Here is a 54,704-nt window from a genome sequence, read left to right as displayed (position 1 = left end):
AAGATTAAGTTGACTAGGATTTCCCCTGAATCGAGTTTAATCATCACGTACCCTTAGAATGATCGCCCTCTCTATTTTGGGTGGGTGTTGAGTTTGAGAATGGAGTTTTATGGTTTTCTGGTTAAAACAATCTCCCCTCAGAGGGTTTTGGGCGATCGCCACCCTTACCTATCTGATCTCTGGATCGCCGGTATCTGCGTTTCCCGATACCCAAAATTACTGGGCTTCTGACTGCATTGAACGACTGTCCTCTGGACGGGGATGGGTGGGTTATCCCGATGGCACATTTCGCCCGAATGCTTCGATCACTAGGGCAGAGTTCGCCACGATGATGATCAATGCTTTTCGCACCCATTCCTTTTCTGAGCGGGAGGCCATTACCTTTAAGGATGTTCCCTCATCCCATTGGGCGTATCAGACGATTAAACGCTCCTATGAGCTGCAATTTTTTAGCGGATACCCCGATCGCACCTTTCGCCCCAACCAACCCATTACCCGCACCGAAGCCTTTGTGGTTCTCCAAAGTGCCAGCGACTTTACCGCACCAGAAGAGATTGAAGCCTTTCTCAATCAAGTCTTTGATGATGTTGAAGCGATTCCCAACTATGCAAAAGAGGCGATCGCCAACGCCGCGATCGGTCGATTGATCCTCAACTATCCCCAAGTGCGGCAACTGCGCCCCACCGAACCCGCAACTAGAGGGGAAATGGCAGCCACCTTTTGCCAAGTCCTGACGATTTCTCGCACCCTACCCCAAGCCTACATCGCCGTTGGTGAAGACCCCTTTGACTTGCCCCCAGAACTGGGTGGCATCAGTGAATTTTCGGAAGGGTTAGCTGTTTTTCGCGGCCCCAACTTCAAAATGGGTTACATGAACCCCCAAGGGGAAATTGTCATTCCTGCCCAATATGACTATGCCAGCATCTTTGAAGATGGCATTGCCAGGGTGAGAACCGGTAGCCTCTGGCAAGTCATTACTCCAGAGGGTAAAGTTACCCTGGAACAAAATGGCTATATTCCCCAATTTTCTGAGGGTTTAGTCCGTCTGGGTCGCAGCTATCCCTACACCGCCATTTATAACCGGGACGGAGAATTTATGTTTGAAATTGACCACTTTATTGATGAATTCTCCGATGGTCTAGCCTTAGTCAAACTGCAAGAGCGCGGCGGTTATGGGTTTGTCGATCGCACTGGAGCCTATGTGATTGACCCCCAACCCTATGAAGTCTCTTCATTTTCCGAGGGACGAGCCTGGATTTTGCAGGAAACCGAGCCAGGAAAGCCCCGTTACGGCTTTATCGACAAAACTGGAAAAATTGTCATCGAACCGGTTTACGAGGAAGTAAAAGCCTTTTCTGAAGGGCTGGCGGCGGTGAAAGTCGGTGGACTCTGGGGCTATATTGACCGCTCTGGAACAATGGTAATTGAACCTCAATTTCAACAGGCTCAACCTTTTTCTGAAGGTCTCGCAGGTGTTCAGGGAGACAGCACTTGGGGCTATATTAATCCTGAAGGAACCTGGATGATTGAAGGGGGATTTCATGTGCCCGAATTCGCCCAAATTCAGCCGATAGAACCGTTTGAAAATGGATTAGCGATCGCGCGAATTGGCGATCGGGCAGGGGTCAAGGATCGCCAGGCGAATTGGGTTCTACCTGTGGAATTTGTCGATATTGCCGGTGTTTCCGATGGGTTAGCCTTTGTGAATGTGGGAGGACGCTGGACAACAGAGGTTACGGGTACAAATATCCCCCCAGATTATCCTCGACGCTCTGTGATGACTGGAGGCCGTTGGGGTTACAGCAGTTTGCGCTATAAAATAAATGAGGAGTTTTAAGAGAACCCATTACCCATTACCGATTACCGCGCGAAGCAGAGCTATAGAGAGAGACTTACAACAGACCACGATAACGGATAAAAATCAGAATCACTGCCCACGATCCCAAGGCCACTTTCAGGGCGACCAAAATATTCAAAACCGGAATAATCCCACCGCTCAAGAGTGTCCCTAACTCTCCTTGGGGTAGCTCTACACCGACTAACGTAATGGCAGCTAAGACAATAAAGATTAAAACCGAGATCTTTTCCCAGGTGGAGGCTTTCCACCGCTCATAAATCTGTTCCATCCGTTCTGACGGGGACGTAATGGCAATCAAACCGATCGCCGTTCCCCCAGCCACACCTGCCGCAAAGCCGCCTCCGGGACTTAAATGGCCGCGGATAGCCAACTCGATACAGACTAAAGCGGAGATGATAGCCCCCAAACGGGCTAAAACGATAGAGGGTTGGTCGGTAAACTGGCGAACCATCGCCGACGGCTGTTCATTGGCTAACAAAAACTTAGCGCCCATAATGGCGATCGTAAACACCACCACCTCAAAGATGGTATCGTAGAGCCGATTTCTAAAAATAATCCCCGAAACTGCATTCGGTACGCCACTATCTTGAACCACCAACTCCACCATAGAGGCCTCTAAACTCTCCAATGTCGGATTTTTCATCACCAACATTTTCACTAAAAAAATCAGTCCTGCGACCAAATAGAGCCAACGTATCCCCATTTTCCCCTCACTTACTTCACATCACTAGGCATGGATAAACTGGTGACCTCACTGGGTAACTCAGTCTGCATAATCTCATAAAGCCGTTCTATCCGAACCGTCGTATGATAGGGTTTGGCTGTTTTCTGCTCTCCAGAAGGAAGACAAGTGGCGTGAATTTCCTTATCCAGCAGGGCTTGATCCAGGCTCTTGCGATCGCCATAGGACACCAGATCGAGGCGCATATGATATTTATGTAAGGTCTGCTGTAAGCCATCAATCAACGCTTCAAACTGGGGATTTTCCTCATCCATCCCTTCAGAAATCATGCCCAAACGCATCACCAAAGACGATCGCACCGCTACCGCATATAAGGTAATCGCCAGCATTGTCCCCACCAGGGCCTCGGTTAGGGCCACATCCGCCCCACCCAACACCGCATAGACGAGAGCCGCTATAGCTCCCAATATTCCCCGAATCACCAGAGCATGATAGGGGTTAGTCTGAAGGACAACCAAACCAGCCGCTAAAGGCAAGAGAGCCACAATTAACAATAAAGAGATCTCAGTCGTCATCATTCCCCCCACTGGAACAATAGGCTAAGACATACCCTAAAACTGTATTCCAAATCGCTAGAGAAATAATGCCCAACACCAGCAAGGGCCATTCCCTGGGAATTTGCAGCAATAAACCAACAATCATACTCATGGAACCGAGGGTATCGGCCACAGAGAGACTATGGAGCTTAAAGAGAACGGAGCGATCGCCCACTAAAGGCCAAGTGCCCCAAAACCAGAACACAATCCCCACTCCCATACAGATATAACTCAAGGTATTAATCATGCTTCCCCCATCCGTTTAATTACATGGGCTAACAACATTAAGGCCGCATTGCCCACACTTAAAATAATGATACCGACCAAGCCAATCATCCAATCATCCCGCAACACGGAGACAATTAAGATCATCATCGAAGTTTTGGTCGCAATACTGGCAAAGGCCAACATTTTCTGCCAAATATCCTCATCCTGGCAAGCCTCATATAAGGGAATTAACAGGGCAAAAATCATCAGTACCAAGATTACAATCATCCTTCTAAAGTCTCCATCCCTGTATCTGGGTGTCTATCAGTTTGCGTGTCCCCCCGTCGTTTCCTCCGTCTCACCCAGTGAACTTCATACCATCCCCTCGCATGATATTTGACCACAATGGTTTTGGGGGTAAAGGTAATCAAGAAAATATCTAAAAAGATCAATCCCGGAGTGCGATTCGGTTTGACTTGCTCCAAGGTCGTCTCTTCCTCCTTATGGGGCCACACCATCAACTCGATCGCCTCTTTGTAGGCAATGGGAATGGCGACGAGAATCTCCCAGAGAGCGTTGAGCCAATCTTTTAAGACGGCTGGTGCAGTTACAGATCGAGGCAAGATCAAGGCCACTGCTATGCCAATAATGATATTGGCCCGGCTCAAATCGGAGGTGAGCAAAAACCAGATGGTTAGTCGTAATATCAGATCGAGGTATCCAATCATGGCAACACCATCCAGAAAAGGAGTAACAGCATTAAACTCATCATCCCCATGAGATGATCCAACTCCTCCAGCATTCGGGGTAGTTTGATCTTTGAGTTGCGGAAGATAAGAAAGTAGGCCAGCCAACCCAGGGCGATCGTTGCCAGAGGTTTGATGATATTGGCTAGGGTATAGGCTTCATAATAAACGACGTTTGCCCCCACCAGTCCACCAATTAAGACCACTACAGCTAACCAGAAACCGATCGATTGTTTTTTATCTCCCTCTTTTGCGGGTTCATGGGGCAAAAAGATTAACTTAGCAAAGGAGATGGCAGTTCCCAAGGCAGCAATATTCATGCCGATTACCTGCCAAGGCATCAGGTTTTTCATGGTCAGGACTTTTGCGCCAAACCCGGAGAGTAGGGGAAAACCTGAAATCGAGAAACTCGCCATCGTTAGGGCAATCCACAGAGCATTAGGAATCGGTTTATGGTGCAATTCTTTCAAGTTTCGACTCGGTAAGTTTCCCCCAACCAAGAATAGGGCAGATTTGACCAGTCCGTGGGTGAGGGCGTAGAATCCTCCCACTTCTGGGGCTGCCAGGACAAAGCCTAATTGGGAAATGGTATGAAAGGCTAACATCCGTTTGATGTCTTTTTCAAACACGGCATAGCCTACCCCTAATACGGCTGTACCTACACCAAAGATCCGCACAATGGGGTCAATGTCTTCTAACATGAGGGCGCAGCGCACCAGGGGAAAGACTCCGGTTTTGACCACGACTCCGGAGAGCAGGGCGGAAACGGGGGTTTCGGATTCGGAGTGGGTGAGGGGTAACCAGAGTCCGGAGACGAAGATGCCGCCTTTGGCAAGCAGTCCCAAAAAGATGAGGGCGATCGCCTCTGTGGGAGCATTGGTGAGTCCGGCAAAGGCAAAGGAGTTGTTGGCTTTATAGACCAGGATGGCTCCTACTAAGTAGAAGAGCATGGCCACATTGCTGACAAAGAGATAACGCAATCCTACCCATACGGAGCGATCGCTCCTCGGATAAGCAATCAGCAGAAAGGAGGCGATGCTAATCACTTCTAAGGCAACATAGACACTCAGCCAATCGGCACAAATAAAAACCGAGTTGACACTGCCCTGTAAAATAATCAGTTGAGCATAAAAGAAGGCACTTTTATTGGTGCGCCAACAGTAAAGCAGAACTGCTGCACAGACTAGGGCATTGGTGAGGATAAAGAAGCCACTTTGCTGATCGATGGTGAGGGTAACCCCGAAACTATCGAGCAATTCTAGGGTAGTGGGTTCCGGTTGCCGAAACACAAACGTCGCATAGGCAATGGAGACTAGGGTTACCCCAAAGGCCAAAAACCAATCGAGCCTCGGTAGGAGGTAAATCCCTAGTCCGGCAATAAAGGGAAGAGCAAGCCAGGCGATCGTTAAGTGAGTCATGGTGTATAATTCTTTTCTATCGCCTTGGTTTCTAGGGTGGGGTTATCTCGCGCCAGTTTCATTACCCCCACCAGCATTAGCGCTTGAATGGAAAAGCCGATGACAATGGCCGTTAAAATTACCGCTTGGGGAACCGGATCGGCATAATCTACCGTTTGAGTTTCATCTAAAATGGGCGTAAACAGCCCCTCTCGTGAGGCGATCAAGATATAATAGGCGATCACTCCGGTACTCATCACGTCCATGGAGATGATCTTCATTACGAGGTTCTTTTTCAGGATAATCCCGAAAAATCCCAGCAAAAGGGTGATTAGGATACAGGCTTCTAACATCAATTGGAAATGGGGGAATGGGGGAATGGGGAATGGGGAGACACACAGATAAATGACTCCCAACTCCTGACTCCTGGGAAAGCTCTTTAAAAGAATACACAATTTCCGGTCTTTGAAAACCCTTAATCTCTGAAATCCTGGGTCAATGACAACCATGGGTTCTCATCAATGTAATCAAGTTAACCCTTTTGATGAAAATAAAGCCGGGTTAAATCTAGATATCCAATTAGGGTAAGACCATCCAGAATAAGAGCAGCAACATTAAACTCATCATGCCGATCAGATGGTCGAACTCTTCGAGCATCCGGGGGAGTCTGACTGTTACTTGACGAAAGACGAGCCAGTAAGCAGCCCAACCCAGGGCGATGGTTGCCAGAGGTTTAATGATGTTGGCGAGGGTATAGGCTTCATAATAAAAGGCGCTCACACCGATGAGTCCACCGATTAATAGAGTAATCGCCAACCAAAAACTGATGGGTTTCTGTTTGCCTTCTTCTAATCGTTGATGGGGTAGAAAGATTAATTTCCCATACATCGTTGCCGTTCCCAAGGCGGCAATATTCATGGCGATTACCTGCCAAGGTAGGAGGTTTTTCAGGGTGAGGACTTTTGCGCCAAAGCCGGAGAGCAGGGGAAAACCAGAGATGGAGAAACTGGCAACGGTGAGGGCAATCCACAGAGAGTTAGGCATTGGGTTCTGTTGCAGTTCTTTCAGGTTCCGACTCGGTAAGTTTCCCCCAATTAGGAAGAGGGTTGATTTCACTAACCCATGGGTGAGGGCGTAGAATCCTCCGACTTCGGGGGCTGCAAGAATAAAGCCCAATTGAGAAATGGTACTGAGGGCTAACATGCGTTTAATGTCTTGCTCAAATACGGCATAGCTTACGCCTAATAGGGCTGTGCCTACGCCAAAGATTCGCACAATGGGATCGAGGTCTTCTAGCATCAGGGCGCAGCGCACTAGGGGGAAAATTCCCGTTTTGACCACGACTCCGGAGAGGAGGGCAGAAACGGGGGTTTCGGATTCGGAGTGGGTGAGGGGCAACCAGAGGCCGGAGATAAAGATACCGCCTTTGGCTAGAAGTCCCAGGAAGATGAGGGCGATCGCCTCTGTGGGAGCATTGGTTAGGCCGGTAAAGGCAAAGGAGTTGTTGGCTTTATAGACTAGAGCCACTCCCACCAAGTAGAAAAGCATGGCCACATTACTGACAAAGAGATAGCGCAATCCTACCCAGATCGTGCGATCGCTCCTCGAATATGTAATCAACAAAAACGCGGCGATGCTAATCACTTCTAAGGCGACGTAGACACTGAGAAAGTCAGCACAGATAAAGACTGAGTTAACGCTGCCCTGTAAGATGGTAAGTTGGGTATAAAAGAATGGAGTTTTATTACTGCGCCAACAGTAGAGCAAAACCGCCGTACAGACGAAGGCATTGGTAAGGATAAAGAAGGCGCTTTGGCGATCGGCGATCAGGGTAACGCCAAAACTATCGAGGAGTTCTAGGTTGATGGGTTCCGGTTGCCGAAACACAAAGGTGGCGTAGGCAACGGAGACTAGGGTTACCCCAAAGGCTAAAAACCAATCGAGCCTCGGTAGGAGGTAAATGCCTAGTCCGAGGATAAAAAAGAGCGTAAGCCAGGTGATCGTTAGGATAGTCATGGTGTATAATTCTTTTCTATCGCCTTGGTTTCTAATGTGGGGTTATCTCGCGCCAGTTTCATCACCCCCACCAGCATCAGGGCTTGAATAGAAAAACTGATGACAATCGCTGTTAAAATCACTGCTTGAGGAACTGGATCGGCATATTCAACTATTTGAGTTGGATTGAGAATAGGAGCAAAAACCCCCTCTCGTGACGAGATCGAGATATAGTAGGCGATCACTCCAGTAATCATCACATCCATGGAGAGGATCTTCATGACGAGGTTTTTTTTCAGCATAATGCCGAAAAACCCGGAGAATAGGGTGATTAGGATACAGGCTTCTAACATCGAAGGGTTTAGGGACTCATGGGGATGGGTTATGCTCTGGAAAGCTTTTTAAAAGAATACACAATTTCCTGCCCTTGAGAACGATGAGTCCCTTCAGTCATCAGTAAGGAAAACCATTGGTTATCATCAAAATAAAAATGAAAAGGAGTCTACAAGAAGGGATCGATCGGGTCATATCATTAGGCAGTTTAAGTATCGAGCAGATCCCGGTGGAACTCTTGCCAGCTCATCAACCCTTGGGCTATCAATCGGCGATCGCCCTTAAATTATCTTCCCACAGCGATCTCTCTCCTCTCGATCTCGCCACAAAACTGCTAGAGTCCCTCTGTCTTCAAGAGAACATATCCGGGTTTTCCCTCTCCGTTCGTTCTCCCGGTTGGATTCAATTTCATTATGGCGATCTGAAGTTAGCCGAGCAACTGCAAACTCTGCTGGCAAGTCCCTTAAAACTCGCTCATCATCCCTGCTCCCTCGATCGCCATTCTCCAGAAGTATTCACCTGGCAAGTAACCCACGCTCGCTGTTGTGCCCTCTTACGTCTAGGGCAAAATCAGGGATTAATCCATCTGGAGCCGTCTACATTCAGAATCAGAGAACCCGATCGCATTCCTTGGTTACATAACGGCCAATTTCAACTCGTTCACCCCAGCGAACACACCTTAATCCGCTCCCTACTCTATATCTGGGATACTCTCCATGACGATCCGACCGCCTCGCGTCTTTTGTCCTTAACTCGAACCTTCAGTCAAGATATCCTGAGATTTGAGCAAAACTGCCGCATTTGGGGATCAACATTAAAAGAAAATCGCCAACTTTCCCTCAGTCGTTTAGGATTAGTGGCGATCGCCGGCAAAACCATCAAAACCCTACTAGAAAAAGGCTTAAGCCTAACTGCTCCCCCAGAATTGTAATCGATTCCAGAGGCTATCCCTCGTTGTCCGCTCAAAAAATTTTTCTTCAAGGGATGACAAACCCAAGGGAGTAAGTTATATTGACTATCGTGTGAGGAGCGAACCAGTGAGGACACCGAGACGAAACACGGCCAGTCGTCGGTGTCCTTTCTGATTTAAATCTAAAATTAAATCCCTTCACGAGAATAACCGCTAAAATCAAGCCATAAATCCAGATCGCTCCTTGGTATCATATTAGGGAAGTTTTGAAACATACGTCCTGAATTGATTATGGCAGCAGCAATTAAAAAAGGTTCAATGGTACGGGCTATCCAAGAAAAACTGGAAAATTCCCTAGAAGCTTCCGCAAGCGATACCCGTTTTCCTCCCTACATTTTTGAAACCCAAGGCGAGATCATGGACATCAAAGGTGACTACGCTCTAGTCAAATTTGGTCAGGTTCCTACCCCCAATATTTGGCTGCGTGTCGATCAACTAGAGTTGTTCAACTAACAAAAAACGAGACTTGGCCATGGTTAAATCTAATCAATCGATCAATCCCCGTGTCGGTGTCATTGGAGCAGGAAAAGTCGGCAGCACTCTGGCGCAACGAATTGCAGAGAAAGATTTAGCCGATGTGGTTCTCTTAGATGTGATCGAAGGGATGCCCCAAGGCATCGCCTTAGATCTCATGGAAGCACGGGGAGTCGAACACCACGATCGCCAATTAATCGGTAGCAATAATTATGCGGATTTGGTTGATTGCGATATTGTCGTGATTACCGCAGGGAAACCCCGCACACCGGGCATGAGTCGGGAAGAGTTGGTCGAAATCAATGCCAAAATCGTTAAATCTGCTGTCAAAGAGGCGGTCAAGCACTGTCCTGAAGCCATCTTTATTTTGGTGACTAATCCCCTAGATGTGATGACCTATTTGGCCTGGAAAGTCAGTGGTCTCGATCCCAGTCGGGTGATGGGAATGGCAGGAGTTCTCGATTCAGCAAGGTTTGAAACCTTTATCTCCCTAGAGTTAGGATGCTCGATCGCCGATATTCAATCTTTGGTATTAGGAGGACATGGGGACTTAATGGTTCCCTTACCTCGCTTTTCCACCGTTCGCGGCATTCCCATTACCGAATTGATGGACAAAGAAACCATCGATCGCCTCGTCGATCGCACCCGCAAAGGCGGTGCAGAAATTGTGCAACTGATGAAAACCGGTAGCGCTTATTATGCCCCGGCATCCTCCGTCTGTCTGATGGTGGAAGCGGTGTTGCACAATCAGGCCCGCTTTATGCCTGTGGCCGGATATCTACAAGGCCAATATGGTTTAGATGATATCTACATGGGGGTTCCCTGTAAATTGGGATACAAAGGAATTGAGCAGATCCTAGAGTTACCCCTACAAAAGTCGGAAATAGCTGCCCTCCGTGAGTCTGCCGAAGTCGTGCGTAAGGGTTTGGAAATGGTCGAAGGTTTAGTGGGCTTTGATTAGTCGCCAATACAGAAGAGGGTTAGATCAAATCTGGTGAATTGGATTCAAGAAGCGGGCAAGATGCCCGCACTCTTCAAATTCTTTGATATGACTGGAGTGGGAGCATCTTGCTCCCTAGATTTTTAATGAGGATATTTCCGCTTCGCGGACATGAATAAGCGGACTTGATATGACCCATTAGCCATTTTTCATTGATAGCGGAAAGCCTAATTTTTCCCGTTGCTCCAGATAGATGTGGGCAATTTTGCGGGCTAAAGTGCGGATTCTGCCGATATATCGCGTGCGTTCCGTTACAGCAATCACGCCCCTGGCATCCAGGAGATTAAAGCTATGGGAGCATTTGAGTACATAGTCTAAACCGGGAGTCACTAAGCCTTTGTCAATCAGTTGCGTGGCTTCTTGTTCGTAGAGTTCAAATAACTTAAACAGTAACTCTGGGTTGGAGGCTTGAAAATTGTAGGTACATTGCTCGATTTCCCCTTGTAGGTGAATGTCACCATAGTTTAGGCGATCGCTCCATTGAATCTCGGTGAGCGCTTCCACATTTTGCAAATACATGGCCAAACGCTCTAAACCATAGGTAATCTCAATGGCAACCGGATGGCAATCAATGCCCCCACATTGCTGAAAATAGGTAAATTGGGTCACTTCCATGCCATCGAGCCACACTTCCCAACCCACTCCCCAAGCACCCAGGGTGGGAGATTCCCAGTTATCTTCGACGAAGCGAATATCATGGTCTTCCGGTTGAATACCGAGAACCCGTAAGGAGTCGAGATAAAGATCCTGAATGTTATCGGGAGAGGGTTTCATCAGCACTTGATACTGATAATAGTGCTGGTAACGGTTGGGGTTTTCGCCATAGCGTCCATCCGTGGGACGACGACAGGGTTCTACATAAGCAACGAACCAAGGTTCTGGCCCGATCGCCCTGAGAAACGTATGGGGACTCATGGTTCCTGCCCCTTTCTCCGTATCATAGGGCTGAACCACCAAACACCCGCGATCGGCCCAAAACTGGTTTAAGGTAGAGATGACTGACTGAAAATTCATGCCCCAACTTTCCTCGATCAAGCACAACAGTCTCTATTCTCTCTCAAAAGGGGAATGGGAGGATGGAGAACTGGCGATCGCCCTATTCCCATATCCCTGTCCCCCATTCACCCCTCCCCACTTCCCCATGACCTTAATTACTCTCACCGATCGCTCTTTAGGGTTAGATACTCCCCCGATCGCCTTCACCCTACCTTTAACCGCTTGGGAGCGAACCCGCAGTCGCTATCAGACCCAAACCCCAGACGGCATCAGTGTTGAGTTACGATTACCCAGAGGCACAATACTCCAAGATGGCGACCTCTTGCAAACGGCGATCGCCGATACCTTGGTGCAAGTAATTGCCAAGCCGGAACCCGTATTAGAAGTCACCTCAGAAACGGCGATCGGTCTCCTGCGAGCCGCCTATCATCTCGGAAATCGTCATATCCCCGTCGAAATCACCCCAAACTACTTACGCTTAGAAGTCGATCTCGTCTTAAAAACCTTATTAGAACAACTCGGACTCAACGTCACCCAAAAAATCGCCCCCTTCCAGCCCGAACCAGGAGCCTATCACCATTAAACCCTTACCGAAAAATGGGTTTCTGATTGGGAATGACGATATCAAAATTTTTGGATCGTAATATAACGTTGGGAGTCTAGGGTTAACCAATCATCCTGGCGCAGCTCTTTCATCAACCGCGTCACCGTTACCCGAGTCGTGCCAATCGTATTCGCCAAATTCTGATGGGTCAACTTCACCGGTAAGCGTATTCCTTGTCCGTCTTTTGTCGGCTGGCCCATCTCCTGGGCTAATAATAACAGCAATTGTTCTAAGCGCTCTTTCACCCGCCGATGACCCACTAAAGCAAGAATTGCCTCAGTTTGCCGTAGACGACGATTCAATTGATGCCATAAACTGCGGCATAGAAGGGGGGATTTTTCCATTTCAGCCAGACTAAACCGCATTAACCCCACATGAGAAAGGGCAATAGCTTGATAACCCTCCATTTCCATCATGGTCAAGGGTAAACCAAACGGCATAGAAGGTACAGCAAAGCCTAACAACGATTCCTCACCATTGGCTTGAACCACACTTAAACTGACCACACCCCGGCAGACCACCCAAATATCGCTAGAATGCAAAGGGATCGTTTGGCCTGCCACAAAGTCTACTAAACTCCGACCTTGATAGAGGTCTTCGAGCAATTCACGGAACTGAATCTGAGGGTTAGAGGTCGGCAGAAATGAAGAAACCATGCCAAAATCCGGGTCTATTGAGTTAGTTCCCTTGCTAGTCTAGGACGTTACATTCACAAATAGGTAATCGTTAGGTTAAGCTTTGGTATAGTCCCCCCGATCGCCAGATCTCCCCATCTCTCGTTTACTCAGGCAACTTTCCTAAATGCACTCTTTCTTTGCACTACAATCTAAACGATCTCACCTTATCAATACTTTTTAGGCCATCGCCACCCCATTTGAAACTATGGTTAAAACCTTACAGGGAGGAAAATATACCCTTGACGAAGAACTCGGTCAAGGCGGGTTCGGATTAACATTTAAGGCAACTCATCATTATTTGCATCACGTCGTAGTAATTAAAACCCTAAATCAGTCAATCCGCAAACAACCCAATTTTCAGGAGTTTGTTCAGAAATTTCAAGATGAAGCTCGCCGGTTAGCCCTATGTGTGCATCCCCATATTGTGCGGGTGAGTGATTTCTTTACAGAAGATGGGATGCCCTATATGGTGATGGATTATATTCCAGGGCCCACATTAGCCGAATTAGTTCATCCCGATCGCCCCTTAAAGGAAGCCGTGGCCATCCATTATATCCGCCAAATTGGAGCCGCCCTAGAAGGAGTGCATCAGAAAGGCTTGTTACATCGGGATATAAAACCCCAAAACATCCTTCTCCGGGAAGGAACCCAAGAAGTTGTCCTAATTGATTTTGGTATTGCCAGGGAATACGAGCAAAACTTACCCCAAACCCATACCAGTTTAGTCTCAGAAGGTTATGCTCCTATCGAGCAGTATATGCGATCGCAGCGCCGCAGTGCCGCCACAGATGTCTATGGACTAGCGGCCACCCTCTATACCTTACTGACCGCCAGAATCCCCATCGCCTCTATTTTACGCGATCGCCACCAAATGCCCAGCCCCAGAGACTTACAACCCCATCTGAGTCCTGCCATTAACCAAGCCGTGCTGCGGGGAATGGCCCTCAATGCCGAAGACCGACCCCAAACCATACCCGAATGGCTTCAGTTATTGCCCCAAACCTCACTCACCGCTATTCCCACAACCCCCCAAAACACAACCCCCACCCCCTCATCCACCAGCCAAGCGGCAACCATTGCCTTGGTTCCCCCCTCTACACCTCGTCAGAGTCCTCCAGCTACATCAGGAACCGTCCCCCCCCAAACCACTACGGAACCTCGGCCGTCTGTTTGGCTACCTCTTGTGGTATTAGTGGCGATCGCTGCTTTAATCGGAGGAGTAACCGCCACCCTACAACTAGCCAACCGTCCCTCCGATCCCATCGCTTCCCCCAGTCCCCAACCCACCCCCTCACCCACCCCTAAACCTACCCCCTCGCCAACCCCTACTCCCTCACCCACCCCTCAACCCACTCCCTCGCCAACTCCCACCCCCTCACCCACCCCTCAACCCACCCCTCAACCCACTCCCTCTCCTACTCCTTTACCTCAACCCGTCCCCTCTCCCGTTCCCACCCCAGCCCCCTCTCCCGCACCCGTACCAACCCCCAGCCCCCAACCCACTCAACCCACTCCCCCTCCCGTCCCTAGAGGATTTCCCCCAGGAACCTCAGAAGCAGAAGTGCTAGAGGCCCTTGGAGAACCGACCCAGACCACATCAGGACTTTGGGGAACCGAAGCCATCAGTTATGATTTAGGCAAAATTCAATTAGGATATTTAATCGATGCCAATAGTCGCCAGATTCGACAAACCGAAGTCTCTTTTGACCCCACCATTGACCGATTTATCAGCCGGGTTCTGGTTAACGGTTTATTAGGCAGCAATGCACCTGTAGAAGTGATCGAGCAATTTGAGCGCGTCCGTCAAGGGCAAAGCCAATATTATGATTTCTCCCACGAAAACTTGAACGGTGTCATTCAACTCGAAAGTGATGGCCGCATTTATGTAGGGGTTTGGGATCAACAGTTGAAATAGTTATAGCGATTTGCGTGGGAGAATGGGTATTGACAGGAGAAGCCGGGTTACAGCAACCCAGCTTCTCCTGTATCAAAACGAATGGATTGAACCCCAATTACAACAAATACAACAGGGTAAACAGGACAATCCAAACCACATCAACGAAGTGCCAGTAAATCTCAGCCGCTTCTACACCAAAGTGAGACTCTTGGGAATAGTGACCTGAAATGCGCGATCGCCACAATACCCCCAAAATTAGCACCAATCCGAACAAAACATGCAAACCATGGAAGCCCGTCAGCACATAAAACGTACTCGCAAACACATTATCCGTTAAGCCAAAACTGAGATGGAAATACTCATACAACTGTCCCATGAGAAACACAATTCCCATCAGTGCCGTAATTCCAAACCACAGCCGCAAACCCTTTTCATCGCCCTTATTCTTAATCGCATCTCCAGCCTTATGAATCACAAAACTACTGGAGATCAGAATAATCGTATTAACGCCAGGTAAGAGCAATTCCAATTCCGTGCCTTCCGGTTGCCAATCGGGTGCAGTCAGCTTAAACGTCAGATAAGCGGCAAATAAGCCTAAAAAGATCATCGATTCCGCAATCAGGAACATCAAAATTCCAAATATGCGATGATCCGGATGCTCTTCATGATGGGATACGCCATGGGTTTCGTCAGCATACCCCATTACCGTTGCTGTAGCTTCAGCAGAACTTTGCATGTAAATTTTCCTCTTCTTGCGACAACTTTTAATTATTGCCCTCTCCCTAAATCCCTCTCCCAAGGGAGAGGGACTTTTACCCCCCTTCTCCCGTGGGAGAAGGCTTGCCCTGAGCGAAGCCGAAGGGGGCTGGGGGATGAGGGCAACCCCTCCTAATTATTGCCCTCTCCCTATATCCCTCTCCCAAGGGAGAGGGACTTGTGCCCCCCTTCTCCCGTGGGAGAAGGCTTGCCCTGAGCGAAGCCGAAGGGGGCTGGGGGATGAGGGCAACCCCCAACTATGCAGAGGGTTTCATTTCCGCTAACAACTCATCCACAGATTTTTCCTCTTCCGAAGCTTCCGTATCAATCCCATAATCATAGGGGCCAGACCAAAGAATTGGGGGTTCTAGGAAGTTTTCCACCGGAGGAGGAGAAGCGGTTAACCATTCTAGGGTTAAGCCATTCCAAGGGTTAGCGGGAGCGATGGAGCCAGCTAACCAACTCCAAACGGCATTAATTAAGAAGGGCAAAGTAGAAATTGCCAACAGAATAGATCCCACGGTACAGACCATGTTAACGGTGGCAAATTGCGGGTCGTATTCCGCTACCCGGCGAGGCATTCCTTGCAAGCCTAACCAGTGCATGGGGAGGAAGCAAAGATTAAAGCCAAGGAAGGTTAATACAAAATGCACCTTACCCCAAGTTTCATTGAGCATTCTACCCGTCATTTTGGGGAACCAGTGGTAAATTGCGCCATAGATGCCGAAGACACTACCACCGAAGAGGACATAGTGCAGGTGAGCGACAACAAAATAGGTGTCGTGAACGTGGATGTCAAAGGGGGCAGAAGCTAACATGATGCCGCTTAAGCCACCCACGACGAAGAGGGAAACGAAGCCCAAGGCAAAGAGCATGGCGCTATTGAGGCGAATTTTTCCGCCCCAAAGGGTAGCGAGCCAGCTAAAGACTTTGATTCCGGTGGGGACGGCGATAATCATGGTAGCGACCATGAAGAACATGCGTAACCAGCCGGGTGTGCCACTGGTAAACATATGGTGGGCCCAGACAATTAAGCCCAGGAAACTGATCACGAGGCTGGAATAGGCGATCGCCTTATACCCAAAGATCGGCTTACGTGAATGCACGGGAATAATCTCGGAAATTACACCAAACAGGGGCACAATCATGATGTACACCGCCGGATGGGAATAGAACCAGAACAAGTGTTGATAAACAATCGGATCGCCGCCACCGGTAGGATTAAAGAACGATGTCCCCGCCATTAAGTCAAAGGCTAACAACACCAGTGCGCCTGCTAAAACTGGGGTAGACATCAAAATGAGGATAGAAACAGAGACCGTTGCCCAGCAAAATAGGGGCATATCATAAATCCCCATACCCGGCATTCTCATGTTCACAATCGTGGTCATGAAGTTAATCCCCCCCAGAATTGAGGAGGTTCCCAACAGTAGCACGCTGATAATCCAAATAAATTCTCCGGCCTTATCCCCGGTGGTACTCAGAGGGGGATAGGAAGTCCAGCCTGCTCCGGGAGCGCCCACAAAGAAACTCGCCATGAGCAAAATGCCCCCTGGAATAATTAACCAGAAAGCAACTGCATTGAGTCGCGGGAAGGCCATATCTTTGGCCCCAATCATCAGAGGAACCAGATAGTTAGCTAAACCCGCTCCAGCAGGGACAATCCAAAGGAAAATCATCACGGTTCCATGAACCGTAAATAAACCGTTGTAGAGTTCGCGGCTGACAAAATCCACTTGTGGGGTTGCCAGTTCAGTACGAATACCAACGGCTAAGAGTCCTCCAAGGATATAGAAGACGAAAGATGTAACCAGGTATTGCATCCCGATTATTTTGTGGTCGGTGCTGAAGCTCAAGAAATCGCGCCAACTGGGGCGATAAGCTTCAACAGGGGCTGATTCTTGTGGTTGTGTCATAGAATAGGGAATAGGGAATAGGGAATAGGGAATAGGGAATAGGGAATAGGGAAACCAATTTTTCCCTTAGAAATCCCCATTTTAAGGAATGAGCTAGACCTGAGATTACAGGGAATGATGGTGTTCATGGCCCATAGCGCTCATGGCTTTCAGGGCACTCTCATCCATGCCCATTTCTTGGGTATAGGGGGCTAGGTACTCCTCCGAGGAGAGGTTAGCCACTGGGGTTCCGATATTTTCCACAGGCGCTGAGGCGATTTGCTCATTCACCCATTGGTCAAAGTCTTCTGCGGATTCGACAATGGTGGTCGTTCTCATGCCTCCATGGTAGGCTCCGCAGAGTTCTGCACAGACAACGGGATAGGTTCCCATTTCTCTGGGCCGCAGTCGCAGTTGGGTATCCCGTCCGGGGATGGCATCTTGTTTGACCCGGAATTGGGGTATCCACAGGGAGTGGATTACGTCGGCTGCTTTGATGTTGAGTTGCACATCTCGGTCTACGGGCATGTGCAGTTCTCCACTGACAATGCCGGTTTCTGGATAAGTAAAGATCCAGGCATATTGCAGGCCGAGAACGTCAACGACGAGATCGGCGGATTTGCCGATTTCCTTGGGATCTGCGCCAATGCCGATCGCCACTCGACGGTCTGCTTTTTCCACCATTGGTGCTTCCAGGGGCGCGGCTATGGCTGCTCCCTGCACATGGGCCATCTCTTGACCATGGTCATGGGAAGCCATCGGATCGAGTCCGCCCATATTCGTGTACACATCGAAGCTATACACCCCTAAGCCTAAAACAATCATGGCCGGAATGGCCGTCCAGACGATTTCTAGGGGAATATTGCCTTCAATCGGAGGGCCATCGGTTTCGTCACCCGGCCGCTGACGGAACTTAATGATTGAAAAGATCAGGATACCCTGAACCAGTAAAAACAGACCAATGGAAATGGTCATCATAGTATTAAATAACCCATCAATCCAAGGTGCTTCCTCGGAAGCAGCAACGGGCAACAAACCATGATTTTGACCAAACCAGAGGCTGATCAGGGTTAAGAAAATACCAGCGATTAAGGTAATAATGTTACTAGGAATATTCACGGTAATTATGCCGGTTAATCTTCAAAGGGTTTAACGATAGCGCATAGCGCTGGTAATGGGTAATCTGTAATCGGTAATGGCCAATGATAAGCCTCTCACTACAACCGTTTCAGTCATTGCCCATCATCATATCCCTTTTTAAGATAAGGGAGTTTTAACTTCTCTAATTTACGTTAGAGCAGGTCTTTTCGATCCAGGTGCTTTCTAAGATATCCTTAATATTTTTTTCAGGAAGGGTGGAGGAGATGGGGGGATGGGGAAGATCCCCAATTACTTGATTAAAAGTCTAGGGAGCGAGACGCTCCCACTCCAAAATATCCAAGGTGTTCAGGAGTGCGAGCATCTTGCTCGCTGCTTAACCCAACTGAATTCCTGAGAATCGAAAGAAAAACAAAAGCCTGGCTGAGATTGGCGATCGCCTAACTTAGAGTAGTAGACCAGTGGAATCCGGCCTGATGGTCTGAACCTCTGTCTTTGGTTGGTGAGCATTTTCTCACGAATTGATTAACATAGATCGATAATTTATTGCATAAACGAACTGTAGATATGGGCATGGCTAATTTCACCCTCCATGAGCAGATAGAATCAAAGCATCGCGTTCACCCTCAACAAAGAATCCTCAATTTACTCGTCAAGCTGGTGGTAGCCACAGTGCTGTTAATGGCAGTCGGTAGCGCCACCAGAGTCATGAATGCAGGTTTAGCTTGTCCAGACTGGCCCCTGTGTTATGGAACCTTAGTCCCCACCCAACAGATGAACCTACAGGTATTTCTAGAATGGTTCCATCGTCTGGATGCCAGTTTAATCGGCTTAGGGGCAATTTTCTTGATGGGTCTCTCCTGGTGGTATCGTCAGGAACTGCCCCGATGGTTACCCTGGGCCGCGACGGGGAGTTTAGGCTTAGTCGTATTTCAAGGACTGCTCGGAGGCCTAACAGTGACCGAACTGCTGCGGTTTGATATTGTGGCTGCTCACCTGGGAACAGCTCTCTTATTCTTCCTCAGTCTGGTGACCATCTGGATGCTGCTCTTACCCTATAGCGGCACAGGAGCCACGGGAAAACTCCCCTGGATGGGCACAGTAGCCGCCAGCTTGGTTTACATTCAAAGTATTTTAGGGGCACTGGTGGCATCCCAATGGGCCGTTCATCAATGCTTAGGTGGAAATCAACTCTGTGGCATTATGCATAGCCATATTGCTGGAGTCCTTCCTCCCATCATCACCACTGCTGTTCTGATTATTTGGGCCCGACGCACTCCTGCGCTTCATCCCCTACTACGGCGCTTAATTCACTATGCAGGAGCCTTTTTAGTTGTACAAATTCTGCTGGGGGTGGGAACCCTCTGGTTACACCTGCAAGTAGAACCCCTAACTGTCGCCCATCAAACTATTGGGGCCTGTTTATTGGGGATTTTAACGGCGTTTTCAGTTTTAGCATGGCGCGATAATGCGACCCATAGCTGAGGCAATATCCCAATGGTTCCCACATCTCCAGTAGGAACAACACTTTACCCATTGCCAATTACCAATTACCCGTTACCTGCGTAAAGCGCTCTATTTGATCTTATGCAAGACACCGCAAGAATTTCTGTCTCTTCTCTCCAACACACTCTTCTGGAGACCTGGCGAAACTACTATCAACTCACCAAACCTCGCATTATCCCCCTACTCCTGATTACCACAGCCGCGAGTATGTGGATGGCTTCAGAAGGCAATATCGATCCGATTCTTTTACTGGTAACTTTGACTGGGGGAACGTTAGCTGCTGCGTCTGCCCAAACTTTGAACTGCATTTATGACCTGGATATTGATTATGCCATGGTACGCACCCGCAAGCGTCCCCTTCCTTCTGGAAAAGTGCAACCGCGACATGCTCTGATTTTTGCCTTAATTCTGGCTGGATTATCTTTTGGGCTATTAACCCGATTTGCTAATCTGCAAGCGGCCCTTTTAGCGATGATGGGGATTGTGTTTTATATGGTGGTCTATACCCATATCCTCAAGCGCAATACCCCCCAAAATATTGTGATTGGCGGGGCGGCTGGCTCAATTCCTCCCTTAGTGGGTTGGGCAGCAGTGACGGGAGAGTTAAGTTGGGCGGCTTGGTTATTGTTTGCCCTTATTTTTCTCTGGACTCCACCTCATTTCTGGGCTTTAGCTTTAATGATTCGGGAAGATTATGCCACAGTTAATGTGCCGATGTTGCCTGTGGTGCAGGGAGAAGAGGTGACAGCCGAGCAAATTTGGATCTATTCTTTGTTGGTGGTTCCGGTTTCGTTGTTGTTGATTTATCCTTTGGGAGTCTGTGGAGCAGTCTATGGGGCATTTGCTCTGGTTTTAGGAGCAATTTTTCTTCAGAAAGCTTGGGCTTTATACCAAAATCCCAAGGATCTGCCGTTAGCCAAATCCATGTTTAAGTATTCGATTTTGTATATGATGGTATTGTGTACGGGAATGGCGATCGATAGCCTCCCCATTACCCATCAGATGGTACAAGCGTGTACGGGTCATTTAGAGACCTTGATGGGTATGGTTTGAGTCGGAGTTGAGATCGTTCATCTCTTGTCTGTTCTCTGTTGTTTGTTGCACCCGCTACGGCGGGTTTTTTCGTGTTTCGCCGGATTGGATATGACCGATGAGTGCCCAAAATGCTAGAAATAGACATAGTAGTGGGGTGAGCCAATCTCCCCGTTGGATGTATAAGGTTTGGGTGGTTCTGCGTTCAATGGTATCGGCGTGAATTTGATAGATGTTGCGATCGGAAATCCATCGGGTTTTACCATGATGTTCGACAATGGCTGAGTAGCCTGTGTTGGTGGCTCGAATGGTGGTACGATCGCTCTCTATGGCTCGTAGAACATCTTGAGCATGGTGTTGCCATTGCATGGCAGCGCTGTAGTGTGCATCGTTAGAAGCGGTGATGATAAATTCTCCCCCTTGTGCTGCTTGGCGGCGGAAAATTTGTGAAAAGGCAGAATCGTAACAAATGCCGACAATGGCTTGTCCTACGGGGGTTGGGATGATTTGATTGGCAGAGCCTTTAGCCAGTTGAGCCTCTAGGGGAGAGAGGCGGTTAATGAGTTGGCCGATTAGGGATTCAAAGGGGATATATTCTCCTAAAGGAACGAGTTTTATTTTGTCATATTGACTGATAATTGTTCCGGTTCCATCTAGGGTAAAGAGGCTATTGGTGAGGCGATCGCCTTTTTGCCCGAATGCACCCACCCAAGCTGGGGTTCCCCAGTCGCGGATGGCTTGGAGTAGAGGAGGATAACCTTGGTTCTGTTTTGTCCACAGAAAGGGGAGGGCGGTTTCGGGAGTCAGAACGATATCGACTCCTTGAGAGGCTAATTTTTTGTATCCTTGGGTATAACCGGCTAAGGCGTTTTGCCATCCTGGAGAATAGAGTTTGATTTCATTGGGGATATTGCCTTGAATGATGCCAATGTTGAAGGTTTTTCCGGTTTTTGAGGCTAAGGACTGCTGAGAGAGAAAATAACCGGTTGTATGGCTGGAAAGAAGCAGAAAAATTGCCCCAATTAGGATTGATTTATATGCGATTTTATGATATAATTTTTGGCTAATAAATTCGGCAACTAATCCATTTACAGCAACCAATACGGCGGTAATCGTATTTGGCCCTGAAAGTTGTCCGAGGTGCAAAATGGGGAGATTAAAGGGACTTTGGGTATAGGAGAGGGAACTCCACCAAAGATCGCTATGGCTCCAAAGGCCTTCTAAAAGACACCAAACGGTGGTTCCGAAGAGTACCGTATAGGTACTGTTTTTCTCGCGGGTAAAATGACTGAATACCAGTGCCCACAGACTGACTAGAGCGGTTCCCCAGAGGGTAATGAAGAGCCAAACCGTTAGGGCGATCGCCAAACTCGCGAACCAAGGAACGCCTAACCAGGTCATGGGATGGATTCCTGTAATCCAAAACAGAGCCACACCATGAAACCCACTTCCCCACACCAGAGCATAGCTGAAGGTTGCTTTCCAGGAACTAGAGCGCCTCACCAACACCCAAAGAGGGATTAAAGCGATCCAAGCTAACGGCCAAGCATTAACCGGAGCAGTAGTGATGCCCATCAGCAGCCCTCCAATCAGCGAGAGGGCTACAGTTGCCAAAGATTTAGCTTTCATGCTTGGTAAATATGGGGGCTTAGAGCGCTTTGCGCCCTCTGTGGGGGAGAAGTGGGAGCGTCTCGCTCCCTAGATTTTTAATTGATTTTATCGGAATTATTCCAAGTCGCGACGACCGGGGTTACGAGATGGGTCGCTAGATAGGAACCCAAAGACAAATAAAGCTACAAAGAAAAGGATAACGATATTAACAACGATTTTGAGCGTGAGCATTTATGTTTCTCCGAACAGATGGGCTTTGGATTATCATATCGAAATTTGGCTGAAAAACCTAGTCGAGGATATGGGCAGATGGAGAGAGCGCCCCTTACCGATTCAAACTTCCTCATTAAGCCAGCGCCAGACTTTAGTCACCTGTTGTTCCACTTGAACCAAGATGCGATCGAGCCAGAGTAAGAATTTTTCTGTGGGAGAGAGGATATATTGGTGGCTGGTGGCTTGGGTTTCGATATAGTCTGGTGTGGGTTCTGGAGCGTTAGAGGTTTGGGTTTGAGTCAAGGTGTTAGGTTGGGTGGGATCAGCCGTTCTACCAAATAGTTCCTCAGAGGTTAACCAAGGATCGTCGGTGTTGCTGGGTGCAGGTTGAGCAAGGGTTGGGTCAGAGGGAGTTCTGGGTTGAGTGGGTTGTTTAGAAGCTAGATCGAGATTGAACCCAGTGGGAGGATGGAGATCGAGGGAAGTGAGCCAAGGAGCATGAGCGGTGAGGGGGTTGGTTTGGGGTGGGGGTTGCAGTTGTCCGGTTTGAGATTCTCCAAAGCTGTCAATAGCAACGGCGACTCCCCCTTGTTCCATCCAAGCCATGAGTTGCCAAAATCGTCGTATGGGGGGGAAGAGGTGGGGCCGTTGGGCAAGGGTGGATAAGGGAATATGGGGTAGGGAATGGGGAGAGGGAGGGAGGAGTTTTTGGGCGATCGCCTCTTGCATGGTTTGCTGCTGTTGGGGCGTTAAAATGTCTAGGGTTTGATTGGTTTGGGAGATCAGGACTAATTTTCCTGAGTCGAGCTGACTGGCAATACCTTGCAGGAGTTGTCTAGACAGGCGATCGGGTGTAGGTCGAGTGGTTGAAGGCAGTTGGACGGGGGGATCGAGTTGAGTGAGTTCCGCTAAAATTTCTAAAATTGGGGTATCGGTTTCTGTCTCTTGGGGTTCTGGAGAGGCGAGCCAAGGGACGACTTTATGCTGGAATTGATGATTAATATAGCGTCCACTTTGAAAGAGCCAATAGATGGGATACACCATCACTTGGACAGTCCATTGTGTGGCCACTTTCAGGTGGCGTAGGGCGCGAGTTCCTCGATCGAGCCATTGCTGAGAATAGTGCTGAACCCAATTGAAGATTTGACTTTGATAGCGATCGCCTAGAGTCATCTTTTCCCCTCCCATTAACCCGTATGATGGTTTTATTCTATAGCATTTGCGCCATAGCCCGGATGGGGGATGGGAGGACATAGAGATAGCCCCTTTCCCATGCCCATAACTTAACTGGCGCTAGATTCAGCTTTCTGGGGAGGTCTCAGGATCAGATGAGACCTTATTCATGGTTCCGAGTTGGTCGCGCACATCATCAATGGTTTCATTGAGTTGGGCGATTTTGCTTTCTAGGCGGCGACGGGCGGCTTCAATTTCAGCATCGGCTCTAAAATCGAGATCGCCGTTTTTCAATTGGTTTTGAGGATTGCCATTTAAGATTTCATCTTCTAGGGTGTCATTGCGGCGATTGGCTAGGGTGGCCCCTAAAATACCGCCTAAAACACTCCCAACAAGGGAGCCGAGGAAAAATCCAGTGGCAAAGTTGTTATTAGATTGACTCATAGGATCGGGTGAGGTGAAGCTTTATTTCTAGGTTAACGGTTATGGGGGTTGAATTGCCAAAGGGCGATCGCGTTTAAGGGCTTTTTAAGTGCCAAAGGTGCGATCGCCGGCATCTCCTAATCCGGGTACAATAAATCCTTGTTGATTCAGTTCGGGGTCAATACAGGCGGTATACACCTTGAGAGCCGGATAATTTTCATTCAGCTTTTGTAAGGCTGGAGGGGCAGCGACTACAGAAACAATGCGGACAAACTGGGGATCGATTCCCCGTTGGGTGAGTTCCTGTAAAGCCAAGGTAATGCTCCCTCCTGTGGCTAACATGGGTTCGGGAATTAAAATCCGAGTTTCGGGGGCAAATGCTGGGGGCAGTTTGTTCAGGTAACAACTGGCTTGTAGGGTTTCTTCATTCCGAGCCAGTCCCAGATGGTAAACGTTGGCTAGAGGCAGTAGGGCTTGGGAGCCTTCGAGTAGAGCTAAACCCGCCCGGAGAATGGGAACCACGGCGACGGGAATTTCTGGGTTAACTAGGGTGGCTTCACAGGGAGCGAGGGGGGTTTCCAGGGTGGTTTGGAACGTGGGTAACCAGTCTCGAACCGCTTCGTAGGTGAGCCAGCGTCCCAGTTCCGTCATGGAGGTGCGAAAGAGGGCGTTAGGGGTTTGGCGATCGCGAGCAACCGCCAACCAATGTTGAATCAGGGGATGGGGAGGCACATGAACGTGCAGTTGAAAAGTCATGGGCGTGTGAGGATAAACCAAACAATAGTTTACAATTAAATCTTGGACTTCCAAATATTTATTTCCCTTCCTAGAGTCATGTCTGTTGAGTCTTCTTCCCCTGATTATGATGTTATTGTGATTGGTTCCGGTATTGGTGGACTGGTCACCGCCACCCAACTCGCTGCTAAAGGCGCTCAAGTTTTAGTCTTGGAAAGTTACTTAATTCCAGGGGGAAGTGCGGGCTATTTTGAGCGCAATGGCTATCGGTTTGACGTGGGAGCCTCGATGATTTTTGGCTTCGGGAAACAGGGAACGACCAATTTGCTCACCCGTGCCCTGGATGCGGTAGACATGACCTTGGAGACTTATCCCGATCCGGTACAAATCCATTATCATTTGCCAGGGGGCTTAGAGCTGAAAGTCCATCGGGACTATAAGGCGTTTATCCAAGAATTGGGCGATCGCTTCCCCCATGAACGAGACGGCATCCGTAAATTCTATGACGAATGCTGGCGCGTGTTTAATTGCCTCAATGCCATGGAACTCCTCTCCTTAGAAGAACCCCGATATTTAACGCGGGTCTTTTTCCAGCATCCCTTAGCCTGTCTCGGTTTAGTCAAATATCTACCGCAAAATGTGGGAGAAATTGCCCGTCGCTACATCCGCGATCCTCAACTGCTCAAATTTATCGACATTGAATGTTATTGTTGGTCAGTTGTCCCCGCCGAACTCACCCCCATGATCAACGCCGGAATGGTCTTTTCCGATCGCCATTATGGAGGCATTAACTATCCCAAAGGCGGAGTCGGACAAATTGCCCAAAAACTCGTCGAAGGACTCGAAAAAAAAGGCAGTACAATCCTCTACAAATCCAGAGTTAAACAAATTCTCCTCAAGAACAACAAAGCCGTAGGCGTAGAATTAGTCAACGGCAAACGCTACATGGCTCGTCGCGTCGTCTCCAATGCCACTCGCTGGAACACCTTTGAATCCCTACTGCCCTCCGAAACCCTACCCCCAGCCGAACAAAGTTGGCAAGAACGCTATCAAAAATCCCCCAGTTTCGTCAGCCTCCATTTAGGCGTTAAAGCCTCCGTTTTACCCCCAGGCACAGAATGCCACCATATCCTCCTCGAAGACTGGGAGAAAATGGAAACCTCCCACGGCACAATCTTCGTCTCCATTCCCACCTTACTCGATCCCAACTTAGCCCCCCCTGGTTATCATATTATCCACACCTTTACCCCCAGTTGGATCGACCAATGGCAAGGACTAACCCCGAAAAAATATGAAGCCCAAAAAGAAGAAATTGCCGATCAAATCATTGACCGCTTAGAAACCATTTTCCCCGGACTAGGAGATGGCTTAGACTACGAAGAAGTGGGCACACCCCGCACCCATCGACGCTTCCTCAATCGCCAAGATGGAACCTATGGCCCCATTCCCAAACGTAAGTTATTAGGATTATTAGGAATGCCCTTTAATCGTACCAGCATCCCTGGATTATATTGTGTCGGTGATAGCACGTTTCCCGGACAAGGCTTAAATGCAGTCGCCTTTTCTGGATTTGCTTGCGCTCACCGCATAGCCGTTGATTTGGGATTGTAGGGGTTGCCCTCATTCAATTCAAAATTAAAAATTGAGAAGTCACCTTTATCGACTTGCTTACCCTACTTTTTTATATGACTCAAGATTTCTCTATTTCTCGCCGCCAATTTCTACACCTAAGTTCCTTCGGATTAGGGGGTGGCTTACTCTCTACGTCCTCCCCTCCCAGCACAAAAAATCATTCGTTACACTCCATAAATTTTGCCCTCAGTTGGAAAGCTGAAGCTGAATATGGGGGATTTTATCAAGCTTTAGCAACTGGAATATATCAAAAACACGGCTTAGATGTAACCATCCGGCCAGTGAATCCCCAAACTAATAGCACTCAGCTACTCCTCGGCGGTGCGGTAGAGTTCAACATGGGAATTGCTCTCAATATTTTCAAAGCCATAGAAAAAAATATTCCCTTAATTACAGTTGCCTCCCTGTTTCAGAAAAATATTCAAGTGCTGTTAAGCCATCCAAAAGTGGGCAATGATTCCCTGGCTGACTTAAAAGGAAAACCCATTTTTATCTCTGCTGGGGCACGATTCACGTATTGGCCAATTTTGAAACAAAATTATGGATTTACAGATAATCAAATTCGCCCCTATAATTCTAATGTTACGCCATTTTTAGTCGATGAAACCTCTTCTCAACAGGGGGTTTTAACCTCTGAACCTTACACCATTGAACAAAAAGGAGGATTTAAGCCGATTGTGCATCTGTTGGCAGATGCGGGTTATAATCCCTATTCTTTTACGATTACAACCACGCGCAACTTAGTCAATAATTCTCCAGATTTAGTTCATCGATTTGTGGATGCGTCGATTCGGGGATGGTATAGTTATTTGGACGATCCGAAGCCGGGAAATCGGTTGATTAAAGAAGATAATCCTGAAATGACGGATGATTTACTCGATTATAGTTTTAGGAAGCTTAAGGAGTATGAGATTGTGACTGGGCGGGAGGCCAAAACGTTGGGTATTGGTGCGATGACGGATGAACGGTGGAAGCAATTTTTCCAATCAACGGTTGATTTGGGTATGGTGGATGCTGGGGTAGATTATCATCAGGCATATACCCTAAAGTTTGTGAATAAGGGAGTGGACTATTATAGCGCTTTGCGCTAGGGAATAGGGAATAGGGAATAGGGAATAGGGTTGTGGTACATGGCTTTGAGCCTTTAATACTGTACACCATAACAGCGCAAAGTGCTGTATCAACAGTCGGTTGAAGGGGGGAAGGATGGCTGTATGGAGTTGAAAAAACCGATCGCGACTCTAGAGGAGGTTGGCAAACGTTTCGATCGCCAAAATTGGGCGATCGCCGATCTGACTCTCAACCTCTATTCCTCAGAAATTCTCAGCCTCGTCGGGCCATCTGGATGTGGCAAAAGTACCCTGCTGCGCCTGATGTCTGGCTTAACTTCCCTCAGTTCTGGCACGCTCAACTGGGACAATTCAGGCCAGAAGCCTCAACTAGCGTTTGTGTTTCAAGATGCGGCTTTAATGCCTTGGGCTAAGGTGTGGCAGAATGTTTACTTACCGCTCAAACTGGCCGGTGTATCTCCGAAAAGTGCCCAGGCTCAGATTCAAGAAGCTCTAAAATTAGTGCAATTAGAACAAGTCTCTCAATCCTATCCCCGACAACTGTCCGGGGGGATGAAAATGCGAGTTTCTATTGCCAGAGCGCTGGTGAATAATCCGCAAGTGCTATTAATGGATGAGCCGTTTGCAGCCTTAGATGATATTACCCGCACCCAGTTAAATGATGAACTGTTAAATTTGTGGGGCCAAAAACAGTGGACAATTGTATTTGTCACCCACAATATCTATGAGGCGGTTTATTTATCCCATCGGGTGGTGGTGATGGGAACGGCTCCCGGACGCATTGTGGCGGAAATTCCCATTGATGAACCCTATCCCCGCGATCGCAGTTTTCGAGGGGCGATCGCCTATACTGAGTATTGTCAACAAGTCGCCACTGCCTTATCCCAAACAATTACTCCCCATTAGACTATGCCAGAATTGCGCCGTCTGTTTTCCCTAGAAACCCTCGCTCCCCTCGCTCTAGGAATATTCGTACTCTCCGTTTGGGAAATCTCCGTCTCCCTCACCCATACCCCTAGCTACATCCTACCGGGGCCAATTCTGATCGTAAAAACCCTAATTGCAGATGGCTCCATTCTCCTTCCTGCAACCCTAGTGACCTTCAAAATTACCCTCGTGGCCTTTCTGGTGGCCGTAGTTTCTGGGGTATTTCTGGCCATGATTATGGCGCAGAGCAAATGGATTGAAAAAAGTTTATATCCCTACGCGATTATACTGCAAACTATTCCCATGGCGGCGATCGCTCCCCTAATCATTATTTGGCTGCGTAATAATACCTTCGCCGCCCTCGTCATCTGCGCCTGGATTATCGCCTTTTTTCCCATCGTTTCTAACACTACCTTCGGCCTCAATAGCCTCGATCCAAACCTCAAAGACCTCTTCAAACTGTATCAAGCATCTCGATGGCAAACTTTGCTGTATCTCAGACTACCAAGCGCCCTCCCCTATTTCTTCGCCGGATTACGCATTAGTGGTGGATTAGCCTTAATTGGCGCTGTGGTTGCCGAAATTGTCGCGGGTACAGGAGGCATGAATTCAGGATTAGCCTACCAAATCCTGATCGCCAGCTACAACTTAGAAATACCCCGCATGTTTGCCGCCTTATTACTTATTAGTCTCTTGGGCATCTTCATTTTTATGGTTTTAAATCGTGTATCAAGCTTGATTTTAGGCCAATGGCATGAAAGTTCAACCCCATTAGACCGCTAAACTTCAGTATCTTCCGTATTTCTTCCCAAAACAATCTTAAGAAAACATAAAAAATCAGAGAAAACACTGGATTTTTATCCGCAAAAGTGCCAGAATATGGTGTTATCAGAACATAAGCATAAAAGCTTAAGATCTATACATTTTTCCATCACATCTTCCACAACATCAGTGCTTGACGGGCTTGGAGAAATGCATAGGATCGCTGGCCACGACGATAGCAATGGTGCAGTTCATCATTTGGGAGATCCATATTATGATTCGCGAAGTCGTTCAACAAGCGCTCTCTACGGGATATCTGAGCTTGGCTGATGAGGAGCGTCTACGGGCACTGATGCTGAAACCCTATGGTTTAGAAGACCTTCGCGCCTTCTGGAAATTACAACGAGCCACCATGGAAGGGTATGTTAAGCAGGAATCCCGTGAGATGAGACAAGCTTGCTTAATTGGTTGAGAATACACAGATGATCGGGACAAGTTGATAATGGGGTTGCCAATATCCGGAAAAGTACGGAATCATAGGGTAGAACCCTGTAGATCTCTGTAGATCTCTAGAAATCTGTATTCCTTAGCCATAAAGTTTCACGGAATCATCATGAATCAACGTCATCTGTCCCTTGGGTTAGCCTCTCCCCTAAGTTTAGGTCTGATACTAACAGCATTGACCGCTACCCCGTCTGAATCTGCCCATGCCGCTACCTTAAGCGGTGTGAAATGGGATGGTTCATCCACGAGCTTGACCTGGGATGAGAGCAACGCCGTAACTGGAGGGTCGATAATCGATGGAACCCTTAACTCTTGGGGTTCAGGCTTGAGTGGAGTGTTGGACAGTAGCCAAACCGTGGGTGGAATTCTCGGAAAAGGATCGGGAACTTTCGTCGATTTGGGACAAAATGGGAATGTTGGCATTATTGAGTTGGATTGGGGCGGTAACCTCCTAGCCAACGAAGAAGGCGATGACCTAGTTGTGTATGAAAATGGGGGGGTTGGAGAGCCGGAAGCCTTCGCTGTTTCGGTTCGCAAAGCTGGAGAAACGGATTTTAGCGAGTATCTCTACCAGTTTAGCGATCATTTCTCTCCGACCTATGAAGTGTTTGCCACGGTCTTCGATTTAAGTTTATTTGGGTTAGGTGTAGGCGAAGCCATTGATGGGATGCGGATTCGCAATCTCGCTCCCAATGATTTAGTGACGGGGAGTGAGGGTCAAGGATTTCTCGGTGGCGGTTATACGGCTTTAACCCATGCTGGAGGGAGTGGTTTCGATCTCAGCAGTAAACTCGATGCTGATATTACTTATGTGGCAGGACTTAATGATGTCTTTGCTGCGCCAGCACCACCGGTTCCTACTCCAGACCCCGAACCCGTTCTGACCCCCCCTGCATATGAGAGTCCGTCTCAGGTTCCTGAACCCTCTGCTCTTGTGGGTTTAGTGGCTGTAGGATTGATAGGTTTAGGAACTCGGTTAAGAGGGCGTAAGCGTTAAGTCGGGTTGGGTTAAGTTTGTTGCAGAAGGGTGACCGCATAGGCGGCGATCGCTTCTTCTCGACCGACTGGGCCGAGTTTCTCGTTGGTGGTGGCTTTAATGCTGACTTGATCGGGTTGTAGGTTTAAGAGGGTTGAGAGGCGATCGCCCATTGCCGATAAATGAGGCTTCAGTTTTGGGCGCTCGGCCACCACTACAGAATCAATATTCACCACCTGCCAACCTCGGTCAAGCAGTAAACCATTGACCTCATGGAGGAGTTTGAGGCTATCGGCTCCTTTCCACTGCGGGTCACTGGGGGGAAAATAATGGCCAATGTCTCCCAAGCTTAAGGCTCCGAGCATAGCATCCATAATTGCATGGGTCAACACATCGGCATCGCTATGGCCGACTAATCCGAGTTCATGAGGAATATTCACCCCTCCTAAAATTAAGGGGCGGTCTGGGCCGAGTTGATGGATATCGTAACCGTTGCCGATCCGAATGTTCATAGGTGGTAGTGGGAAAGTCTATGATCGCCAGCTATTTGCTTCGATCATACCCCAAATTCACACGGCTCTAGTTCGCGATTCTCAGCCATCCGCGACGAGTGGCATAGATCAGGCGATCGATCGCCGAGCGTTCCTCTTCACTAATCGAGTGTTGCAACAATACGGATTGCAGTTGTTTGCGGTTATCAGAGGTCAATTCACCTGTATGGCAAACCTGAAAGACCAATTCGGCAATATTGAAACCAGAAGATATGGTATTTGGTTGAAACATGATCGTATTAAAGTTGATTTTTAAGAAATGACCAAATGAGCTAGAATCCTCAGCCCTAGCGATTGAGATCTCTGATATCCAATAGTTGGACGGGTTGACCTTGACCGCCAGCTCTGAATCTATAAGACCAAAATAATCGAAACCAACCCTAGCTTCTGTGAGACTCCTCCAACATTACCGTGATGTGTATCACATGAAGAAATCTAGACCAATATCTAGACCAAAAAGAATGAGGCTTGACAAAAAACAGAAAGTATGATATTAAACACAGTTTTTTAACCCTAGACCCAAGCCTAGGGATTATCCCCGAAGCACCCCAACACCATACTCAGAAGACAATAGGGTAAACTGAGTCTTAGTTTTATGCAATTCTAGGCTCATTTATACCACTATGCCCCACCTAAAGACCTTTCAGCAATTTTTGAAACAATTCTTGATTATTACGGTCATTTCATTTATCTTCACTGAGATTGGATTTCGACTTTATAATTCTATCAATCCCTCATTTATCTTTTATGATAAATCCTATGGTCGATTTCGAGGTAAACCCCTGTCTAAACATTATGACTTCACCTTGAATTCTCAGGGGTACAAAGATTTAGAATTTGAAACTCAAAAAACCGAAGGAATCTATAGAATTATTGGCATAGGAGATTCCTTTGCCTTTGGTGTTGTCCCCTATGAGGAAAATTATTATACCCTAGTTGAGGAGCAGTTACAAGCACAAAACCAATCCGTAGAACTGTATAATTTCGGCATTCCTAATCTAAATCCTAAAGATTATCTAGCGCTCTTGCTCAATGAGGGATTAAATTACGATCCCGATATGATTATTGTTTCCTTTTTTCTGGGTAATGACTTCTTAGATAGTCGAGATCAAAATCTCTCCCAACCCTTGTACACTTATTCCTATGTTGCCTCCTTTTTTAAGTTCCTCTGGGATCTGCAAAAAAGTTATGAAGGCCAGTGGGAACTCCCAGAGAATATGGTTTACGATGATAACATGAAGGTTTTTACGGATGAAAATTATCTGGCGATGGAGATACGCCGCAGTAAAATATTCATCAAAAACAATCCTGAGTTTAGTCAAACTTTTGACTATGCAATGCAGTTTATCGATCAAATGAATGAGATAGCACAACAGCGTGATATTGAGTTTTTAGTCGTCATTATTCCTGACGAAGTACAAGTCAATATGGAGTTGCAAAATCAAGTCATTGCGGGACTAGATATGCAGTCGGAACAATTTGATTTTGCCTTACCCAATCGGTTGATGGCGGAAAAACTATCTTCTCTTAATATTGATTATCTGGATTTGTTAGAACCCTTTCAATCTACGTCCCAAACAACGCGCCTATATCGTCCGAATGATAGTCATTGGAACATTGCAGGAAATCGATTAGCGGCCACAGAAATTTATAAAACTATTTTACCGAAGTTGTCTGAATCTCGGCAGGATTAGCTACTTCGATCTGTCCCCTGAGATGCCGTTAAAAGATCCATTCAATGACCCGATCTGATGTTCTAGTTAATATAGTCATGTTGCTGACAGCACCATGAGTTATTGCTGCTGCAAGTGTGAAAATATGAAAAGGGGGTCTCTTAAACGATTGCCTAAGTAGTACAATACTACATTAGTATCTAACAAAATCAACAGTTCTGCCACTACTATTCGCCCCTGATTTCCTTCTGATATTCTAAAGGGTCTTTTCCCAATTGAATTGCGCCAGCATATTTGGCTATATCGAACTCTTCTTTGCTATTAGCGATCGCCTGTTCATCGATCCAATCTAAGAAGGGTTGAGAACCGGCAATAATAGGTAGGGCAATGATTTCGGGGACTTCATAACTGTGGAGTTCCCGAACCCTGGCTTCTAGGGTTTCAAAGAGATTGAGTTTCGTTCTAACCATCAGTTGCCACTCGCTGTGTCGTTCAAGTTTGCCCAGCCAAGTGTAGGTGGAAAAGACGGGGGTAATGCTCACCGAAGCAGCAAGCTGGGATTCAACCAAAGACAAGGCGATCGCTTTTGCCTCTTCTTCAGAAGGGGCTGTTACCAGAACCAAACCATAGGAAGTCATATCAAAATTTACGTTTTCTAAGGGTGACCATACAACTAAGCTTAATCCCAGAAACCTCTAGTTTACAGAGACTAGGGTTTATTGCTAAGTTGTTGAGATAGTGATTTATACAGGTTTTGAGTGATGGTTGTCATGGAAGGTATGGGGACTCCCATCGGTAGCTATGCGCCGGATTTTGAAGTGCCGGGTGTGGACGATCGGGTGCATCATCTAGCCCGCTATATGGAAAAGCATCAGGTCATTGGTGTCGTGTTTATGGGTAACCAATGCCCATATGTGGCCGAGCTTCTTGAGGCTTTGAAGCAACTTCAGCAGGAAGTGCAAACCCAAGAGGTGACTTTTGTGGGGATGAATGCGAATCAGGGTTCGGAGAATTCAGGGGAGAGTTTTGAGCAAATGAAGGAATTTGCCCAAGAGCATCAGCTTAATTTTCCCTATCTGCGGGATGTGACTCAAGATGTGGCTCAGTGTTTTGGGGTAACCCAGACTCCAGAAGTGTTTTTGCTCAATCATGAGGGAAAATTGTGTTATCGCCGGGGACTGACTGAAGAAGAGAAGGCCGTAGAGAGATGGATTGAAGATATCCGGGGGGCGATCGCCCAAATCCTGCAAGGAGAAGAGGTAACCTATCCCATTCCCAAGGTATTGGTTGGCACTGCGATTCAATGGCGCTCCTGAGTCAAACCCCAGGCGGCAAAAAAAACTCTTCGGGAAGATTGTCATCATCTGCTATCTTAGGTGAGAGCAATTCGTACTGAACAATCGATCTGGAGATTACAGAGTCTGGGCATGGGGACAGGTTATCAGCGCATATTACTAAAACTCAGTGGTGAGGCCTTAATGGGAAACCTGGCCTATGGCATCGATCCCGCGATCGTGCATAATATTGCCGAACAAGTGGCGGAAGTGGTAGAGAGTGGCATACAAGTGGCCATTGTTGTCGGTGGAGGGAATATTTTCCGGGGTGTGAAAGGGGCTGCTGCTGGCATGGATCGGGCAACGGCTGACTATATTGGCATGATTGCAACGGTGATGAATGCCATGACTCTACAAGATGCCTTAGAACAAATCGATGTGCCGACTCGGGTACAAACGGCGATCGCCATGCAAGAAGTGGCAGAACCCTATATCCGTCGTCGGGCTATGCGTCACTTGGAAAAGGAACGAGTGGTGATTTTTGGCGCGGGTTCGGGGAATCCGTTTTTTACCACCGATACCACGGCGGCATTAAGGGCTGCTGAAATTAATGCGGACGTGATTTTTAAGGCGACTAAGGTAGATGGAGTCTATGATAGTGACCCGAAAACCAATCCGGAAGCCAAACGCTATGAGAGCTTGACCTATCAGCATGTTTTGGCCCATGAATTACAAGTGATGGATAGTACGGCGATCGCTTTGTGTAAAGATAATGATATTCCCATTTTGGTCTTTGACCTGTCGGTGAAGGGCAATATTCGTCGCGCCGTCATGGGAGAGTCAGTTGGAACAGTTGTAGGAGGTTCCTGTGAAATTAAATGAGATTGAAGAATTAATGCAGAAGGCTGTTGAATCGACTCGCCATTCTTTTAATACGATTCGGACGGGACGGGCTAATAGTGCCCTCCTAGACCGGATAATGGTGGAATACTATGGTACGCCAACTGCTCTCAAATCCCTAGCGAATATTAGTACCCCAGATGCCACTACTATTTTGATTCAACCCTATGATAAAACCTCGTTAACTCAGATTGAAAAAGCCATTTCTCAATCAGATGTGGGATTAGTACCCAACAATGATGGTCAGGTCGTGCGACTGAATATTCCTCCATTAACAGAAGAGCGCCGTAAAGAATTTGTCAAACAAGCGGCCAAGTTAGCAGAAGAGGGTCGAGTTTCTGTGCGGAATAATCGTCGTCAAGGAATTGATGATACTCGCAAGAAAGAGAAAAACGGCGATCTGACTGAGGATGAATCCCGGAGTTTACAAGATGAGATTCAAAAGCTGACGGATAAGTATATTCAGAAAATTGATGATCTGTTAGCTGAAAAAGAGAAAGATATTACCACAGTTTAAGACGTTGGTCTCAGTCTGAGGTCTCTTTTTACCCGCTTGCCTCTAGGGTTAAGCGGGAATGGCTAAGTTTAAAGCAGGCTGGGTTTGGCTGGGCCGCACAGTATAGGCTACATGCATGGGATAGCCGTAGTTAGCATAGATAAAATCAATATGCCTGAGTGCCGTTTCCCGATGGCGATAGGTTTTGAGTATGGTTTGATTTCCGTTGGCGTATTCAAGGCAAACGTCCCAAGTCATCATTGGTTTCTCCTTTAAGTCAAAATCGCGTAAGACTACGATAGGCTTTATGAAGTTTTCATGAAGCTGTCTTTGATTTTGATCCTAATCCACCCTGGTGGAGTTTGAGTTCAGTGATCGTACTTATTTTTGAAGAAAAATTAAAATTTAGTTCCGAAAAAGTAAGGAAAACATTCAGAAAAGCTGGCAGGAATCGAGCAGAAATTGCCGGAATGCAGCAAAAAAAAGCTGTTAAGGAGTGTTATCGTACAGTTGTCAAAATCTGGAAGAAAGTGATCCTATGTTTGATTGCATGATTGTTGGAGCAGGGCCGGCTGGGGCAACGGCGGCTTATCATTTGGCTAAACAGGGCCGTTCTGTGGCGATCGTAGAACAGGCAGCATTTCCTCGGTATAAACCCTGTGGTGGGGGAGTGTCTCCAGCGATCGCCCAATATTTTGATTTTGATCTCGATCCTGTGGTTAATTTGAAGGTGAACCAACTGCGCTACACCTGGCAACTCGACGATCCGGTGAAGGTGAAGCTACAAGAGCAACAGATGCTGATCGTGCGTCGGGATAGCTTCGATCAGTTTTTGGTCGAACAGGCTCAAAATCAAGGGGCAACCCTCAAAGATAATACTCCAGTAACGGGAATTGAGTGGAAAAGCGATCGCTGGGAACTGAAAACTCCCCAAGGAACCCTTGAAGGGCGCTATCTGATCGCTGCGGATGGAGCCAAAGGGCCCATGGCCAAATGGCTAAAAATCAAACAGGGTAAGGAAAAACTGGCAGGAATTTTACAGATCTCTGGGCTACCCACAGAGGAAAAACTCGCTCTACATTTTGATTTTGGCAGCCTCAAAAATGGATTTATTTGGAACTTTCCCCAAAGTGATGGCTATGGGATCAGCGCCACCACATTCCAGGGAGGAGATGCCAAAAAGCTGCAAGAGACTCTAGAGAGCTATTGCCAAGCGAGTGGAATTCAAGGGGGAACGGTGCAATATCATGAGCATTCCGTGCGTTTGTGGGATGGCGATCGCTCTTTACATACCCAAAACGCCCTAGTTGCCGGTGAAGCCGCCCAAATTGTCGATCCCCTTTCTGGGGAAGGTATCCGTCCCTCCATTTTTAGCGGAGTCAAAGCAGCAGAGGCGATCGACTCAGCCCTTGGTGGCAACAGCAATGCCCTAGAAACTTATAGCCAAACCCTGTCGGAAGTCTGGGGTGCAGACATGAAATGGGCTGCCCGCATTAGTGGCGTTTTTTATAAACTGCCCAAAGTCAGTTATCGAGTCGGTGTGAAGCGACCAGCCGCCAGTAAAATCATGAGTAAAATTCTCTGTGGACAACTCAGCTATGCAGAAGTAGCCGGAGCTGCCATTAAACAACTGGGAAGCGGACTGTTTAAGTAGAATTCTGTGGCCCTAGTGCCATGACACAGCTAAAATAGTGCATTAGCGTAGGGTGGGTTAGGCGGCTAAAACCTAGACTCTGACAGCAATCTATCAATCCGCCGTAACCCACCATTTTAGGGTTGTCACGGCACTAGGGTAGGGATAGCACAAGAAACGCAATCAAGCCTTCATCGCTTCTGGCGATCCCTCTTTTCTCATTTTCCAGAAGGCTAACACTTCTGGCGATCGCTTCCCTAAATTCAATGATTGACTATCAACCTCCCTTATATTTCAATGATGGTTTAATCCAAACCCTGGCTGTAGACTACTGGTATGGCACAACCTGGCAAAAATGGGGCGATCGCGCCCCCTGGTTACGCCATCTGCCCCCAGTTCCTTGGCAAGAACAGATCTTCACCGGTGCTGAAGGGGTTCCCCTCTGGGGAATCTGGAGTTGTCCCCCCCATGCCAAAGGCACGATCATCTTCAATACCGGAATCAACGGCATTGTTAACCAGGAGTGGTACGCGACTTTACTCGGCCGCAAAGCTTACCACCGTAACTTTGCCATTCTCCTCTACGACTGGCGAGGTCACGGGAAAACTGCCGAACTTTCCCCTATCCCCTCCTCCTACGGTTGGCGAGAAGGACAAGATCAAGTCCATCTGGCCGAACAACTGATTGCCCTGGGTTGCCCGACTCCAGTCATTCTCACCGGTGCGTCTATGGGGGGACAATTGGCTTTATGGGGAGTCAAAGCAGCCATGGAAACTGATTCCTCCCCGATCTGCGGCGGAGCGACCTTAGCCACCAATCTCGAATCTAACCGTTCCCTAGCCCATCTACAAAGCACGGTTATGGGTCGAAAAATCGAGCAGAGTTTTGTACGAAAATTTCGCGCTGAAGCCGAAAAACGGCAAAAATTGTTTCCCCAGAGCTTAAAACCGGATGCTCTAGAACGGATGACTTCAGTAGATCGGTGCGATCGCGAAATGGTCATCGACTACTACAAGTTTAACAGCGTTGAAGACTATTATCAGCAAACCAGCGCCCTATACTTTTTAGACCAGCTTACCCTTCCTTACTTAATTATTTATGCTGAAGACGATCCCCTATTCGATCCAAAAATCATCCCACTCATGAAGCAATACATGGGACAAAACCCCAACGCCCATCTGATCCTGACGAAAAAAGGCGGTCATATCGGTCACATTAACAAGCCTAACCGTTTAGAAGATCGATTTTGGGCCATGAATCGATTACTCGACTTTTGCGAAACCCTAATAGCGCCAACCCCATTCCCTCAGCACCCGAAGCCTACATAACCCCCTTAAGAACAGAAATATGATAGAACAGAACGAAAGATCGATACAGATTACCAGCGCCGTGCGGTATGTATCGGCACGATAGACCCCTTACTAGGCTGACATGAGTAGCACGATCGCCAGACTGTGGCAAACGATAGTTAACCTGATTAACGAAATTTCCAATACTTCCATCCTCACAATTGGCAATGAACCGATCACCATTTTTGCCATTATCAATATACTCGTTGCCTTAGTCATTGTCCTTGTCTGTGCCAGGCTGCTGAAAAACTTCCTCAAATATCGCCTACTCCGCAAGCTCAAAATTGACGAAGGCAACCGTCAGGCGATCGCCACCATTGTCAGTTACAGCTTCTCCACCATTGGTTTTCTCATTATTCTACAAACCAATGGCTTTGATATAGCCTCTTTAACCGTACTCGCAGGGGGTTTAGGCGTTGGTATTGGTTTAGGACTACAAAGTATCACCAAAAACTTTACCAGTGGACTCACCTTACTGGTTGAACGTAAACTGCGCGTCGGCGATTTTGTCGAATTTGAGGGCATGGATGGTTATGTCCAAGAAATCTCCCTACGCTCCACCTTAATTCGCACCCGGCGCGGGGGTTCAGTTGTTGTTCCCAATAGCCATTTAGTCGAAAATATTATTCTTAATTGGAATTATGAATCCCCCACCAATCGGATTCACATTCCTGTCGGTGTAGAATATGGTAGCGATCCCGTTCTCGTCACTGAAGCCCTCTTAAAAGCTGCTTATATGGAGCCTTCAGTCAGCTCAGAACCGCCCCCCAAAGTAATTTTTATTGGCTTTGGAGCCAGCTCCTTAGATTTTGAACTCTGGGTTTGGGTTTCCCGTGTAGATTTAGAACCCCATATTACCAGTTCTCTCAACTTTTTAATTGAATATCACCTCAGACAATACAATATTACCATTCCCTTCCCTCAGCAAGATCTATGGTTGAAAAATCCAGAAGTTCTCTATCCCATTGGACGCAGAAAATCGGAAGCCCAGGATTTTTTAGAAATTACCCAAAAAGAGGCCATTCAACAGCCCAAGCCTCTAGCCTTACGGAATTTACTGCCCCAAGTCACCTACTTTGAAAATTTTACCGAACTGGAATTAAGACAACTGATTGAAGTGGGATGTCGGCGACGGTTAAGAGAAACTGAAGTGCTATTTCGAGAAGGAGATCCAGGCGATGGGTTTTATATCGTCTTATCGGGAACTGTGGAAGTTTATGTTGAAAAAATTAACAAACATTTAACTCATTTGGGCCCAGGTAAGTTTTTTGGAGAACTCTCTTTAATGTTGGGCATTCCCCGCACGGCTTCAGTTCGCGCCGTTGAAGAGACGATTTTATTTGCCATTAATCATAAAGGATTTGAAAAACTCTTGCAGCAACACCCAGAACTGTCTGAGGTGATTGTGCAGGAGTTTGCTAAACACCAAGAAGAACTTTCTGAGCGACAAAAGCAGTTGCGAGAAATGGGACTCGTGGATGCTGCTGAAGATGATAAAAATCCGGTGGTTTGGGTGAGAAAACGGCTGAAAAATTTATTTGGTGTTTGATACAGAACTTTAGGAAAAAGGCAAAAGTTATTTCCTGTTTACTATATCCCAGCGCCAAGCGCTCTAAAGATTACGCTGAAATTCTTCGAGCAAATCCATTAAATTTAACTGGGCTTGCATCGGCATTAAATCTAGCAGGGGAACTTCCCGACGACCTCCGCCCAGTTTCACAGTGATAGCTTGTAGAATTTCTAAGACTTGATTTTCTTCGAGGCGATTTTCTTCTAGTAGAGGATAAAGGCGCTCTGCTAACGGGGTATGAAGATGGGCATCATTGAGATAAAGATGCCATTTAGCAATATCCATATAGACATTTTCACCAATTTCTGCGGCTAATTTCTCGATAGCTTCAGTGGGATAGATGCTGCTCATGGGTTTTCCTCCTACTCAGGTTCGGTTGAATCGACCTATTTGAGACCTTAGCGCTCAATTGAAGATCTGGCAAGGGTTAAGGATAGAGCGCTTCGCGCGGTAATAGGTAACAGGTAATGAGTATATATGCCCGTAACATTCTTAATTTTGATAGGCTCTGGAAGGGTGAATAACTCCATAGAGCAATGAATAGTCTGGTGCGATCGCCCCCCCTGTGAAGGCCCCAATAGATCCTTAAAAGAGTCTAAGATTGCCCTGTAACGGTCGAAAAGCTGATACAATCCGTAAAAGTGCTTAATGATTTGATAAAAGGTTCCTGGATGACCAATTACAGTAGTTCTGAAGCCGTAGCCGATCTTAATCGCCGAAGAGTGATTAATACGCTCACCTTAACCGTTCCTAGAATTGGGTTCATTGTGGCGATCGCCGCAGTCATCTGGTGGGAAAAATCGGTTGCCCCCCTTGACATTGCCTTACTCGTCGGTTTTTACATTCTCACCATTCTAGGGGTGAGTGTGGGATATCATCGCTTATTTTCCCACAAAGCGTTTAAGACTGGGCCAATTCTGAAAGCCCTGATTGGTATTTGTGCTTGTATATCGACTCAAGGAACGATCTCCAGTTGGGTCAGCCACCATCGCCAGCATCACCTCTATAGCGATCAACCCGGAGATGTTCATTCCCCCCACCTACACGGAAAAAGTTTGTGGGGAAAAATCCAAGGATTTTGGCATGGCCATTTTGGTTGGATGGTCGGTGCGACTTGGGTGGAACCCTTACCCTATATTAATGACTTAAAGAGCGATCGCGTCGTGCAATGGGTCGATCGCTTTTGTTTACTCTGGATATTCCTTGGTTTAGCGCTCCCGGCAGCCATTGGCGGAGCCATTTATGGATCTTGGGAAGGTGCTTTTCAAGGTCTCATTTGGGGCGGTGCATTGCGAATTATGCTCAGTTTCCAAGGAACCCTCACGGTTAACTCCATTTGCCACTTGTGGGGGACTCAACCCTTCAAGACTGGAGATTTCAGCCGCAATAATCCCCTGATTGCCATGATTACTCTAGGGGAAGGTTGGCACAATAACCATCATGCTTTTCCTTACTCTGCTCGGTTTAGCATGAATTGGTGGCAAATAGACTTTTCCTGGTGGGTGATTGCCCTCTTGCAACGTCTGGGTTTAGTCTGGGATGTTAAATTCCCTTCAGATCAAGATATTGAGCGCAAACAAAATGAGAGTGCTGTTGCAGCGAGTTAGCTGCTAGTGCGGGTATAGCTAGGGAGCCAGAGGTTACCACGACTCAATATCAAAGGTTTCAGGAGTGCGGGCATCTTGCCCGCTTCTTAACGATAGCTAGCTTAATTAGGTTGGGTTTCACTATTGTTTAACCCAACCTAAACAGAGGATTAATTATCTAGGGGAACAAAATCATAGCCGAAACCGGTACTATTGCCGGGTTGAACTTCGACTAACTGAAGGCTCTGATTGCGATCGCCCGATGGCAAGAAGCGAATGGTTCCCGATGCTCCACTGACCTGAAAATTTGAGGCTAACAGAGTCTGCTGAATGCCAGAACGACTCGGATCGCGGGCGATCGCCTCTAACAACACTTGAGCCGCATCATAGGCTAAAGCCGTGCGCCAATTCACCTGGCCGCCCCATAACTGGAGGCTCTGTCGGGCAAAGGGAGATTGGGCATTCGCCAAAAAATGCCAAGGAATCGCTACCACCATCCCCACAGCCTTTTCCCTACCCACATTTAAAACATCGGGTTGATATAAACTATCCCCGCCCAGAAGGGGCAACTTACCGTCATTAATAATAATCACATCTAGAGCAGCATTAAAAACTGTGGAATCCGAAGCCAGTAAAATCACTTCAGCTCCTTGACTGGTAGCTTGTTGAACCGCATTACCCGCACTAAACATCAAGCTGGCAAAGTCCAACTCAGATACCACCTCTCCCCCATCAGCAAAGAGGGCAGTGGTAAAGCTATCCTTGAGCGACCGACTATACTGGCTGTCAGAATTAAAAAATACCGCCACCTTTTGTTTTTGTAACTTTTGGAGCAAATAACGAGAGAGAGTTGTACCCGTAAAGCGATCGCTGGGAACAGTACGAAAAATATAACTGCCTGCTTGCGACAACTCCACGGATGTAGAGGTGGGAGAAATCATCACCAACTGCCCCCTCTGATAAACAGGAGCAGCCGCTAAACTCACCCCACTGCTAAAATGGCCAACCACACCCAAAACCTGCTCATCCGCAACTAACGCTTGGGCAATCTCAACAGCAGCCTCTGGATTATTCCCATCGTCAGCAATCAAAATCTCTACAGGAGTCCCCTGAATCCCTCCCTGTTGGTTAATCTCCTGTTGTACTTGGGCCACACCACGCAGCAATTCTTGGGCAGCATTAACCTGGGTAGTAATGGGGACAGAGACAGCCAGAGTATAAGCCCTTTGTCCAGCAATGCGGGCATTATTCAGATAGATGAGTGCTTCGGGATCGTTGCGGTTCAGACTTAAAGACGCTTCTAAATCAGCGATCGCCCCTTGCCAATTGCCCTCAGCCATCTGAGTCACCGCACTACGTTTCTGGGGTGTAGCTTCCTCCTCAATCAACAACCGCTCTCCACGACTGAGCCGCTCTTCCACAGGCCCCAAGGCGGTCTCAGCATTGGAAGTTTCAGTTTCAACTGCACTGGGAAGGATCTCCCCCTCTCCCCGATTCAGGAACCACCATAAACCGAAACCCACCAGCCCCAAACACACAATCAGGGCGATTAACAAAATTCGGGTGTCATTCTTCTGAGCCATTTGTTCTATCCAAATCACTTAAAATAAAAACAGGGGTATTTGATATATTGCCCCTATTTTTTTAGGTGAGTGGGGAGTGGGGAGTAGGCAATCTAGCGCTTCTCTCTTCTATGGAGTACAGCTTGAAGGCTAGACCCTAAGCCATACAAGCGATTGCCTATTGCCTTTTGCCTATTGCCTTTTGCCTAGCGCTTCGCGCTATATACCCATTCCCCATTCCCCATTAGGCTTTAGCCGCAAAAATCTTTTCTAAGACCTCTTCCACAGCCTTATCGGGAGTGGACGCACCTGAAGTAATACCGACGACAATTTCGCCAGAAGGCAACCAATTGTCCTCAATAGTAATCTTGCCATCCAAAGGTTTATGTTCAATACGATTATCAGCCAAGATGCGATCGCCCCCATCAATATGATACGAAGGAATGTTTCTGGCGATCGCAATCTCTTGTAGATGGGTCGTATTCGACGAATTAAACCCACCAATGACCACCATCAAATCCAGCTCTTCTTCCACCAAGCCTAACATCGCGTCCTGACGCTCTTGAGTCGCATCACAAATGGTATTAAAACTATGAAAATGCTCCGTCAAGGTATCAGGGCCATACTTTTTCATCATCGTATGCTCAAACAACTTACCAATCTGCTCCGTTTCACTTTTGAGCATGGTGGTTTGATTGGCAATTCCCACCCCGACTAAATCCCGATCCGGATCGAACCCTTCCGAGCAAGCGCGACTAAACTTTTGCAAGAACTCCTCTTTATCTCCCCCATGGAGGATGTAGTTACAGACATACTCGGCTTCCTCCAAATTCAGCACAATTAAATAGGTTCCAGCAAAAGAACTGGTCGCCACCGTTTCCTCATGCTTATACTTGCCATGAATAATCGAAGTGTAGCTTTTTTTCTTGTGTCTTTCCACCGTATTCCAGACCTTCGACACCCAAGGACAAGTGGTATCCACAATTTTGCATTGCTTCTCATGCAGTTCTTTCATTTCCTGGACGCTTGCGCCAAACGCCGGTAAAATCACCACATCTCCTGAGTTCACCACCGAAAAATCCTTGGTATTCCCCTCAACCGGAATAAATTGCACATTCATCTGGCGCAGATGGTCATTGACAGCCGGATTATGGATAATCTCATTGGTAATCCAGATATCTTCCGTGGGGAAATGTTCGCGGGTTTCATAGGCCATCGCCACCGCTCGTTCTACTCCCCAGCAAAAGCCAAAGGACTCGGCCAATCGAATGGTAACGTTTCCCTGAGTGAGAGTATAGTTATTCTCCCGCAACTTTTGCACGAGGGGACTTTGATAGGCCGTATTCATAAGCTGGGTCACTTCAGCCTGATGGCCAAACCCTTTGCGATGGTAATTTTCAGATTTTTTAAGCGTGCGAGAAAAGGCTTTGGTATCCATGGATAATTGATGATTGTTGGTTTTGAGTTCGGGATAACCGAGTCTCGGTTTGGCCCCTAGACTCCCTGGTGCAGTTGCAAACAGGGGATATAGATCAAGATAATATACTCCTGGGGCCTGAGCTAGGGCCAGCAAAAATTAGACAGGGGTGTTTGATGCGGGTCTTTAAAATGGATCGGGGAGCGTTCAAACTCCCTATCGCCCTATCGCCCTATCTCCCCATCCTGTAAAATTAACTATTGCCTCCATACTCCGTCCCTAGAATTTCACATGAACATTTTGACCAAACTCTTCTCTCGACCCACAATGAAACCCCTCTTCGGTCAACGGAATCGAGGCATTGAAATCAAATCAGAACCCGAAATCGAGATTATGCGAACCAGTGGTAAAATTGTGGCTACGGTTCTCTCTGAAATTGCTGAACTCGCAGAACCGGGCATGACGACGGCCGATCTCGATGCCTATGCCGAAAAACGGATTCGTCAGATGGGGGCAACACCGAGTTTTAAGGGGTATCATGGCTTTCCGGCTTCTATTTGTGCCTCCGTAAATCATCAAGTGGTTCATGGGATTCCCTCCCGTAAACAAGTCCTCAAATCAGGGGATTTATTGAAAGTAGATACGGGAGCCTACTATCAGGGTTATCACGGTGATTCGTGTATTACAATTCCCGTGGGTAAGATTCCGGCATCAACCCAAAAACTCATGGAGGTGGCAGAGCAAGCCCTCTATGAAGGGATAAAGCAAGTGAAGCCGGGTAATACGCTGCTCGATATTGCGGGTGGAATTGAAGATTATGTGCAACCCCATGGATATACAATCGTTGAAAATTATACCGGTCATGGAGTGGGGCGTAACCTGCATGAAGAACCCGCCGTGTTTAACTTTCGCACGGATGCCCTACCCAATGTGAAACTGCGTCCGGGAATGACATTGGCGATCGAACCGATTATTAATGAAGGTTCAAAAGTTACTCGTGTTTTACCGGATCAATGGACGGTGGTGACGGTGGATAATGCCCTTTCTGCCCAATTTGAGCATACGGTTTTGGTGACCGAGAACGGTTATGAGATTCTCACCGATCGCACTCTATGAACCAGATTTGATACCAGCTCATTGCAGATAAAATTCCCCTAGGGTCAAACCTTCCATTAATCCAAAAGCTAAGATAGCGCTACCGAGAGGAACCGTTAAATTATCAATCCCAAAGCGAGAAAAGGCTTCTAAGAACGTGGCAAATAGGGCAACGATCGCCGAACCGATCCAGATTAAGCCCACATTGCCATACACGGGCAGTAAAATCAGCACACAGATGCCATAACTGACGGCAAACATGGTCGCTGTTCCTTCCCAAGTCTTTTTCATTTTGCCCAGGAAATAGGGATGAGTGCCGAAATTTTGACCCACTAAGGCTGCTAGAGCATCGCCCCAGGTCATAATCAAAATCCCCAGAGCGGCATAATAGGGTTGATGCAAGGGCCAAAACAGGGCAATTAACAGGCCAATACTCACCGAGTAGAAAAATGTGCCCCAACTTTGGCGACCGATGCCATTAATCCCCGGTAGGATAGGGAAAGAATAGGATAAAAGGGCGATCGCACTAAACACGATCGACGCTGCGATGCCAACCCAAGCGGGAATATCAAAGAACCAGGCCAACAGAATCACATTTCCTGAGCCAATATGGACAACTTTGCGAATCATTTCCGCATTCGCCCAAGGGTAGCGACTCAGCCAGACCGAGACTAGGAAGATTAGACCCAGCCACAGACTGATGGTAATGAATTTTAGCTCTAAGGTAAGAATAGGGGAAATGGCCACGATCGCCTACAACTTCCAGTTCTTGACTGCTCTATGTCTGATTCTCCCAGAATTTGGGTCAATTTGATCGCTCTCCTTCCTGTCTTCTCCTGCTGCCTTCCGAAAGAGTGCAGGGCCAATCGTGATAGGGTAAACCTTGAGCCTTGCGTTGCTTTTTTTGAAATCATGTTAGAGCTATACCAATTTGAATTTTCCCAATTTTCTGAGAAAGTTAGACTCATTCTCGATTACAAAGAATTGGAGTACCGTACCATTGAAGTGACTCCAGGGGTAGGACAACTGGAGGTGTTGAAGATTTCTGGACAACGGCAAGTCCCGGTACTCAAGGATGGCAATACCGTGATTGCCGATTCTACGGCGATCGCCTTATATTTAGATCGCCAATACCCAGAAAAGCCCATTATGCCCACGGAACCCCGGCAGCGCGGTTTATGCTTAATGATGGAAGAATGGGCCGATGAGTCCATTGGAGTCAAAAGTCGGAAAGCCCTCTATGGTGGATTGAGTCAAGACCAACTTTTCCGAACTGCCGTTTTACCCAGTCCTACTCCCGATTTTATTAAAACCCTAGTCGGTTCAGTGCCCAGAGAATTTTTCCAAGTTTTAGGCTATGGAGTCGGGGCCAGTCCAGAAGAAATCCAGGCAGCACAGGACAGCTTAAAACAAGATTTAGAGGCGTTAAGTTTAATTTTAGTCGATCACCCCTATTTGGTGTGCGATCGCCCCACTCTAGCCGATTTAGCCGTGGCTGGATTAAGCATTTTAATTAAGTTCCCTGAAGGGAATTATCTCAAGATTCCGGAAGCTTTACAAGGAAAAGGCATTCCAGGATTAGCCGATAATCCGTCCTATCAACCCTTTTTTGAGTGGCGCGATCGCCTCTACTCTAGTATCCGCAAATCTCCTGCTTCAAGTTCCTCCAATTCTTCACCCACTTCTATCGAAATCGAGTAAATTGAGAGAGGACAATTAGGGCTAGGGAATAGGCAACAGGCAATGGGTTATGGGTGTTCGGTTTCAGTATTTGAAAAAAGTCCTAACTGCCTGGGCGGTTGCTATACAATCGATGTTCCCCAAGCCTATTCCTAGTCGGTTCCTCGATCCCTATTATCGATTTCAATCCCTGGAAGAGATTACTTTAGCAGCTAGATTAGGGGTAAAAATTGATGTCAATCAAGCCACGGTGGATGATTGGTTACGGTTACCCCTTTTTTCGATTCATCAAGCTCGATTTCTGGTCAATCTCACGCAAGCTGGAGTGCAATTTTACGGTTTAGAAGATATTGCTGCGGCTCTGGAATTACCAGTAGAACGGTTACGCCCCATTGAGCCGATTTTACAGTTTTGCTATTACGATCGCAGCAGCCTTTGTTTGAATGTGAATCAAGTTTCTTTACCAGAACTTTTACAGATTCCCGGCATCGATCGCCCCTTGGCTGAAGCCATTGTTACCGAGAGAACTCAACAGGGAGAGTATCAAGATTGGGTTGATTTTCAACGTCGCTTGGGTTTATCGGGAGAGCAAATTAGCGCCTTGCTCCCTTATCTACGGTTTTTGTCACTCTCCGAGTTCAATGAATAGGAAATCTGCCAATTTAGCTATTGATACTCTATTTTATTCTATCTTCATTATCGGAGAGTGACAGAAAAAAAGGGAGGGAGTATAACTTTCTGCGGACATCTGGGATCAGGCGATCGCCAGAAAAACCAGTTGCTCTGTTATCATGCGTAAACAGACCATTCAATAATCTATTCCCTATTCCCCATTACCTATTCCCTAGCGCCAAGCGCTGTAATTGCCATGCTCAACACCCATGACACCTATACCTGTCCCCTGTGTCGCCATGGACAGATTTCTGCACTTACGTTGATGGATGCATTTGCCTGTAACTTTTGCCGTCATATTTTTAGTGCGAATCTGCAACAGCAAACCCTTCAGCTTGCAGATGGAGATCGCCCCTTTGCCTGGTACTGGACGGGTAAAACTTGGATTAATGCGACTATGGGGCGATCGGGCGATCGCTCGTACCTTCTCTGGTTGTTGAGCCTTCCCCTCATCCTCCTACCGCCCACTCTGATTGGATTAGCCTCTTATATCTTCCCCCCCGATCCTCAAAGTAGCGGCGCATGGTTGCCTCTGGTTTGGACTGGACTAACCTTATTGACCCATCTGCTTCTGGTAGCTTGGCTCATGTTTGAATATTATCAATGGCCCTTCTTTCAAGCCATCCTCATCCGTTGGCAACAGCGTCTAAGTCCCAGGTAGTACCAGTTTTTAATTTTTAATTTTTAATTGAAATGTATACTCGTTTTCTCTCTGCTACTCTGCTCAGTCTCGCTCCTAGCCTAGCTCTTAGCCTTCCCAGTGTCGCCAACCCGGTGATTGACCGCATCGCCTCAGAAATTACGGTTCGCATCGAAGGCCCCCAGGGGGGTAGTGGGGTTATTTTCGCCACGGAAAATGACGTTTATTATGTGGTCACCAATGCCCATGTGGTCGATCAACCCGGTGACTATACGATTATTACTCCAGATGGCGATCGCTATCGGGTCAGCCCTTCCCATCGGTTGCGGATGCCGGGTGAAGATATCGCCGTGCTGGCCTTTCACAGTCCAGAGACCTATCGCACCGCCGACATAGGCGATCCCCAAGCAGAGGAAGTGGGAAACCCCATTTATGTAGCCGGTTGGCCCCAGTCTGGGGGATCGGTTCGCCAACGGATTTTCGTCAATACTGAAGGAGAATTGATCCAACTGCTTCAGGGGGTCGATCAAAGCCAACTCCCCTTAAATTATACCAATGTGGTGCGGGTGGGCATGAGTGGCGGCCCGGTCTTAAATAGACGGGGAGAGGCGATCGCAATTAACCGATTAGTGCAATTAGTCGAAGATACAGATCAAATCGTCGCAGCCGGAATTAAAATCGATAAAATTTTAACCTGGTGGGACAGTGCCCCAAAACCCACCCCCACCGCAGCCGATTCTAGAGCAGTGCTAAGTGACACCCCCGCTCCAGCCACAGAAGCCGTTGTTGCCGGGGGATATCAGTTAAGTCAAACCCTACAACGGGAGGGAGGATTCTTAGGCGCAATAGTAATAGGAGAGACCACCCTCATCAGTGGTCATAGTGATGGGCAAATTATCCTCTGGAATTTAGCCACTGGAGAACCCATCAAAACCCTCACCGGTCATCAAAAAGCCGTCAATACTCTGGCCGTCACCCCCGATGGTCAAACCCTGATAAGTGGCAGCGAAGACCGCACCATTAAGCTCTGGAATTTACCCTCTGGAGAACTACAAAAAACCCTCACCGGTCATCGAGATGCCGTCTCTGCTTTAGCCATTAGTCCTGATGGTCAAACCCTCGTTTCTGGAAGCTGGGATCAACAAATTATGATTTGGAATCTCAACACCTATGAAACTCTCGAAACCCTTCCCGGTCATCAAGGGTTAATTAGTTCCCTCGCCATTTCTCCCGATGGCAAATGGTTAATTAGTGGCTCCCAAGATACCACCATTAGAGTTTGGGACTTATCTACGTTCAAATTAATTAACATTCTCAAAGGTCACCGTTTATCCGTTCTCGCTCTAGCCCTCAGTGCCGATAGTCAAACCCTAGCGAGTAGCGGTGGAGAAGGAGACATTAACATCTGGAATTTAACCACCGGAGAATTACAGCGAACCCTCAAAGGTCACACCGATGGCGTTTGGTCTTTAGCGCTGAGGGAAGATAATCAAACCCTGATTAGTGGCAGTTGGGATAAAACGATTCGGTTTTGGAATGTGCAGACCGGTCAGTTACAATCTACAGTAAAAGAACATTCAGATTATGTGATTTCCCTCAGTTTGAGTGCTAACGATCGAAGACTCATTTCTGGGGGATTAGATAATCAGATATTAATTTGGCAACGCCAGCCAAATTAATCAGGAGGAAAAGACCAGTTACCCATTTTTAATTTTTAATTGATATGATGTTTGATTTTTGGGTAAAAACCAGTGGAACCTGGATTAATGTAGCAACGGTATTGGTGGGAACGGGGTTAGGGTTGTTACTGAAAAATCAACTGCCCCAGCGCATTCAAAGCACCATTACTCAGGGTATGGGGTTAATTACTCTATATTTGGGGATGAGTATGGCGGGCAGTTTAACACAAGCGCAAGCGGGAACGGTGGATGGGGTGGTGTTGGCTGTGATTAGTTTAACTTTGGGTGGGTTGTTGGGGGAATGGTGGCAATTGGAAGAGCGACTCAATGCTGTTGGTTCTCAACTAAAGAGTTGGTTTCGGGGAGGGGGAAGGTTTACAGAAGGGTTTGTTACGGCTAGTTTACTCTTTTGTGTGGGGCCTTTAACGTTGGTGGGTTCCCTGAATAATGGACTGACGGGTGATGATAGTTTGTTGGCTCTGAAAGCAACGATGGATGGGTTAGTGTCTATTGCGCTGACGGGTAGTTATGGCATTGGTGTGGGATTTTCTATTCTCACCATCATTGTGTTTCAAGGGGGGATTTCTTTACTGGCGAGTAGCCTGACTCAAATTTTACCCAATCCCGCTAACGACCCGCGTATTTTCCTGGTAACTGGAGTCGGTGGAATTATCATGTTAGGCTTAGGCTTGAATTTGCTGGATATGGGTAAGCTGCGGATTGCCTCATTTTTGCCAGCATTGGCGTTAGCGCCGTTGATTTATGCGATCGCCCAAGTAATACAGAATATTATCACTTATTAGTTTACCATTGAATCTAGACAATGCTATCCTTTCAAAGTTTCTCATTTATAGGAGTTCTGGATGAAAATTAGCACAACTACCGGATTAGTCGGCTTTTTGTTAGCCTTATCCACCTTAAGTGCTTTACCCGCTCAGAGTACCTCAAGGTTATCGCCATCTTCGAGTCCCTCGTCTAATCTGGAGCAGCGCTTAAATCGGTTAACTCAAACCCTACAAAATCGGGAACAACAGTTAGAAAGCAACCCCTTATCTTCTGCCCTAGACTCTCCTCAAGATCTTGCTGCATTTCGCAATGCGTTCCGTAATGGTGGCGGTTTCCGCAATAGTGGCGGATGGCGTAACGGGTGGCGTGATGGCGGTAGTTTTGTTAACTTCCGTAACCGATAAGTAAAGGAGTTTTGACACTGGATAAGTCATCTTGCATCTTGTATTCTTATCCCTATTCGCTGACTTCTGCAAGAAGTTTATTTTTTACCCAGAGGAGAGTATGAAAATTACAACAACTACCGGATTAGTCGGTTTTTTATTAGCCTTATCCACCTTAAGTGCTTCACCTGCCCAAGCGACAGGGAGTTTATCTGAATTCTCTAGTGCTAATGTGGATCTGGAACAGCGCTTAAACCGATTAACGGAAACGTTGAACACGAGAGAACAACAACTGGCTCTAGAGGAGAAGTCTTTCTCTTCTGAGACCGGAAAAAACCCAGATTTGGCCCAATTTCGCAATGTGTTCCGCAATGGGGGGGGGTTTCGCAATGGGGGAGGATTTCGTAATGGAGGATTTCGTAATGGGGGAGGATGGCGCAATGGATGGCGTGATGGGGGTGGTTTTGTGAACTTCCGCAATTGGTAAGCAGAACCCAGAACTGACAGAATGGGGCAAGCATGGAGTGGAAGGGGGTTAGGAGATGATGTTATGCGATCGCCAGCTTCACCTCTGGTGGGCTGATTTAAATCAGTTTATGCCACAATTGGCCAAGTTGAAGTCCTGTCTCTGTGTCGATGAATTAGAGCGATCGCAGCGTTTCCACTTTGATGAGCATCGACACTATTTTATCCTGGCGCGGGGGCTTCTCCGCTCTTTAGTCGCCCAGTATTTAAAAGTTCATCCCTCTGAGATTCAGTTTACTTATTCTCAGCGCGGTAAACCCGCCGTAGCTGTCCCGAAATCTGACTTAAACTTTAATCTCTCTCACTCCCAAAACTATGCCTTGTATGGCTTTGCGCTCAATGCCCCTGTTGGTGTAGATCTCGAAGCAATTCGCCCCCTGAACGACTTAGACGGTTTAGCTAAACGGTTCTTTTTACCCTCAGAATATCAGCAGATTCAACGAACTCCAATTTCCGAACAACCCTATACCTTTTTTCGTTATTGGACGTACAAAGAAGCCTACTTAAAAGCCATGGGGGAAGGGTTAGCGGGACTCGAACAAGCCGAAATTCAATTAACGGAAAATGGGGCACAAGTGAGCGATCGCGCCTGGTCATTATATCCTTTGACCCCTGCCCCCGGTACAGTCGCGGCTGTAGCTATTGAGGGTAACAACTGGCAACTGGTGCAACAACAGGCGATCGCCAAAAACGAAACCCTACTAACTCGTTAGCAGGGTTTTTGAGAATGTTGTTTCGATTTACCCACCTTGAAAAATAAATTTGAATCGGGATGACAGGATTTGAACCTGCGACATCCTGCTCCCAAAGCAGGCGCGCTACCAAGCTGCGCTACATCCCGGATGAACCTAAGTAACACTATAACCCATATCAGTCCGATTTGGCTAGAGCCAATCGAAGGGATAGATCGTTGAATCCTGTGCCTTGAACAGAACGTTTAGCCACAAAAAAAAGAGGGGGAAGACCGGTAAAGGGTTTGCTCCTCAAGTCAACCTGAGTCGCGATCGCCAAGAGTCGATACAGTTCCATGCCGTCTCTCTTTCCTAATTAGGATACCAAAACATCCCCTTAATTCCTTCTGGATCTTGGAGAAAACCCAGATTTCGGTAAAATTCCACCACATGAGGATCAGCAAACAAGGTAATGTTGCTAATATCTTCACTACGGAGTTTCTTAATTGTATGCTTCATCAGGGCCTTACCCAGACCTCTCCCTTGGAAAGCTGGATGAACCACCACATCCCAGAGAGTCGCATTAAATGCGTGATCCGAGGTTGCCCTAGCAAAGCCAATCAACCGACGATGGTTGCCTCGTAAATCCCACATCGAAATCACCAGAAAGCTATGCTCGATCGCTTTTTTGACTTTCCGTAAAGGACGGCGAGACCAACCAACCGCATCACATAGCTCTTCAAGTTCGTATAGGTCGATGTCCCGATTCGTGCTAAACACAATACGGGAAACCTTTCCAGAATCGCTCTTGAGATCCAAAGTAGCAAAATATTCCAGTGTTTTTCCTGGACTCGTTGTTATCGGAGTATCAGAGCTGCTAAACAAGCTTTTCCAAAAACCCATGCAGGTGTAATTGAAGTAGTCAAAGTTAAATAAACAATATTAGCTTAGTATATCTCCCCTAATCTTTTCCTTCTATTATGGCTCAGGGTTTAAAATCCTCTACCTTAGAACTGCTCAAACGCTTTAACCGAGCGTTCCCGCAATTTTATGAACAGTTTGTCAGTTCTGACATCCAACTGCAAAACCTGAAACTGGCCTACCAACTCTACAAACGCCAGAAAGCCGTAATTGAAGTGCGTACAGAAGGGACGAAAAGCGCTCTCCACTTTGCTTATCGGAATCAGTCGTTCCTATTGAGTGATATCTTTGGCGTTCTGGCTGCCTATGGATTAACCATTCATAGCCTCAGTCTCTATGGTCAAATTCATCCCCCGATGCTGGTGTTCATCAAGTTGGTGGTCTCTAGAGGGGGGAAAGCGCTGATGGAGAAAACAGCCGAAAATGTCTGTCGAGCCATTCAGGAGGCCTTAGCGGGTCATTTTGAGGTGGAGGAAATGTTGGCGGTGGAGTTTAACCTGGATGCGGGGCTAGAACAGGTCGATACAGAGTTTTATGTCGATCCGGTGTTCCATCTACCGGCTTTACTGATTGAGGCGGATAATCAGCCGGGATTGTTCTACAAGGTGATGTACGCCATCTGGCAAGAGGATCTATTGGTCGTGAATGCCAATCTGTTGGTCTGGAGGGGGCGGACTCGGTTGATTCTCTATTTGCTCGGGCCCAATGAAAGCTTAATTCCGGAATATCTGGGTCAGAAGATTGCCGAAAGTGTGAAGCAGAGGCTATTAGGTGATCTGAATTAGCTTAGAGCCTTAACTTGCGACTCATGTCTATTGCCTAATGCCTATTGCCTAATCCTATTCCCCATTCCCCATTCCCTATTCCCCATTCCCTATTCCCTATTCCCCATTCCC

61 protein-coding genes and 1 tRNA gene are annotated in these 54,704 nt (G+C 47.3%); 32 read left to right on the top strand and 30 right to left on the bottom strand.

Annotated elements, in window-relative coordinates:
* The first annotated feature begins 109 nt into the window (after positions 1-109).
* A complete protein-coding gene (locus PMG25_RS16460; protein ID WP_283767986.1) occupies positions 110-1,837 on the top strand; it encodes a WG repeat-containing protein in 1,728 nt (575 codons plus the stop codon).
* Positions 1,838-1,892: 55 nt separating this feature from the next.
* Here PMG25_RS16460 and PMG25_RS16455 read toward each other — a convergent pair whose 3' ends face one another.
* The 9 genes from PMG25_RS16455 to PMG25_RS16415 form a co-directional block, all read right to left on the bottom strand.
* The gene (locus PMG25_RS16455) at positions 1,893-2,561 is read right to left on the bottom strand and encodes a Na(+)/H(+) antiporter subunit B (protein WP_283767985.1); all 669 of its coding nucleotides are present in this window, start codon (positions 2,559-2,561) and stop codon (positions 1,893-1,895) included.
* An 11-nt stretch (positions 2,562-2,572) separates the two neighbouring features.
* A complete protein-coding gene (locus PMG25_RS16450; RefSeq protein WP_347178855.1) occupies positions 2,573-3,118 on the bottom strand; it encodes a DUF4040 domain-containing protein in 546 nt (181 codons plus the stop codon).
* Positions 3,105-3,383: a monovalent cation/H(+) antiporter subunit G gene (locus PMG25_RS16445; protein ID WP_283767983.1), complete on the bottom strand. Its 279-nt coding sequence runs from the start codon at positions 3,381-3,383 to the stop codon at positions 3,105-3,107. Before PMG25_RS16445 ends, PMG25_RS16450 begins: the two co-directional genes overlap by 14 nt.
* Positions 3,380-3,631 carry a hypothetical protein gene (locus tag PMG25_RS16440; protein WP_283767982.1) on the bottom strand — a complete coding sequence of 84 codons (252 nt, stop codon included), beginning with the start codon at positions 3,629-3,631 and terminating at the stop codon, positions 3,380-3,382. The genes PMG25_RS16445 and PMG25_RS16440 overlap by 4 nt, the downstream gene beginning before the upstream one ends.
* Positions 3,628-4,071 (bottom strand): hypothetical protein, encoded by a 444-nt coding sequence (locus PMG25_RS16435; protein WP_283767981.1) that lies wholly within the window; start codon positions 4,069-4,071, stop codon positions 3,628-3,630. Before PMG25_RS16435 ends, PMG25_RS16440 begins: the two co-directional genes overlap by 4 nt.
* On the bottom strand, positions 4,068-5,507 hold the full coding sequence (locus PMG25_RS16430) for a cation:proton antiporter (protein WP_283767980.1): 1,440 nt from the start codon (positions 5,505-5,507) through the stop codon (positions 4,068-4,070). Before PMG25_RS16430 ends, PMG25_RS16435 begins: the two co-directional genes overlap by 4 nt.
* Positions 5,504-5,839 (bottom strand): cation:proton antiporter subunit C, encoded by a 336-nt coding sequence (locus PMG25_RS16425; RefSeq protein ID WP_347178859.1) that lies wholly within the window; start codon positions 5,837-5,839, stop codon positions 5,504-5,506. The genes PMG25_RS16430 and PMG25_RS16425 overlap by 4 nt, the downstream gene beginning before the upstream one ends.
* Before the next feature lie 226 nt (positions 5,840-6,065).
* On the bottom strand, positions 6,066-7,502 hold the full coding sequence (locus PMG25_RS16420; protein ID WP_283767978.1) for a cation:proton antiporter: 1,437 nt from the start codon (positions 7,500-7,502) through the stop codon (positions 6,066-6,068).
* Positions 7,499-7,834 (bottom strand): cation:proton antiporter subunit C, encoded by a 336-nt coding sequence (locus tag PMG25_RS16415; protein ID WP_283767977.1) that lies wholly within the window; start codon positions 7,832-7,834, stop codon positions 7,499-7,501. The genes PMG25_RS16420 and PMG25_RS16415 overlap by 4 nt, the downstream gene beginning before the upstream one ends.
* Before the next feature lie 137 nt (positions 7,835-7,971).
* On the opposite strand from PMG25_RS16415, the gene PMG25_RS16410 reads away from it, so the two are divergent.
* The 3 genes from PMG25_RS16410 (at position 7,972) to mdh (ending at position 10,219) form a co-directional block, all read left to right on the top strand.
* The gene (locus PMG25_RS16410; protein ID WP_283767976.1) at positions 7,972-8,745 is read left to right on the top strand and encodes a hypothetical protein; all 774 of its coding nucleotides are present in this window, start codon (positions 7,972-7,974) and stop codon (positions 8,743-8,745) included.
* A gap of 270 nt (positions 8,746-9,015) precedes the next feature.
* Positions 9,016-9,237, top strand: a complete 222-nt coding sequence (gene ndhO, locus PMG25_RS16405; protein ID WP_283767975.1) for an NAD(P)H-quinone oxidoreductase subunit O — start codon at positions 9,016-9,018, stop codon at positions 9,235-9,237.
* 19 nt (positions 9,238-9,256) lie between these two features.
* Positions 9,257-10,219 carry a malate dehydrogenase gene (mdh, locus tag PMG25_RS16400; RefSeq protein WP_283767974.1) on the top strand — a complete coding sequence of 321 codons (963 nt, stop codon included), beginning with the start codon at positions 9,257-9,259 and terminating at the stop codon, positions 10,217-10,219.
* A gap of 177 nt (positions 10,220-10,396) precedes the next feature.
* Here mdh and glyQ read toward each other — a convergent pair whose 3' ends face one another.
* Positions 10,397-11,272, bottom strand: coding sequence for a glycine--tRNA ligase subunit alpha (gene glyQ / locus PMG25_RS16395; RefSeq protein ID WP_283767973.1), 876 nt, complete (start codon positions 11,270-11,272; stop codon positions 10,397-10,399).
* Between glyQ and ureE the strand changes: the two genes are divergently transcribed.
* Positions 11,271-11,837 (top strand): urease accessory protein UreE, encoded by a 567-nt coding sequence (gene ureE, locus PMG25_RS16390; RefSeq protein ID WP_283767972.1) that lies wholly within the window; start codon positions 11,271-11,273, stop codon positions 11,835-11,837. The genes glyQ and ureE overlap by 2 nt on opposite strands.
* Before the next feature lie 41 nt (positions 11,838-11,878).
* On the opposite strand, the gene PMG25_RS16385 is transcribed toward ureE, so the two are convergent.
* Positions 11,879-12,514 (bottom strand): Crp/Fnr family transcriptional regulator, encoded by a 636-nt coding sequence (locus PMG25_RS16385; RefSeq protein WP_283767971.1) that lies wholly within the window; start codon positions 12,512-12,514, stop codon positions 11,879-11,881.
* Between the two features lie 226 nt (positions 12,515-12,740).
* Here PMG25_RS16385 and PMG25_RS16380 point away from each other — a divergent pair, with 226 nt between their 5' ends.
* On the top strand, positions 12,741-14,450 hold the full coding sequence (locus PMG25_RS16380) for a serine/threonine protein kinase (RefSeq protein ID WP_283767970.1): 1,710 nt from the start codon (positions 12,741-12,743) through the stop codon (positions 14,448-14,450).
* A gap of 97 nt (positions 14,451-14,547) precedes the next feature.
* On the opposite strand, the gene PMG25_RS16375 is transcribed toward PMG25_RS16380, so the two are convergent.
* From PMG25_RS16375 to PMG25_RS16365, 3 genes are all read right to left on the bottom strand, one after another.
* Positions 14,548-15,168 (bottom strand): cytochrome c oxidase subunit 3, encoded by a 621-nt coding sequence (locus tag PMG25_RS16375; protein ID WP_430540974.1) that lies wholly within the window; start codon positions 15,166-15,168, stop codon positions 14,548-14,550.
* 277 nt (positions 15,169-15,445) lie between these two features.
* The gene (ctaD, locus tag PMG25_RS16370; RefSeq protein WP_283767969.1) at positions 15,446-17,104 is read right to left on the bottom strand and encodes a cytochrome c oxidase subunit I; all 1,659 of its coding nucleotides are present in this window, start codon (positions 17,102-17,104) and stop codon (positions 15,446-15,448) included.
* Positions 17,105-17,209: 105 nt separating this feature from the next.
* Positions 17,210-18,202: a cytochrome c oxidase subunit II gene (locus PMG25_RS16365; RefSeq protein ID WP_283767968.1), complete on the bottom strand. Its 993-nt coding sequence runs from the start codon at positions 18,200-18,202 to the stop codon at positions 17,210-17,212.
* A 552-nt stretch (positions 18,203-18,754) separates the two neighbouring features.
* Here PMG25_RS16365 and PMG25_RS16360 point away from each other — a divergent pair.
* A complete protein-coding gene (locus tag PMG25_RS16360) occupies positions 18,755-19,666 on the top strand; it encodes a COX15/CtaA family protein (RefSeq protein WP_283767967.1) in 912 nt (303 codons plus the stop codon).
* 102 nt (positions 19,667-19,768) lie between these two features.
* Positions 19,769-20,740, top strand: a complete 972-nt coding sequence (locus PMG25_RS16355; RefSeq protein ID WP_283767966.1) for a heme o synthase — start codon at positions 19,769-19,771, stop codon at positions 20,738-20,740.
* Positions 20,741-20,794: 54 nt separating this feature from the next.
* Here the strand turns inward: PMG25_RS16355 and lnt are convergent, their stop codons facing one another.
* The 5 genes from lnt to upp all read right to left on the bottom strand — a co-directional run bounded on the left by lnt (position 20,795) and on the right by upp (position 24,895).
* Entirely contained in the window at positions 20,795-22,348 is a 1,554-nt protein-coding gene (gene lnt, locus PMG25_RS16350; RefSeq protein WP_283767965.1) for an apolipoprotein N-acyltransferase, read from the bottom strand.
* 96 nt (positions 22,349-22,444) lie between these two features.
* Positions 22,445-22,561: a photosystem II reaction center protein I gene (locus tag PMG25_RS16345; protein WP_283767964.1), complete on the bottom strand. Its 117-nt coding sequence runs from the start codon at positions 22,559-22,561 to the stop codon at positions 22,445-22,447.
* A 102-nt stretch (positions 22,562-22,663) separates the two neighbouring features.
* On the bottom strand, positions 22,664-23,716 hold the full coding sequence (locus tag PMG25_RS16340) for a hypothetical protein (RefSeq protein ID WP_283767963.1): 1,053 nt from the start codon (positions 23,714-23,716) through the stop codon (positions 22,664-22,666).
* A 126-nt stretch (positions 23,717-23,842) separates the two neighbouring features.
* Entirely contained in the window at positions 23,843-24,160 is a 318-nt protein-coding gene (locus PMG25_RS16335; RefSeq protein WP_283767962.1) for a ssl2009 family thylakoid membrane protein, read from the bottom strand.
* Between the two features lie 84 nt (positions 24,161-24,244).
* A complete protein-coding gene (upp, locus tag PMG25_RS16330; RefSeq protein WP_283767961.1) occupies positions 24,245-24,895 on the bottom strand; it encodes a uracil phosphoribosyltransferase in 651 nt (216 codons plus the stop codon).
* A 78-nt stretch (positions 24,896-24,973) separates the two neighbouring features.
* Between upp and crtH the strand changes: the two genes are divergently transcribed.
* From crtH to PMG25_RS16300, 6 genes are all read left to right on the top strand, one after another.
* On the top strand, positions 24,974-26,485 hold the full coding sequence (gene crtH / locus PMG25_RS16325; protein ID WP_283767960.1) for a carotenoid isomerase: 1,512 nt from the start codon (positions 24,974-24,976) through the stop codon (positions 26,483-26,485).
* A gap of 74 nt (positions 26,486-26,559) precedes the next feature.
* Positions 26,560-27,597 (top strand): ABC transporter substrate-binding protein, encoded by a 1,038-nt coding sequence (locus PMG25_RS16320; protein WP_283767959.1) that lies wholly within the window; start codon positions 26,560-26,562, stop codon positions 27,595-27,597.
* A 123-nt stretch (positions 27,598-27,720) separates the two neighbouring features.
* Positions 27,721-28,482 (top strand): ABC transporter ATP-binding protein, encoded by a 762-nt coding sequence (locus tag PMG25_RS16315; protein ID WP_430540975.1) that lies wholly within the window; start codon positions 27,721-27,723, stop codon positions 28,480-28,482.
* Between the two features lie 3 nt (positions 28,483-28,485).
* Complete coding sequence (locus PMG25_RS16310; RefSeq protein WP_283767957.1) at positions 28,486-29,286, top strand: ABC transporter permease; 801 nt, start codon at positions 28,486-28,488, stop codon at positions 29,284-29,286.
* A gap of 253 nt (positions 29,287-29,539) precedes the next feature.
* Positions 29,540-29,737, top strand: a complete 198-nt coding sequence (locus tag PMG25_RS16305) for a hypothetical protein (RefSeq protein WP_283767956.1) — start codon at positions 29,540-29,542, stop codon at positions 29,735-29,737.
* 141 nt (positions 29,738-29,878) lie between these two features.
* On the top strand, positions 29,879-30,766 hold the full coding sequence (locus tag PMG25_RS16300) for a PEP-CTERM sorting domain-containing protein (RefSeq protein ID WP_283767955.1): 888 nt from the start codon (positions 29,879-29,881) through the stop codon (positions 30,764-30,766).
* Between the two features lie 11 nt (positions 30,767-30,777).
* Here the strand turns inward: PMG25_RS16300 and ispF are convergent, their stop codons facing one another.
* Together ispF and PMG25_RS16290 are read right to left on the bottom strand one after the other, a co-directional pair.
* Positions 30,778-31,257, bottom strand: coding sequence for a 2-C-methyl-D-erythritol 2,4-cyclodiphosphate synthase (gene ispF / locus PMG25_RS16295; protein ID WP_283767954.1), 480 nt, complete (start codon positions 31,255-31,257; stop codon positions 30,778-30,780).
* 67 nt (positions 31,258-31,324) lie between these two features.
* Positions 31,325-31,528, bottom strand: a complete 204-nt coding sequence (locus PMG25_RS16290) for a hypothetical protein (RefSeq protein ID WP_283760803.1) — start codon at positions 31,526-31,528, stop codon at positions 31,325-31,327.
* Between the two features lie 391 nt (positions 31,529-31,919).
* On the opposite strand from PMG25_RS16290, the gene PMG25_RS16285 reads away from it, so the two are divergent.
* Entirely contained in the window at positions 31,920-32,990 is a 1,071-nt protein-coding gene (locus PMG25_RS16285) for an SGNH/GDSL hydrolase family protein (RefSeq protein ID WP_283767953.1), read from the top strand.
* 206 nt (positions 32,991-33,196) lie between these two features.
* Here PMG25_RS16285 and cutA read toward each other — a convergent pair whose 3' ends face one another.
* Positions 33,197-33,607: a divalent-cation tolerance protein CutA gene (gene cutA / locus PMG25_RS16280; protein ID WP_283767952.1), complete on the bottom strand. Its 411-nt coding sequence runs from the start codon at positions 33,605-33,607 to the stop codon at positions 33,197-33,199.
* 123 nt (positions 33,608-33,730) lie between these two features.
* Here cutA and PMG25_RS16275 point away from each other — a divergent pair, with 123 nt between their 5' ends.
* The 3 genes from PMG25_RS16275 (at position 33,731) to frr (ending at position 35,660) form a co-directional block, all read left to right on the top strand.
* Complete coding sequence (locus PMG25_RS16275; RefSeq protein ID WP_283767951.1) at positions 33,731-34,285, top strand: redoxin domain-containing protein; 555 nt, start codon at positions 33,731-33,733, stop codon at positions 34,283-34,285.
* 111 nt (positions 34,286-34,396) lie between these two features.
* Positions 34,397-35,125: a UMP kinase gene (pyrH, locus tag PMG25_RS16270; RefSeq protein WP_283767950.1), complete on the top strand. Its 729-nt coding sequence runs from the start codon at positions 34,397-34,399 to the stop codon at positions 35,123-35,125.
* Positions 35,112-35,660, top strand: a complete 549-nt coding sequence (gene frr / locus PMG25_RS16265) for a ribosome recycling factor (RefSeq protein ID WP_283767949.1) — start codon at positions 35,112-35,114, stop codon at positions 35,658-35,660. Before pyrH ends, frr begins: the two co-directional genes overlap by 14 nt.
* Positions 35,661-35,708: 48 nt before the next feature.
* Here frr and PMG25_RS16260 read toward each other — a convergent pair whose 3' ends face one another.
* A complete protein-coding gene (locus PMG25_RS16260; protein WP_283767948.1) occupies positions 35,709-35,897 on the bottom strand; it encodes a hypothetical protein in 189 nt (62 codons plus the stop codon).
* A gap of 280 nt (positions 35,898-36,177) precedes the next feature.
* Between PMG25_RS16260 and PMG25_RS16255 the strand changes: the two genes are divergently transcribed.
* The 3 genes from PMG25_RS16255 to PMG25_RS16245 all read left to right on the top strand — a co-directional run bounded on the left by PMG25_RS16255 (position 36,178) and on the right by PMG25_RS16245 (position 40,170).
* The gene (locus tag PMG25_RS16255; RefSeq protein ID WP_283767947.1) at positions 36,178-37,293 is read left to right on the top strand and encodes a geranylgeranyl reductase family protein; all 1,116 of its coding nucleotides are present in this window, start codon (positions 36,178-36,180) and stop codon (positions 37,291-37,293) included.
* A 245-nt stretch (positions 37,294-37,538) separates the two neighbouring features.
* On the top strand, positions 37,539-38,600 hold the full coding sequence (locus PMG25_RS16250; RefSeq protein ID WP_283767946.1) for a YheT family hydrolase: 1,062 nt from the start codon (positions 37,539-37,541) through the stop codon (positions 38,598-38,600).
* 103 nt (positions 38,601-38,703) lie between these two features.
* A complete protein-coding gene (locus PMG25_RS16245) occupies positions 38,704-40,170 on the top strand; it encodes a cyclic nucleotide-binding domain-containing protein (protein WP_283767945.1) in 1,467 nt (488 codons plus the stop codon).
* Between the two features lie 63 nt (positions 40,171-40,233).
* On the opposite strand, the gene PMG25_RS16240 is transcribed toward PMG25_RS16245, so the two are convergent.
* Complete coding sequence (locus tag PMG25_RS16240; protein WP_283767944.1) at positions 40,234-40,542, bottom strand: DUF3181 family protein; 309 nt, start codon at positions 40,540-40,542, stop codon at positions 40,234-40,236.
* 320 nt (positions 40,543-40,862) lie between these two features.
* On the opposite strand from PMG25_RS16240, the gene PMG25_RS16235 reads away from it, so the two are divergent.
* Positions 40,863-41,798: an acyl-CoA desaturase gene (locus PMG25_RS16235; RefSeq protein WP_283767943.1), complete on the top strand. Its 936-nt coding sequence runs from the start codon at positions 40,863-40,865 to the stop codon at positions 41,796-41,798.
* A 149-nt stretch (positions 41,799-41,947) separates the two neighbouring features.
* On the opposite strand, the gene PMG25_RS16230 is transcribed toward PMG25_RS16235, so the two are convergent.
* Positions 41,948-43,360 (bottom strand): ABC transporter substrate-binding protein, encoded by a 1,413-nt coding sequence (locus tag PMG25_RS16230; protein WP_283767942.1) that lies wholly within the window; start codon positions 43,358-43,360, stop codon positions 41,948-41,950.
* A 223-nt stretch (positions 43,361-43,583) separates the two neighbouring features.
* Positions 43,584-44,777, bottom strand: a complete 1,194-nt coding sequence (locus PMG25_RS16225; protein ID WP_283767941.1) for a 4-hydroxy-3-methylbut-2-enyl diphosphate reductase — start codon at positions 44,775-44,777, stop codon at positions 43,584-43,586.
* A gap of 270 nt (positions 44,778-45,047) precedes the next feature.
* On the opposite strand from PMG25_RS16225, the gene map reads away from it, so the two are divergent.
* Positions 45,048-45,872 (top strand): type I methionyl aminopeptidase, encoded by an 825-nt coding sequence (gene map, locus PMG25_RS16220; RefSeq protein ID WP_283767940.1) that lies wholly within the window; start codon positions 45,048-45,050, stop codon positions 45,870-45,872.
* 18 nt (positions 45,873-45,890) lie between these two features.
* Here the strand turns inward: map and PMG25_RS16215 are convergent, their stop codons facing one another.
* A complete protein-coding gene (locus PMG25_RS16215; RefSeq protein WP_283767939.1) occupies positions 45,891-46,598 on the bottom strand; it encodes a diacylglycerol/polyprenol kinase family protein in 708 nt (235 codons plus the stop codon).
* 165 nt (positions 46,599-46,763) lie between these two features.
* Here PMG25_RS16215 and PMG25_RS16210 point away from each other — a divergent pair, with 165 nt between their 5' ends.
* The 8 genes from PMG25_RS16210 (at position 46,764) to PMG25_RS16175 (ending at position 52,929) form a co-directional block, all read left to right on the top strand.
* On the top strand, positions 46,764-47,552 hold the full coding sequence (locus tag PMG25_RS16210; RefSeq protein WP_283767938.1) for a glutathione S-transferase family protein: 789 nt from the start codon (positions 46,764-46,766) through the stop codon (positions 47,550-47,552).
* Between the two features lie 49 nt (positions 47,553-47,601).
* A complete protein-coding gene (locus tag PMG25_RS16205; protein WP_283767937.1) occupies positions 47,602-48,180 on the top strand; it encodes a ComEA family DNA-binding protein in 579 nt (192 codons plus the stop codon).
* A 219-nt stretch (positions 48,181-48,399) separates the two neighbouring features.
* Positions 48,400-48,864 carry a hypothetical protein gene (locus PMG25_RS16200; RefSeq protein ID WP_283767936.1) on the top strand — a complete coding sequence of 155 codons (465 nt, stop codon included), beginning with the start codon at positions 48,400-48,402 and terminating at the stop codon, positions 48,862-48,864.
* Between the two features lie 32 nt (positions 48,865-48,896).
* The gene (locus PMG25_RS16195; RefSeq protein ID WP_283767935.1) at positions 48,897-50,522 is read left to right on the top strand and encodes a trypsin-like peptidase domain-containing protein; all 1,626 of its coding nucleotides are present in this window, start codon (positions 48,897-48,899) and stop codon (positions 50,520-50,522) included.
* Between the two features lie 44 nt (positions 50,523-50,566).
* Entirely contained in the window at positions 50,567-51,325 is a 759-nt protein-coding gene (locus PMG25_RS16190) for a DUF554 domain-containing protein (RefSeq protein WP_283767934.1), read from the top strand.
* A 60-nt stretch (positions 51,326-51,385) separates the two neighbouring features.
* Entirely contained in the window at positions 51,386-51,712 is a 327-nt protein-coding gene (gene grrA, locus PMG25_RS16185; protein ID WP_283767933.1) for a GrrA/OscA1 family cyclophane-containing rSAM-modified RiPP, read from the top strand.
* A 100-nt stretch (positions 51,713-51,812) separates the two neighbouring features.
* Complete coding sequence (grrA, locus tag PMG25_RS16180) at positions 51,813-52,178, top strand: GrrA/OscA1 family cyclophane-containing rSAM-modified RiPP (RefSeq protein ID WP_283767932.1); 366 nt, start codon at positions 51,813-51,815, stop codon at positions 52,176-52,178.
* A gap of 55 nt (positions 52,179-52,233) precedes the next feature.
* Complete coding sequence (locus tag PMG25_RS16175; RefSeq protein WP_283767931.1) at positions 52,234-52,929, top strand: 4'-phosphopantetheinyl transferase family protein; 696 nt, start codon at positions 52,234-52,236, stop codon at positions 52,927-52,929.
* A 54-nt stretch (positions 52,930-52,983) separates the two neighbouring features.
* Here the strand turns inward: PMG25_RS16175 and PMG25_RS16170 are convergent.
* From PMG25_RS16170 to PMG25_RS16160, 3 genes are all read right to left on the bottom strand, one after another.
* Positions 52,984-53,057, bottom strand: a tRNA-Pro gene (locus PMG25_RS16170).
* 29 nt (positions 53,058-53,086) lie between these two features.
* Positions 53,087-53,245, bottom strand: a complete 159-nt coding sequence (locus PMG25_RS16165) for a hypothetical protein (RefSeq protein ID WP_283767930.1) — start codon at positions 53,243-53,245, stop codon at positions 53,087-53,089.
* A gap of 14 nt (positions 53,246-53,259) precedes the next feature.
* Positions 53,260-53,790 carry a GNAT family N-acetyltransferase gene (locus PMG25_RS16160; protein ID WP_283762714.1) on the bottom strand — a complete coding sequence of 177 codons (531 nt, stop codon included), beginning with the start codon at positions 53,788-53,790 and terminating at the stop codon, positions 53,260-53,262.
* 77 nt (positions 53,791-53,867) lie between these two features.
* Between PMG25_RS16160 and PMG25_RS16155 the strand changes: the two genes are divergently transcribed.
* Entirely contained in the window at positions 53,868-54,593 is a 726-nt protein-coding gene (locus PMG25_RS16155) for an ACT domain-containing protein (protein WP_283767928.1), read from the top strand.
* Positions 54,594-54,704: the final 111 nt, after the last annotated feature.

This window comes from Roseofilum capinflatum BLCC-M114 (genome assembly GCF_030068505.1).
Taxonomy (GTDB): domain Bacteria; phylum Cyanobacteriota; class Cyanobacteriia; order Cyanobacteriales; family Desertifilaceae; genus Roseofilum; species Roseofilum capinflatum.
This window is presented reverse-complemented; position numbering and strand designations above follow the sequence as displayed.

Excerpts from the sequence above, each read along its gene's own strand:
- ureE (WP_283767972.1), top strand. The coding sequence starts at position 11,271 with ATGCCCCAACTTTCCTCGATCAAGCACAACAGTCTCTATTCTCTCTCA.
- PMG25_RS16335 (WP_283767962.1), bottom strand. The coding sequence starts at position 24,160 with ATGAGTCAATCTAATAACAACTTTGCCACTGGATTTTTCCTCGGCTCC.
- PMG25_RS16315 (WP_430540975.1), top strand. The coding sequence starts at position 27,721 with ATGGAGTTGAAAAAACCGATCGCGACTCTAGAGGAGGTTGGCAAACGT.
- PMG25_RS16225 (WP_283767941.1), bottom strand. The coding sequence starts at position 44,777 with ATGGATACCAAAGCCTTTTCTCGCACGCTTAAAAAATCTGAAAATTAC.
- upp (WP_283767961.1), bottom strand. The coding sequence starts at position 24,895 with ATGACTTTTCAACTGCACGTTCATGTGCCTCCCCATCCCCTGATTCAA.
- PMG25_RS16230 (WP_283767942.1), bottom strand. The coding sequence starts at position 43,360 with ATGGCTCAGAAGAATGACACCCGAATTTTGTTAATCGCCCTGATTGTG.
- PMG25_RS16340 (WP_283767963.1), bottom strand. The coding sequence starts at position 23,716 with ATGACTCTAGGCGATCGCTATCAAAGTCAAATCTTCAATTGGGTTCAG.
- PMG25_RS16255 (WP_283767947.1), top strand. The coding sequence starts at position 36,178 with ATGTTTGATTGCATGATTGTTGGAGCAGGGCCGGCTGGGGCAACGGCG.
- PMG25_RS16415 (WP_283767977.1), bottom strand. The coding sequence starts at position 7,834 with ATGTTAGAAGCCTGTATCCTAATCACCCTATTCTCCGGGTTTTTCGGC.
- PMG25_RS16450 (WP_347178855.1), bottom strand. The coding sequence starts at position 3,118 with ATGATGACGACTGAGATCTCTTTATTGTTAATTGTGGCTCTCTTGCCT.
- PMG25_RS16155 (WP_283767928.1), top strand. The coding sequence starts at position 53,868 with ATGGCTCAGGGTTTAAAATCCTCTACCTTAGAACTGCTCAAACGCTTT.
- PMG25_RS16430 (WP_283767980.1), bottom strand. The coding sequence starts at position 5,507 with ATGACTCACTTAACGATCGCCTGGCTTGCTCTTCCCTTTATTGCCGGA.
- cutA (WP_283767952.1), bottom strand. The coding sequence starts at position 33,607 with ATGACTTCCTATGGTTTGGTTCTGGTAACAGCCCCTTCTGAAGAAGAG.
- PMG25_RS16235 (WP_283767943.1), top strand. The coding sequence starts at position 40,863 with ATGACCAATTACAGTAGTTCTGAAGCCGTAGCCGATCTTAATCGCCGA.
- PMG25_RS16355 (WP_283767966.1), top strand. The coding sequence starts at position 19,769 with ATGCAAGACACCGCAAGAATTTCTGTCTCTTCTCTCCAACACACTCTT.
- PMG25_RS16290 (WP_283760803.1), bottom strand. The coding sequence starts at position 31,528 with ATGTTTCAACCAAATACCATATCTTCTGGTTTCAATATTGCCGAATTG.
- PMG25_RS16345 (WP_283767964.1), bottom strand. The coding sequence starts at position 22,561 with ATGCTCACGCTCAAAATCGTTGTTAATATCGTTATCCTTTTCTTTGTA.
- PMG25_RS16160 (WP_283762714.1), bottom strand. The coding sequence starts at position 53,790 with ATGGGTTTTTGGAAAAGCTTGTTTAGCAGCTCTGATACTCCGATAACA.
- PMG25_RS16455 (WP_283767985.1), bottom strand. The coding sequence starts at position 2,561 with ATGGGGATACGTTGGCTCTATTTGGTCGCAGGACTGATTTTTTTAGTG.
- PMG25_RS16250 (WP_283767946.1), top strand. The coding sequence starts at position 37,539 with ATGATTGACTATCAACCTCCCTTATATTTCAATGATGGTTTAATCCAA.
- PMG25_RS16200 (WP_283767936.1), top strand. The coding sequence starts at position 48,400 with ATGCTCAACACCCATGACACCTATACCTGTCCCCTGTGTCGCCATGGA.
- PMG25_RS16440 (WP_283767982.1), bottom strand. The coding sequence starts at position 3,631 with ATGATTGTAATCTTGGTACTGATGATTTTTGCCCTGTTAATTCCCTTA.
- PMG25_RS16190 (WP_283767934.1), top strand. The coding sequence starts at position 50,567 with ATGATGTTTGATTTTTGGGTAAAAACCAGTGGAACCTGGATTAATGTA.
- PMG25_RS16195 (WP_283767935.1), top strand. The coding sequence starts at position 48,897 with ATGTATACTCGTTTTCTCTCTGCTACTCTGCTCAGTCTCGCTCCTAGC.
- PMG25_RS16260 (WP_283767948.1), bottom strand. The coding sequence starts at position 35,897 with ATGACTTGGGACGTTTGCCTTGAATACGCCAACGGAAATCAAACCATA.
- PMG25_RS16240 (WP_283767944.1), bottom strand. The coding sequence starts at position 40,542 with ATGAGCAGCATCTATCCCACTGAAGCTATCGAGAAATTAGCCGCAGAA.
- PMG25_RS16165 (WP_283767930.1), bottom strand. The coding sequence starts at position 53,245 with ATGGAACTGTATCGACTCTTGGCGATCGCGACTCAGGTTGACTTGAGG.
- PMG25_RS16410 (WP_283767976.1), top strand. The coding sequence starts at position 7,972 with ATGAAAAGGAGTCTACAAGAAGGGATCGATCGGGTCATATCATTAGGC.
- pyrH (WP_283767950.1), top strand. The coding sequence starts at position 34,397 with ATGGGGACAGGTTATCAGCGCATATTACTAAAACTCAGTGGTGAGGCC.
- PMG25_RS16205 (WP_283767937.1), top strand. The coding sequence starts at position 47,602 with ATGGGTGTTCGGTTTCAGTATTTGAAAAAAGTCCTAACTGCCTGGGCG.
- PMG25_RS16385 (WP_283767971.1), bottom strand. The coding sequence starts at position 12,514 with ATGGTTTCTTCATTTCTGCCGACCTCTAACCCTCAGATTCAGTTCCGT.
- map (WP_283767940.1), top strand. The coding sequence starts at position 45,048 with ATGAACATTTTGACCAAACTCTTCTCTCGACCCACAATGAAACCCCTC.
- PMG25_RS16380 (WP_283767970.1), top strand. The coding sequence starts at position 12,741 with ATGGTTAAAACCTTACAGGGAGGAAAATATACCCTTGACGAAGAACTC.
- PMG25_RS16435 (WP_283767981.1), bottom strand. The coding sequence starts at position 4,071 with ATGATTGGATACCTCGATCTGATATTACGACTAACCATCTGGTTTTTG.
- PMG25_RS16445 (WP_283767983.1), bottom strand. The coding sequence starts at position 3,383 with ATGATTAATACCTTGAGTTATATCTGTATGGGAGTGGGGATTGTGTTC.
- PMG25_RS16285 (WP_283767953.1), top strand. The coding sequence starts at position 31,920 with ATGCCCCACCTAAAGACCTTTCAGCAATTTTTGAAACAATTCTTGATT.
- PMG25_RS16175 (WP_283767931.1), top strand. The coding sequence starts at position 52,234 with ATGATGTTATGCGATCGCCAGCTTCACCTCTGGTGGGCTGATTTAAAT.
- PMG25_RS16310 (WP_283767957.1), top strand. The coding sequence starts at position 28,486 with ATGCCAGAATTGCGCCGTCTGTTTTCCCTAGAAACCCTCGCTCCCCTC.
- glyQ (WP_283767973.1), bottom strand. The coding sequence starts at position 11,272 with ATGAATTTTCAGTCAGTCATCTCTACCTTAAACCAGTTTTGGGCCGAT.
- crtH (WP_283767960.1), top strand. The coding sequence starts at position 24,974 with ATGTCTGTTGAGTCTTCTTCCCCTGATTATGATGTTATTGTGATTGGT.
- PMG25_RS16300 (WP_283767955.1), top strand. The coding sequence starts at position 29,879 with ATGAATCAACGTCATCTGTCCCTTGGGTTAGCCTCTCCCCTAAGTTTA.
- PMG25_RS16420 (WP_283767978.1), bottom strand. The coding sequence starts at position 7,502 with ATGACTATCCTAACGATCACCTGGCTTACGCTCTTTTTTATCCTCGGA.
- PMG25_RS16375 (WP_430540974.1), bottom strand. The coding sequence starts at position 15,168 with ATGCAAAGTTCTGCTGAAGCTACAGCAACGGTAATGGGGTATGCTGAC.
- PMG25_RS16305 (WP_283767956.1), top strand. The coding sequence starts at position 29,540 with ATGATTCGCGAAGTCGTTCAACAAGCGCTCTCTACGGGATATCTGAGC.
- ispF (WP_283767954.1), bottom strand. The coding sequence starts at position 31,257 with ATGAACATTCGGATCGGCAACGGTTACGATATCCATCAACTCGGCCCA.
- ndhO (WP_283767975.1), top strand. The coding sequence starts at position 9,016 with ATGGCAGCAGCAATTAAAAAAGGTTCAATGGTACGGGCTATCCAAGAA.
- PMG25_RS16210 (WP_283767938.1), top strand. The coding sequence starts at position 46,764 with ATGTTAGAGCTATACCAATTTGAATTTTCCCAATTTTCTGAGAAAGTT.
- PMG25_RS16460 (WP_283767986.1), top strand. The coding sequence starts at position 110 with ATGGTTTTCTGGTTAAAACAATCTCCCCTCAGAGGGTTTTGGGCGATC.
- PMG25_RS16320 (WP_283767959.1), top strand. The coding sequence starts at position 26,560 with ATGACTCAAGATTTCTCTATTTCTCGCCGCCAATTTCTACACCTAAGT.
- mdh (WP_283767974.1), top strand. The coding sequence starts at position 9,257 with ATGGTTAAATCTAATCAATCGATCAATCCCCGTGTCGGTGTCATTGGA.
- lnt (WP_283767965.1), bottom strand. The coding sequence starts at position 22,348 with ATGAAAGCTAAATCTTTGGCAACTGTAGCCCTCTCGCTGATTGGAGGG.
- PMG25_RS16425 (WP_347178859.1), bottom strand. The coding sequence starts at position 5,839 with ATGTTAGAAGCCTGTATCCTAATCACCCTTTTGCTGGGATTTTTCGGG.
- grrA (WP_283767933.1), top strand. The coding sequence starts at position 51,386 with ATGAAAATTAGCACAACTACCGGATTAGTCGGCTTTTTGTTAGCCTTA.
- PMG25_RS16275 (WP_283767951.1), top strand. The coding sequence starts at position 33,731 with ATGGTTGTCATGGAAGGTATGGGGACTCCCATCGGTAGCTATGCGCCG.
- PMG25_RS16245 (WP_283767945.1), top strand. The coding sequence starts at position 38,704 with ATGAGTAGCACGATCGCCAGACTGTGGCAAACGATAGTTAACCTGATT.
- ctaD (WP_283767969.1), bottom strand. The coding sequence starts at position 17,104 with ATGACACAACCACAAGAATCAGCCCCTGTTGAAGCTTATCGCCCCAGT.
- grrA (WP_283767932.1), top strand. The coding sequence starts at position 51,813 with ATGAAAATTACAACAACTACCGGATTAGTCGGTTTTTTATTAGCCTTA.
- PMG25_RS16360 (WP_283767967.1), top strand. The coding sequence starts at position 18,755 with ATGGCTAATTTCACCCTCCATGAGCAGATAGAATCAAAGCATCGCGTT.